This window comes from Flagellimonas alvinocaridis, assembly GCF_004916895.1.
GTDB lineage: Bacteria > Bacteroidota > Bacteroidia > Flavobacteriales > Flavobacteriaceae > Flagellimonas > Flagellimonas alvinocaridis.
In genome coordinates this window covers 57,672-98,055 of sequence record NZ_SNTZ01000010.1, presented here as the reverse complement: position 1 = coordinate 98,055, position 40,384 = coordinate 57,672, and the positions used below count along the sequence as shown (strand labels likewise).

Here is a 40,384-nt window from a genome sequence, read left to right as displayed (position 1 = left end):
GTGCTACAACACCTGGTATTCCAATTGGTTCTATGCAACTTTTAGGAGAAAAGAGGACTGATACGTCTAGTAAGGCTTAACTTAGAGACCGTTTTAGTTCTCCTCTTTCTCTTATTTAATATATAAATTCAAAGTAAAGGAGACCGTTAGCCACAATATGACCAAAAAATGAAATACTGTCTCAAAATATTAAAATTCGTATTCATTCCATTGCTTCTTTACGGTTGTTCAAAGGAAATTGAAAATGACTTGACTATAACAAATGTAAATGTTATCAATGTTGAGAATGGAGAGGTTCTGAAGTCAATGGACATATCAATAAACAAAAATAAAATAAGTGGCATCACCAATCACAAAAATAATATTCAATACAAAGGAAAATTAGTTGACGGAACAGATAAATATGTAATTCCTGGTCTATTTGATATGCACACGCATATTTTCAACAACAGCGACCCACAACCACCTAACATTTGGTACTTTCCACTTATGTTGGCAAACGGAGTAACTGGAGTAAGGGATATGTGGGTTAAAACAAAAGAGCAGTCTGAACAAGTTGTGGAGTGGAGAGAAAAATTGAAAACGAATGACTTTGAAGGGCCCCGGATTATGCATATCGGAAGAATCGTTGATGGAGAAGAGCCAATTAACGGCAACTTTGATGTTATTTCGACATTTGATGATGCCAAAGCCTATGTTTTAAAATTGAAAAATGAAGGAATAGATTTTGTAAAAGTGTACAGCAAGATAAACAAAGAGGCTTATGACGGATTTATAGAGGAAACTCAAAAGCAAGGAATGTATGTAGCTGGACATCCGCCATTATCCATTCCATTGGAATATTTGTCAAATACTGGAATGAAAAGTATTGAGCACGTGACTATGCATCATTTGTATTTTTCAGGAATAGAAGATTCGCTTCGACCTAAATTTACAAGAAACCTGCTTGACAATGATGCACTTGCCGAAGCAGTGCGAACATTTGATGAGAAAAAGTTTGAGAACATCGTTAAAGTATTGGTAGAAAACAAAACATTTATCTCACCTACGATCTGGACAAGCAAGATAGATATTGCCAACTTGGGAATGGATTTCTTTGAAGACCAAGAAGGTGTGCCTTTTATTCCACCTGATGAATATGCCGAATGGCAGCATTTTCGAGACACAAAACCTAATTTATCTGACGAAACAAATAAAAGAAATGATTCGATATTCGTCCACGAAAAATTTTTAATCAAGAAAATGTATGATGCAGGAGTTCAGCTACTTGCCGCAACAGATGTTGGTTACTATTATATGATTCCGGGTTTTAGCTTAATTGATGAAGTTATTGAGCTCAAGGATGCAGGAATATCAGAATTAGGAGCACTTCAGACTGCCACCATTAATCCAGCAAAATATTTTAATGCGACAGACTCTCTGGGAACTATTGAAAAAGACAAACTAGCCGACATTGTAATTTTAGAAGCAAATCCGTTAGAAGACATAAAAAATCTCAAAAAGATAAATGCCACAATTATTAACGGAAAGTTATTCGACAAGGAAGCTTTGGGAAAAATGAAAATGAAGGTGCTAACTGCCAATTATAAATCGACATTAAAAAATCTACCACCTGTAGTAAATCCAGAAGATATAAAAATTAACCTTGAGAAGTACACAGGCGAATACGCTACCCTGAATAATGGCTATACATTCAAAGTTGTGATAAGAGACAGTTTGCTAACTATTGACTATGGCTACATTATAGATAAATTGGAGCCATTTAGCAAGCGTCTTTTTCGAGTCCAAAATTCCAATGTATATTACAATTTCGCAGTAAATGAGAAGAATGAAATTATAGGGCTTGAAGTGCTTTTTAATGGACGTGCTTTTGAATATCTGAAGAAATAAATACTGAGCCTAACTTAAGATGGCTATAATTCATTGTTCTCTCATGCTTTGAAAAACCTGATCGCAAAACTTTCAATAAAAAGATTTTTTTGACACCACAAACTCAAGTTGAATTGGAAACATGGATGAAGGAAAACTGTTATAACTTCAACAGTTACACAATTAACGGAAATGCCATTCATGAAGGCTATGGGATTGACAATTTTGGAGGAGTCTTCATATGGTACTATACCGAACGGGGAGAAAAAAATAAACTTAAGTATTTTCAGAGCGAAAAAGATGTTGTTGAACATGCATATCATCAGTTAGTCTCGGACAAATGGGCCAAAACCCATTGCATAGGTTTTACTACTGATAAGAAAGAAACCAATCAATTGGTTGGAGAACTTGAAAATTTAGGAATTCGATTTATGCAAGATGAAATTCCATATTTTGGACCAGACCGGCCTGTTTATAGAACTTTTGTATTTGGCTGTGACATTAATGAAGTAAAACATTTAAAGGCAAAATTTTTTAAAGAAAAGTAGCGTCTATGTCTAATCCAAAAGCAATCTCCCCACCCCAACCCAAATATGCCTATCTTTAGGGCACAAACACCCAACAATTGAACAAGACCGTGGCACATCTCCCAGATCACAAACAGGCCGAGCTGCACCAGCTCACCGCTTTGCTGTCCGGGTTCAAGGAAGTGGAAATGGTGCTGCTCTTTGGCAGCTACGCCCGCGGCAACTGGGTGGAGGACACCTATGTGGAACAGGGCATCACCTACGAGTACCGCAGCGATTACGACCTGCTCGTGGTCCTCACCCATGAAGACCTGCAACAAAAGTTCCGTATAGAGGACCAAATCAAGGCGGAGCTCACCGCCACCGGCCAAGTGGCCACCCCGGTGAACTTTATCTTTCACGGGATCAAACACCTGAACAAGGCCCTAAGGGTGGGGAACTACTTTTTTAGGGACATCAAGGAAGAGGGCATTGTGCTGTACGATTCGCGCAAGCATCAACTGGCATTGCCCAAAAAGCTCACCCCAAAACAGTACCAAGACAAGGCCCAAGACTATTTTGACCAGTGGTTTGATAGCGCGAACGAGTTCTTCGATAATTATGAGTATAAAATAGAGAAGGAAAGTTTAAATAATGCCGCTTTCCAACTGCATCAAGCCGTGGAGCGCTACTACACCACCATTTTGTTGGTGTTCACGGATTACCGGCCCAAGGACCACAATCTGGAGACTTTGGGGATCAAGGTGGCCATGTGCGACAAGCGTTTCGACCTTTTTCCCAAACAGACCGAGGAGCACAAGCGTCTTTTTGAGCTGCTGAAACACGCCTACATCGATGCCCGTTACAACATGAAGGAGTACCACATCACCAAAGGTGATCTGGAATACCTGTCCCACAAAGTACTGCAACTAAAGCAGCTTACCGAGGAAATCTGTCAGGAAAAAATAGCGCAGATCGGGGAAGATGCGGCAAATGCAGGGCCATAGAGCCCAGTTGCACCAATAACAATACCATCAACATCAATCAAAATCGCCATACAATGAAACAATCCACCTTCTACCCTATTTTCACCCTGTTACTAGTTTTTCTCGTATCCTGTGGGGCAGAAAAAAAGTCGAACCTTACGCTGCTCAGCGACCAAATTCCAACGGATACCGCCCTGATCTTTGGGGAAGGTGTGGTCTCCAGCGATGATTTTGAGTTTGCCATCACTTTTAGCCCAGAAATGGATGAACTGTTCTTCACACGCAGAAAACCGGAAGACGATAATGAGATTTTCACCATGAAACTGGAAAATGGGCAATGGTCCAAACCGGAGCCGGCCTTTTTTTCCACCGATGCGGGCTGGGATTTTGAACCCCACATTGACCCCACTGGAAACCTGCTCTATTTTGGGAGCACAAGACCCCTCAACGATACCATCAAGGCCTCCGGGATGCACCAATGGTACAGTACAAAAACCGCAAAAGGATGGAGCGACCCCGAGCCTTTGGGCAGTCCGTTCGTGGATCGGGTGGTCATGTACCTGACCGCTTCGGAAAACGGCAACCGGTACTTTACTTCTGGCGAGAAGGACGACAAACCCGGGGATTGGGTCATTTATAGTTCCGATAAAGAAGCAAGCGGCTATGGTGATGCCAAGACCATGGCAACGGACATCAATTTCTCAGGAAAGTGGATCGCCCATTCCTACATTGCACCGGATGAGAGCTACATGATCTATGATGGTGAAAGCGAAGACGGGTTTGGGGACTGCGACCTGTACATCAGTTTTAACCAGAACGGCACATGGACAGAACCGTATAACATGGGCCCCGAAGTAAATACGGAACATTGTGAAATGACCGCAAGTGTCTCCCCAGATGGAAAGCACCTTTTTTTTCACCGCGGTGTCTCTGGAGATGATGAAGAAGTTGAAATCGGTAATATTTACTGGATAGACTTTGTCCGGCTAAAAGAGAAGATTCTAAGCAAGGTGGGCAACTGACCAAGACTGTCTTCCTAGATCTACACAAAATCCCTACATTTAAGCAAATGAATGGATTGTATCTCCCAAGGTTAAAGATTAGGTAAGATGAAAGTCACCCCAGAACATAACGAACGCATCGCAAAACTGACCTTTGCCGGGGTATATCCACATTACGTGGCCAAGGTGGAGAAGAAAAGTCGTACCCAAGAAGAACTACATGAGGTAATTACATGGCTCACGGGCTTTGATGATGATGACATTCAAAAACATATCGATGCCAAGAGCACTTTTGCGGCCTTCTTCCAAGATGCGGACTTGAACCCCAATGCCAACCTCATTACCGGGGTGATCTGTGGGTATCGGATTGAGGAAATCGACAATCCCCTGACCCAACAGGTCCGCTATTTGGACAAACTGGTGGATGAATTGGCCAAGGGCCGGAAAATGGAAAAAATACTAAGACAGAACTAAACAAATCATGAATCTAACCCTATTGGATGAACCTTTTCAGGTGACCAAAGAACAGGTGGAATTTTACCAAAAGAATGCCTTCATCAAGATCAAGGAGTTTTTATCACCTGAGATCGTGGCGCATTTCAATACGGTCATTTCCAAAAAGGTTGCGGAACTGAACAAGGTGGATGTGCCCATCAATCAGCGGGATACCTACGGGAAGGCCTTTTTGCAACTCTGCAATCTCTGGGTGCAGGACGAGGAAATCAAAAAACTGATCCTGAGCAAGCGGTTGGCCAAGGCGGCCTCAGACCTCATGCAAGTGGATGGGGTTCGTATATACCACGATCAAGCCCTGTTCAAGGAGGCCGGCGGGGGAATCACCCCTTGGCATGCAGACCAATATTATTGGCCGTTGTCTTCGGACAAGTCCATCACCATCTGGATTCCTTTGCAAGAAACACCTTTGGAAATGGGCCCGCTGGAATTCAGTGCGGGCAGCCAAGAGATTCTGTTGGGGCGCGAACTGTCCATCAGCGATGAGAGCGAACAAGTGATCCAAAAAAACTTGAAGATCAATAATTTTCCGCACACCATAGAAGCTTTTGATATTGGCGAGGTCAGTTTTCATTCCGGTTGGATTTTCCACCGGGCCGGGGCCAATACTTCTGGCAAGACCCGAAAGGTTATGACCGTGATCTATATGGACAAGGACATGATTTTGAAGAAACCTGAGAACGACGGCCAAAAGAACGATTGGGAGACCTGGTGTCCGGGAGTGGCCATTGGTGAGACCATAGATTCGCATTTGAACCCTGTCGTATTTTAATAACCACTAAAAAACCTCATGAAAAACAAAATTACCCTCCCCTTATTTTTATTATGGGCCATATCCACCGTTTTCGGACAGGGCTTTACCTCTTCGCAGATAGATTCCTTGGTGAACCGATCTATGGAAATGATGCCCCAAGTGGGTGTTGCCGTGGCCGTAATAGAAAATGGGAAGGTCATCCACTCCAAAGGATACGGAAAACTCTCGGTTGATTCCAAAGAGAAGGTGGATGAGCATAGTTTGTTTCAAATTGCCTCGAACACCAAGGCGTTCACCGCTGCCGCATTGGCCATTTTGGTGGATCAGGGAAAACTTAAATGGGATGATCGGGTGGTTCAACACATACCGGAGTTTACCATGTACAATGCATACGTTCGGGAGAATTTCACCATTGTGGACCTGTTGACTCATCGCAGCGGGCTGGGGCTCGGTGCCGGGGATTTAATGTTTTTCCCTCCGGGAGCTGATTACAAAATTCAGGATGTACTCAACAGTTTTCAATATTTTAAACCCACTTCGGATTTTCGCACCAAATATGATTATGACAACCTGCTCTATATTGTAGCGGGCGAGGTCATTGCCAGGGTAAGCGGCCAGAGTTATGATGAATTTATCGAACAGCAAATTTTAGGTCCGTTGGGCATGGACAGGACCGCGGTTCGTTATAAGCGATTGAAATCGACCCAAAACGTGGCATCGGCCCACTCCACCGAGAACGGAAACGTAAGAAAGGTAGAGCGGTACGTAAAGGGTGAAGGCCCTTTGGTGGCCTCGGGCGGAATCTATTCCAGCGTCCATGACATGTCCAAATGGATCATGGCCCAATTGCAGCAAGGAAAATATGGCGATGCTTTGGACAAACAGATTTTCAGTCCCGAGCGACAAGCGGAAATGTGGCGCCCCTACACCTTTATCAGCTTTCAAACCAGACCGGAACCGGATAACAGGTATCATTTTGGTGCCTATGGTCTTGGATGGCGGATTTCCAATAGGTACGACCATACCGTAATTTCCCATACCGGCGGTCTTCCTGGCATGTTATCCTCCGTGGTAATGGTGCCCGAATTGAATTCGGCAGTTGTGGTACTCACCAATGGCGCTCCCGGAGGCAACAGCTACCATACCATAAGTTCGGCCATTCGGGATGAATGGATACGTAAGGACCGATGGGATTATCTGGCGTCTGCCAAGCAACAGCTGGAATCTGGGCAGGCCGAGGCCGATGCTACTTTGGATGCCGTTTGGGAAAGTGCCACAATCTCCGATGTGAAAAAACTGGGTGCAAGCTCCTTTTTAGGAACCTATGAAGATAAATGGTTCGGAAAGGTATCCATCGAAAACCATGGCGGAAAACTTTGGTTTAGGTCACTCCGTTCCCCTCAGCTGAATGGGGAAATGTTCCATTACAAGGACAGCACCTTTGCCGTTAAAATGGCCTATACGGATATGCAGTGTGATGCCTTTGCCATTTTTAAAATGGATGCTTCAGGAACCCCAGTTGGGATTCAAATGAAAGGGATTTCGCCAAATATGGATTTTAGCTTTGATTATCAAGATTTGGATTTGGTCCGAATCAAGGAATAAAAAATAAGAATGAAAGTAATACTGATTGGCGGCACTGGCCATATTGGCACATACTTGGTGCCAAAACTTGTTGAAGCAGGTCATGATGTGGTCTGTGTAAGTCGGCAACAGTCCCAACCCTATGCCGATCATGAGGCATGGCAATCCGTGGAGTTTGTGGGCATTGATCGGGAAAAATCCGAAGAGCACGGGGATTTTGGGGCTCAAATCGTATCCCTGAACGGCGAAGTGGTCATTGATTTGATTTGTTTCACCCCCCAGAGTGCCCAACATCTTGCTGAAAACCTAAAGGGCAAAGTGCGACATTTTCTACACTGTGGGACCATGTGGGTCCATGGGCATACCGTACAGGTTCCCACCACGGAGTCTGCAGAACGGAATCCCTTTGGCACCTACGGGATCAACAAGGCAAAGATTGAAGCCTACTTGCTCAATTTCCATAAAGAATATGGTTTTCCGGTCACTATTCTCCACCCAGGGCATATTACGGGACCGGGATGGTTGCCCGTGAACCCGGCCGGAAATCTAAATCCGGAGGTATTTCTACGATTGGCCCAAGGAGAGGAAATCACCTTGCCCAACCTTGGGATGGAAACGGTTCATCATGTGCATGCGGACGATGTGGCACAGGCTTTTGTCAAGGCCATAGCGAACAGGGAAAGTGCGATCGGTGAAAGTTTCCATGTAGATTCGGAGCAGGCACTTACCTTGAGGGGCTATGCGGAAGAAATGGCCAAGCTATTCGGGCAAGTACCCCAATTGCGGTTTCAACCTTGGGAGGTATGGCAAAAGAGTGTTAGTGAAAGAGATAGGGAACTCACATGGGACCACATTGCGCACAGCCCGTGTGGCAGCATCGAAAAAGCAAGGAAATTGTTGGGATATCAACCCAAATACAGCTCGTTGCAAGCCGTACAGGAAGCTGTTGAACACTATTTCCAAAAAGAGGGCATACATTATCCATAAAAGATGAGTATCTTAAAGTCAAGACGTACACCATAAAGAGAAAAGACCATGAGTTATTATTTCAGTAAAATTTTGAAGGAGAAAGATTTTGAAAAAGCCCTTGAAAAGGTAACCCTTGAGCTGAAGAATGAAGGTTTTGGGGTGCTCACCGAAATAGATATTGCCCAGACCCTGAAAAAGAAATTGGATGTGGACTTTAAGAAATATAGGATTTTGGGAGCCTGTAATCCGCCCTATGCTTATGAGGCATTGAAGCAGGAAGATAAAATTGGGCTCTTTCTGCCTTGCAATGTGGTTGTTTTGGAAAATGAGGACGGGGATATCGAGGTGGCAGCCGTAGATCCCGTGGCATCCATGATTTCGGTCAAGAATGACAGCTTGGGTCCCGTGGCACAAGAAATCCGGCAAAAGCTCAAAAATGTAATCGATAAACTATAGTGGTCTATAGTTCCCTGATCTTGATGTCGCGGAACCACACCTCAAAATACCAATCCTGTAATGTAATCTTCCCTTGGGTGGCTTGACCAAATTCAGGGTAGTTTTTAAAATGGGTCGCCGATATTTTTTGCGGCCATTCGGGTGAGGTGAAATCTTCTACTGCAGTTAGTACACCATTTAAATAGAATTCCACTTTTCCATTAACCTGTTTGATGCGGGTCTGGTTCCACTGGCCAGATTTTGTAATGGCTTCATTTTTCTGGGGGGAAAATCCATACAGGCATCCTGATTTTTTAACGGCCACATCATGATCCATATGGTTGGGGTCCAGAATTTGGTACTCGGGCCCAGTTTGATAGGCCGTGCCAACATCTGGTTTCTCATGAACGTTGATGAATATGCCGCTATTTCCACGGTCCGAGATTTTCCATTCCAAGACCAACTCATAGTTTTCATAGGCTTTATCGGTGACCAAATCCTCATTGTGTTCGGATTCTAGTTCCACATTTCTATGGAGTTCACCGTTTTTAACCTCCCAGACGGATGGTGCACCAGCATTGTACACATGCCAACCGTTCAAGGTTTCCCCATCGAACAACAGCTCCCACCCCTGCTCTTTTTCAATATCGAGCAGCTGATTGTGGGTGGCGTTTTCCTCTGCCAGTTTTTTGGTATTCCAAACATGGGTATCTTCTTTTTTGGTTTCTTTTTTACAGGAAATGGCCATCAAAACAAGTAAAGAAAGGCCAACAAATTTTGCGCTCATGATTTTGATTTGGCCTAAAAATACTTAAATAAACTTAGCAATGCATGTTCATAACATCGTTAACAACTATCAGCTTTACAAAAAATGCTAGGTGGACGATTGTGTAACTTTATTGAAACTAATAGCCATGGATTCACGATCTAAGAGTCTTTTGGACCTCCGCCCCGAAATTCTACAGTCTTATTTCAACAACCAAATGAGTGCGGAAGAACGTTTTCAGAACCAGACTTTACGCCCTGTCATTAAACTCCAAAACCTTTTGTTGGTAGAAGCTTTCAAGAATTACATTGCCAAACACAAAGGGGTTTTCCATGACCTTCCTTTGGAGAAAAAGATGGAATATATTGAGCGGGCCATCCAAAAGGACATCAAGTTTCGAAATTCGCTCAAGGGCATGGTCATTGGGCAATTTACGGTTGAAGAGTACCAAGCATACATTAAAAACTCCTCTGCCCTGAACAAGCGGATGATGAATATGGTCATTGAACGGCTGAAGGACCAAGTACAACTTTTGGAAAGTGAAGTGCTACTACAGCATTGACTCTCCATTGAGATTGGTGGTGAGGATATCGCTCATCAAATCAAAATAAGGTCGAATAGCCCGGTACGATTTGTCCACGTCCTCAATAAAATTCGGGGATAGCACCTCTTGGTCTGTAAAATTCCGCACAAAGACATACTGTTTGTTTTTGATGAGGCCAATATCCGGGTGGTCCTTGTCGAAACCTTTTGGCGCTGTTTTTACGGCATCGCCTTGAAGTTCTCCCCAGATTTTTTTGAAATCCGGGTCACTGATGATCTTCCTAAAATCGGACGCATCCATTTCCAATTCTTTTCGTATGCGAAAAAGGTCTTCTTTATTGGGTGCCCAAAAGCCGGTGGCCAGCAGAGAATTTCCCGGCTGTAAATGAATGTAATATCCTCCTCTTAGATGTGCGCCCAGTCGTGAAAACGACCCTGCAAAGTGGGTTTTATATGGGGTTTTGTCCTTGGAAAAACGTACATCCCTATAAATCCGGAACATTTTCATTTTCTCGATATCGTCGTGTTGACTCAGTCGTTCCTTAACGCTTTCAAAAAAGGATTTAACCTCTGATTCATGTTTTTTAAAAACGGATTTATTCTTTTCAAACCACTCTTTATTGTTGTTTTTGGCAAGTACTTTTAATATGTCAAAAGCTTCTTTGGAGATAATGGAATTATTCACGACTTCTTTTTAGGATGTGTTATTTTTAAGCTAAAGTTATACATTTCTATAAGTGGATGGTTAGGTTTTGGCTAATTTTAGGACAACTTTTAAAGCATGGACAAGGAGAAAATCATCGCAGAACTGAATAGGCACAAGAAACAACCCTATTTAGACTATAGACTAAAAGAAGAAACAGAGGAATTTACCAATACACTTTTCTATACCCTCTTTGATGTAAATACACCCGTTGCCGAGAATCTTGATGTTTTGGAGGAAAAGTTTCAACATTTGGCAGATATGGCCTGTTGGGAGTTGCAAAAGCCCTGCACCAAAGTGTGGGACAATTATGTATCCCGATTACCAGAGGTTTTGGAAAAACTCAACTTGGATGCCGAGGCCATTTTGGATTGTGACCCAGCCTCATTGTCCATTCAGGAAATCTATATGGCCTATCCCGGCTTTTACGCCATTGCCATATACCGTTTGGCCCATGAACTGTATATTCAAGGTTTTCCTTTGGTGCCGAGACTTATGACCGAATATGCCCACAGACAAACGGGAGTGGACATCAATCCGGGTGCACAGATAGGAAAATCATTCTTTATTGATCATGCCACTGGTGTGGTCATAGGGGAAACTGCCGTGATTCATGACCATGTGAAAATTTATCAAGGGGTAACCCTGGGAGCCCTTTATGTGGCCAAAAGTCTGCAAAAGACCAAAAGGCATCCTACCATTATGTCCAATGTCACCATTTATGCCAATGCCACCATTTTAGGTGGGAACACTGTGATTGGGGAGAATTCGGTAATTGGGGGTAATGCATGGCTAACGTCTTCTGTTCCACCGAATTCAACAGTATTTCATACGCCCGAAATCAAAATAAAAACCGCTCCAAGCAATGTCTAAAACTATTCTGGACCTTATAGGGAACACACCTATGGTAGAATCCAAGGTGTTGAATCCCAATCCTAATGTGAAATTACTTTTTAAACTGGAAGGAAACAACCCGGGTGGAAGTGTTAAGGACCGACCTGCCTATAATATGATCAGGAGTGGATTGGAACGTGGGGATTTTTCATCGTCTTCAAAGCTAATTGAGGCCACTAGTGGAAATACAGGTATTGCTTTGGCCATGATTGCGGGAATTTATGGGCTTGATATTGAGTTGGTAATGCCCGAAAACTCCACCAAGGAGCGCGTACAGACCATGCGCGCTTATGGAGCCAAGGTAACTTTGACACCAACAGATGTGGGGATTGAAGGTGCCCGAGACTATGCAGAGGCCAAGGTCAGGGATGAAGGGTATGTTATGCTCAACCAGTTTGCCAATAACGACAACTGGATGGCCCATTACCAAACCACTGGACCGGAAATTTGGAAGGACACCCATGGCGAAATCACCCATTTTGTATCCAGTATGGGTACCACAGGAACTATTATGGGAACCTCTACCTATTTGAAGGAACAGGATTCCAAGGTTCAGATTGTGGGTGTGCAGCCTACCGATGATTCCAAGATTCCAGGCATTCGCAAATGGCCCGAAGCTTATCTTCCCAAGATATTCAATCCCAAAAAAGTGGATACTGTATTGGAGGTCAGTGAAACAGAAGCTACTGAAATGGCCAAGCGCTTGGCCAAGGAAGAAGGGATTTTTGCAGGGATGAGCAGTGGTGGAGCCGCTGCGGCAGCGATTCGATTGGCCGAAACCCTTGAAAGAGGCACTATTGTATCCATTGTTTGTGATAGAGGGGATCGTTACCTTTCTTCGGATTTATTTGATTGAGATTATTTTAGTTCCATCTCAACTGCGTTTCGGTATTCCTTAAAATCTATAAGATTATTATGGTTTCCATTGGGAATGGTGTATATCTTTTTGTCTTCATTCTGAATGGAATCAAACAATTTTTTGCCAGATTTATAGGGAACCACCCTATCGTCGGTACCATGGAAGATACGAATGGGGCAATCTACCTCCTTCAAAAATTGATATGACGGAATCTTATAGCGCAATAGATAGGAAACTGGTAAAAATGGAAATCGTTCTTGGGCTATTTCTGAAAGACTATAAAAAGGAGTTTCCAAAATAAGTTTTTGGGGTCGGTTTTTGGAAGTCAACTGACTTGCAATGCCAGTACCCAATGATCTTCCATAAACAATAATATTGTTTTCTTCATATTTTTCCTTGGCATAGGTATAGAACAGTTGGGCATCTTGATAGAGTGCCTGTTCACTAAGTTTGCCAGTGCTTTTGCCATAATTGCGATAATCCATCACCAAAACATCATAATCCAAGTCAACAAAGGGTAATACGATTTCACCCCAGCGTGACAAATCGCCAGCATTCCCATGAAAATATAAAATCAATCCTTTAGGGTTTTCCGAATAAAAATGAAGGGCGTTCAAACGTGCTCCATCTTTGGCATCAAGAAAGATTTCATTAAAATTGGCATTGAATTCATAGAGATGGTTCTCGGATAGCTTGGTGGGCAAAAAAATGAGTTTTTCCTGAAATGAATAGAGCATAATCGAGAGCAGTATCAAGATGGACGCTACTATAATACCGAAACGCTTAAGCTTTGGCATTGGCGCGTTTTGAAGAGTGTTTCACATTGATGCTGGAACCTTCCAGATTCACTTTGGTGGGGCGGCTGGTGATGATTTCTTCCAACATGCTGTGGTATGATTCAAAGTTGTTCAAGTCTTTGTGTCCTCCTCCTATTATGGTATATAATTTTGATAATTCCGATTTTATTTTGGATAGCTTGACACTGGTTTTATAGGGAATGAGTCTATCGTCGGTCCCATGTATGATATGTATGGGGCAGTTAACGTACTTTAACCACTTGTACGTGGGCATTGGAAATTTGATCAATAGGGAGAGTGGCATAAACGGAATGAATTTTTTAGCCACCTTGCTTAAACTGTAGTAGGGAGCATCCAGAATGAGCATTCGCGGAGAGTTCATGGAGGCCAGTTTGGCCGCAAAACCCGAACCCATGGAGCGTCCATAGAGAATAATGTATTTTTCAGGCACCTTTTCCTTGATTTTATTGTACACCACCTGCATATCACGCTTGATGGCTTTTTGGGTACGTCGTCCCGTACTCTTCCCGAAACCACGATAGTCCACCATAATCACATCATACCCATGACGGGTAAAGTCCACGGCAAACTTGCCCCATCCTTTAATACTTCTGGAGTTTCCTTTTAGATAGAAAACTACACCTTTGGGATCTCTTGATTTAAACCGAAGTCCATTAATGGTTGCTCCGTCCCTTGTCTCAACATTATACTCCTCAATTTCTTGATTATCGTAATAAAACTGAAAATCTTTGGGCAGTTTTTCTGGTTTGAAAAGAAAATAGTCCTGTAAATAATACAATAGTATGCTTGACAAAAGGTACACTCCAAGTAGAGTAAACACTATGTAGAGCCAATTTTGCATACTAAATCATTTGCTCCAAAATACAAAAAATACCGACAAGTCAACTACACGGCATTAAGGGTCGAGTAGTAGTATTCATGATAGTAAATAGAGGGGATTGATTAATCAAAACTGGGAGTTCACATCAATATCCTATGCCTTGCCAACATTATTTACGGTTCGTCGATTAATTTAAAATAAAGCCAAAGGCCTCCCGTTTTTTTAAAGTTTTTGAGTGATCCCAAATCTCTGGACGTAAATGAAGCATTACGACAAAATCCTACCTTGCAAAATAGGCATCATCATTAGTTTGATGGTACTGATAGCATTGGATATTCTAAACTTTTATGGTGTTTACACCAATCAATTTTATTTTTCAAAACCAGACAACTATATATTTCCAATATTGAGTTTGGTCCACTTGGTCTACTTATATTTTTTATGGTACGGAATAGGGAAAACGGCACCGCACAGTTCCAAATTGCGGAATACGGAGTTCGCCCTTTACGTTATCATAATCGTATATATTTTTAAAATCTATGATAGTGTCCAGACTCTTATTTTATTTCCAGAGTTTGTAGAGCGGATAGTCCCCGAGACGTTTAAACCAGTGGCCGTTCTCACATTGACACTGTACTGTCTGCTCACTATACTTACCATTACACTATTTAGGTATAGAAAACAATATGTAGGCCCCTATAATGTTGAAAGCTACAATGAGCAATTCGATATTTGGAAATAGTTTCTGTTTTACAACCCCCTAATGTAACTTCCGTAAAGATCTTTGAATTGATACCCTTGGGTAAAACGGTGCTTGCTCAATTTTTTATGGGCCACCAAGCCCCAGAGTAACAATTCTTTCATAAAATAGGAGTCTTCTTTTGAAATATCGGGTTGATATTCTTTTAAAAGAGCCCTCAATGGAGCTACTGAATCTAATTTAGATTTATATTCCTCATCGGAATCCTCATCTAGAAGGTCAAAGCCTTCACCTTCAAAGAACCAATGTATAAGTTCATCATATTCCGTTTCGGCATCTTTTCGCTGTAGCTTGTCAATCTTTGGGAAATAATTGGGAAATATGGATTTTATGGCTTCTTCAACCAAGGTTTCGGCTACAAAACCGGCCCCTTCCTGTTCCCCTTCATAAACCAGTTCTATTTTTCCTGTGATGGAAGGAATCACGCCCATAAAATCACTTAGACGAACGGTAGTCTTTTCATCTCCAGATTTAATGGCCCTACGTTCCGCGGTACTCAATAAATTTTCAAAAGCGGTAATGCTCATACGGGCACTTACCCCACTTTTGGCATCTACATATTCACTGTTTCTGGCCTCAAAGCTGATTTGCTCCAACACTTCCATGGCTATATCTGGCACATGGATTCCTTCGGATTGCCGCTGATCAAGACGGGCTTCTTGCTGGGTGATTTTTTTGGCAATGGAAATCGTTTCAGGATAGTGAGTCAAAATCTGGGACCCTATCCTATCTTTCAGTGGGGTTACAATACTACCCCTATTGGTATAATCCTCTGGATTGGCGGTAAAAACAAATTGTAGGTCCAAAGGAAGGCGTAGTTTGAATCCTCTGATCTGGATATCCCCTTCCTGAAGTATATTGAATAGTGCCACTTGAATCCTAGCTTGAAGATCTGGAAGTTCATTGATGACAAAAATACAGCGGTTGGCCCTTGGGATCATGCCAAAATGGATTACCCGGTCATCCGCATAGGAAAGCTTGAGGTTGGCCGCTTTTATGGGGTCTACATCACCAATGAGGTCTGCAACGGTAACATCTGGCGTGGCTAACTTCTCATAGAAACGTTCATCCCGATGAATCCATTCAATCGGGATTTTATCCCCTTTTTCCTTGATCAGTTCCGTGGCATACCTGGAAATGGGCTGCAAGGGATCGTCATGCACTTCAGAACCGGCCACAACGGGCATCCACTCATCCAAAAGTTGTACCATCAATCGGGCCAATCGGGTTTTGGCCTGACCTCGCAATCCCAATAGATTGATGTTGTGCCGGGACAGTATGGCCCGTTCCAACTCAGGAATTACGGAGTTTTCATAGCCCCATACCCCTTGAAAGGTTTCCTCACCGCTGGCAATTTTCCTCAATAGGTTGGTACGTAACTCATCTTTGATACTCTTACTTTGGTACCCTGAGGCTTTCAACTCCCCGAGGGTCTTTATTTGGGTATGATTTAATTTCATAGAAATCGTTATCCTTTGATTCGTCTTTTTCGGTTTTGTTCGTAATCCTCAAAAATCATTTCACCCAGACCTTTTAGACCTGTATAAAAAGCCTTACCCTTGTTGGCTTGGGTAAACTCCCTCACAAACTGCATCAAATACGGGTCCTGGGCAATCATGAAGGTGGTGATGGGAATGTGGAGTTTTCGGGCCTGCTGTGCCATGGCATAGCATTTTTCCACGATATACTCATCCAAGCCTACACTGTTTTTATAGTAGTCGCCGTTGGGCAGTCGTAAACACGACGGCTTTCCGTCCGTGATCATGAAAATCTGTTTATTGGTGTTCCGCTTTCTACGGAGCATGTCCATGGCCAATTGCAGACCGGCCACGGTATTCGTGTGGTAAGGCCCTACCTTTAGGTAGGGAAGGTCTTTAATGGGAATGGGCCACGCATCGTTTCCAAAGACCAATATGTCCAAGGTGTCCTTGGGATATCGGGTAGTGATCAATTCCGCCAAGGCCATGGCCACTTTTTTGGCAGGGGTAATTCGGTCTTCACCGTAGAGGATCATGCTATGGCTGATATCGATCATCAAGACCGTGCTCATCTGTGCCTTATGCTGGGTGTCTTCCACTACAAGGTCATCCTCATTCAATGAGAAGCTGTCCAGTCCATGGTTTACTTGGGCATTTTTAAGACTTTCGGTCATGGAAATATGTTCAAGGGCATCCCCAAATCGATATTCCCGAAATTCTCCCGTGTGTTCATCCCCCCTTCCCGACTTTCCGGTTCTATGGTTTCCGGCGCCGCTACGCTTGAGCTTCCCAAAGATTTGGTCCAAGGCCCGCTGGCGCAACATACGCTCTAATTTGGCAGTAATGGACAGATTGCCACCTCTGGCCCCTTCTTCATCACCTTCTTCCGCTTGTCCCCCTTCAGGGTTATCCGTATCAAATTCCTCCCGGATATAGCCTTTTGCCTTGAGGTCCTCTATAAAATCGTCAATGGTGTAATTGTCATCGGTAAGTTCGTACTCCTTGTCCAACTCCCTGAGCCAGTCCAAAGCCTCTTCCACATCACCTGAAGTATGTGTAATGAGTTCCTGAAAAATCTCAAAGAGTTTTTCGAACGGGGTTTGGTCCGGCGCTTCGTAGGTGGTAAAACGAAACCCTTTTCTTGTATTCATAGCCATTACATAAAATTAACTCATTTTGATCTAATGGCTCAGCGTTTAAAGAAAACTTAACGCTATGGCTTACTTATGCCTTTTTTGGAGGGTATGTACAATATCCTCCAAGGTATATCCCTTGGCCTGAAGCAGAATCAAATAGTGGAAGAGCAAATCGGCACTTTCATTCAAAAATAGTTCTTCATCATTATCCTTGGCCTCGATCACAGTTTCCACAGCTTCCTCACCCACCTTTTGGGCAATTTTGTTGATGCCTTTTCGGAATAGGGAGGCCACATAGCTATCCTGATTTTCCTGGTCGTTCTTTCTGGAGGTGATGATTTGCTCCAAAGTAGATAGAAAACCATAGGTTTGGGTATTTTCCTCGGCCCAGCAGGTATCGGTTCCTTTGTGACAAGTAGGCCCTACAGGATTGACGGACACCAATAGAGTGTCGTTGTCGCAATCACTTTTTATATCGACCAATTCCAAAAAATTACCACTTTCCTCCCCCTTGGTCCATAAACGTTGCTTGCTACGGCTAAAAAAAGTCACCTTTTGGGTCTTTTGGGTGGTATCAAAGGCTTCTTGGTCCATATAGCCCAACATGAGGACATTCTTGGTGTTTGCGTCTTGGATGATGGCGGGTATCAGTCCATCCGGGCTTTTGGTGAAATCTATTTTCATATCCTAAATTCTAACGGGAATTCCTTCTTCCTTAAGTTCGTTCTTTAAATCCTTTATTTCAATCTCCTTAAAATGAAAAACACTAGCAGCCAAAGCGGCATCCGCTTTTCCATCTTTAAACGTATCCGCAAAGTGGGGAATGGTCCCGGCTCCACCCGAGGCAATGATGGGAATGTTCACCAAATCTGATAATTGAGCCAGCGCTTCATTGGCAAAACCATTTTTGGTGCCGTCGTGGTCCATGGAGGTAAACAGGATTTCCCCGGCCCCACGTTGTTCCACTTCCTTGGCCCATTCAAAGAGGTCCATTTCTGTGGGTACCTTACCGCCAACCAAGTGCACTATCCACTGCCCTCCAATTTGTTTGGCATCTATGGCCACCACAATACATTGAGAACCAAATTTGGCCACCAGTTCATTGATCAGCTCAGGTCGTTTCACCGCCGAAGAATTAATGGATACCTTGTCCGCACCATTTTTTAGAAGGATATCCACATCCTCAACCGATGAGATGCCCCCACCTACGGTAAAGGGAATGTTGATGGTTTCGGCAACGTGGTACACCAACTCCGCCAAGGTCTTTCGTTTCTCCTCGGTGGCTGAAATGTCCAAGAACACCAACTCATCGGCTCCTTCTTGGGCGTAGATGGCCGCCAGTTCCACAGGGTCCCCTGCATCACGCAAGTCCACAAAGTTTACCCCTTTTACGGTTCTTCCGTCCTTGATGTCCAAACAGGGTATGATACGTTTTGTAAGCATATGGGTCTAAGCGTTATTCATTTTTAATATTCAAGTCTACATTCTTATAGAACCCCAAATCGGTATCCTTCAACAATTTGGTCCATAGGGCAATCTGTCCGGTATGATAGGATAAATGCTCCGCAACGTGAATGATATTGCCCACCCCAGAAAATTGGAATCCTTGCACCGCTCTCTTTCGCAACAATTCTTCCAAGGGCGCTTCATAAAAGGCCCTCTTGGCCTCATCAATGGTATCACTGAGCTTTTGTATAAGCTCGGCCTTGGTGAACCCGGACGAAATGGAAAATTCCTCATCACGTGCACGGGTATCCTCCAAATTCTGGATGGAGGCAATCCCGTATTGGGTAATGTTGCCGCAAAGGTGAAGGATAAGGTTACCTATGCTGTTGGCCGATGCATTGGGCTTCTTCCAGATATCGGACTCCGGAAGTTGGTCCAGACAGATTTTGATCATGCGTAGGCTTTCGTCCATGCGATAGCCTATATTCCAGATGAGTTCTTCCTGAAGTTGTTTTTCCTTATCCATTTTGAAGAATATAAGCTTCCAGTTGCTTTAAACTGATTCGGTTTTCATAGATGGCCTTTCCAATAATGGTGCCCTCGCAGCCCATTTTGGCTAGTTTGGGCAGTTCGTCAAAAGTTGAAATACCACCACTGGCAATAAGGTTGATGCCGATTACCTCTTTGTCTTCCACACCGCTTCCTGAGACCACAGTCTCATGTTTCATGGTCTTGGAGATGATTTTTTTATAGAGTTCGAAAGAAGGCCCTCCCAACATGCCGTCCTTGCCAATGTCAGTACAGATCACATATTTGATTCCCTTCTTTTGGTAGAACTGGATAAAGGGAACCAATTCTTGATCGGATTCCTCTTGCCAGCCTGAAACCGCCACTTTTTCATCTTGGGCATCGGCGCCAAGAATAATCTTGTTGGGGCCATAGTTCTCCAGCCAACCCAAAAAAACGTCCGAATCCTTAACGGCAATGCTTCCCCCGGTTATTTGATGGGCGCCACTTTCAAAAGCGATGTGAAGGTCCTCATCGGTTTTTAGGCCACCCCCAAAGTCAATCTTTAAGCTGGTTTTGGAAGCAATGCTTTCCAATACATTGTGGTTGACTATATGCTTGGATTTCGCTCCATCCAAATCCACCAAATGGAGGTTCTGAATCCCATGGGCCTCGAATTCCTTGGCCACTTCCACGGGATCTTCATTGTAAATTTTCTTAGTATTGTAATCCCCTTTGGAAAGACGGACACATTTTCCGTCAATAATATCTATAGCTGGAATCAGTCTCATTCGTAATCGTATTTAGCGTTGTCCTTGGCCATCCACATGGCGGAATCCCCTATCTTTTTAAATCCCAAAGGTTCATATAGCCCGTGGGCGTCCATAGTTTTCAATCCAACGGTATGAACCGCTTTTATATCTGGGTGTTCCAAAATCGTGGCCACCAATTTTTTCCCCAACCCCTTTCCTTTGTGTGGTTCAAAAATGATGACGTCCATAAGGTAGGCAAAAACCACCTTATCGGTCAGTACACGGGCAAAACCCACTTGTTTACCTTCATTGGAATATACGCCAAAACACAGACAGGCATCAATGGTCTTTTGGGTCATTTCCGGGGTTCTGTATCCTCCCCAATAGGTAGACTTTACCTCTTGGTGGATTCTGGTGACATCCAATTTATCCTTGTCCGATGAGATATAGTATTCCATGATCAAATTACCGTTAAAAAATTCCCTAAAATGGTACTGCCCACCTCGCTACTTTTTTCAGGGTGGAATTGCACCCCATAAAAATTGTCTTTCTGCAAGGCAGCACTATAGGGCAATGCGTAATCGGATTGTGCAATGGTGTCTTTACTTCTTGGCGCATAAAAACTGTGCACCAGGTAGATATAAGATTTCTCAGGGACTCCCTTGAACAAATCCGATTGGAGTTCCGTAATCTGGTTCCATCCAATTTGGGGTACTTTTACGGTATTGGGAAACTTAACCACGTCCAGGTCAAAAATACCCAAGCCCGTTGTATTTCCTTCTTCAGAGGAGCTGCACATGAGCTGCATACCAAGACAAATGCCCAAAACAGGTTGCTTCAACGTGGGAATGAGCCTGTCCAAACCAGTGTCCCGAAGTTTGGCCATCGCCGAACTGGCCTCTCCCACACCGGGAAAAATAACCTTGTCCGCTTGCTTGATTTCTTCGGCATCATGGCTCAAGACCGCATCAAAACCCAAGCGTTGTATGGCAAACTTTATGCTCTGGATATTTCCTGCGCCGTAATCGATTATCACTATTTTCATCTAGAGCATTCCTTTGGTTGAGGGTAATACCATTTTCTCGGCATCCCGCTTCACGGCCATTTTAATGGACTTGGCAAAAGCTTTGAAAATAGCCTCTATTTTGTGGTGTTCATTGTCACCTTCGGCTTTAACGTTCAAATTAGCCTTGGCTCCATCCGTGAAAGATTTAAAGAAGTGCAGGAACATTTCAGTGGGCATGTCCCCTACTTTTTCCCTTTTGAACTCAGCATCCCATACCAGCCAATTTCTTCCACCGAAATCAATGGCCACCTGCGCCAAGCAATCGTCCATGGGCAAGCAAAAACCGTAGCGTTCTATGCCCAATTTATTGCCCAAGGCTTTTGAAAAAACTTCCCCCAAAGCAATGGCCGTATCTTCAATGGTATGGTGTTCGTCCACTTCCAAATCACCATTCACCTTGATGTCCAAATCCATTTGTCCATGACGGGCCAATTGGTCCAACATATGATCAAAGAAGGCCAATCCTGTTTGGATGTTACTTTTTCCGGTCCCATCCAGGTTCAACTTGATTTGGATGTCCGTTTCATTGGTCTTTCTTGAAATTTCACCAATACGGTTCTCGAGTTTTAAAAACTCATAGATTTTTTCCCAGTCATTGCTTTCCAAGGCGATGTACTCATCCAATTCCTCCCGCTTTACCGTAATCTCTCCTGTTCCCAAATGGGTATCATCATTGATGAAGATTCCCTTTGCACCCAAGTTTTTGGCCAATTCCACATCCGTCAATCGATCTCCGATCACAAAGGAATTTTCCAAATCATATGCATCGGAAAAATAGGAAGTCAACATCCCTGTTCCCGGTTTTCTGGTGTTGGCATTGTCCTTGGGAAAGGTTCTATCAATAAATACTTGGTCGAAAATCACTCCTTCATTCTCAAAAGATTTCATGATAAAATTGTGTACCGGCCAAAAGGTATCTTCTGGAAAAATATCCGTACCCAAACCATCTTGATTGGTGATCATGACCAACTCATAATCCAATTCTTTGGCGATTTTCCCCAGAAACGTGAACGCCTTGGGATAAAAAATCATCTTCTCAAATGCATCAATCTGCTCGTCGGCCGTTTCCTTTATAATGGTTCCATCACGATCAATAAATAATACTTTCTTGCCCATTATGGTAGTTGTTTTAAAATGGCTATCAGTGTTTTGTTCTCTTCTGGGGTCCCGACGGTGAACCGAAGGGTATTTTCGCATAAGGGTTGGGTACTTCTATTACGTACCACCACTTTTTGCTCCAATAGTTGTTGATATCGTTTATTGGCATCATCCACCTTGGCCAATACAAAATTAGCGTCTGTTGGATAGATTTCCTGTACAAAAGCCAATGCATTTAATGCCTCGATCAATGACGTTCGTTCCCTCAATATCTGCTCAACTTCAGTGGCAACCGCATCTTGATTCAATAAACGTTGCAAAGCCTGTTGCTGTGTAAGTTGATTAACATTATATGGAGGTTTGATTTTATTTAAAATGGCAATGATTTCTTCCGAGGCATAACAAATCCCCAGTCGAATACCCGCCAAACCATAGGCTTTGGAAAGGGTTTGGGTCACTATCAGATTGGGGTAATTAGCTAGTTTACCTATCCAGCTTTCTTCCTCTGAAAAATCAATGTAGGCTTCATCAATCACCACTAGCCCTTGAAAAGATTCCAATAACTGTTGCACCTTATCCACTGTAAAGGTGTTTCCCGTGGGATTGTTTGGCGAACAAATAAATAACAACTTGGTGTTTCTATCCACCGCTTGCAGGATTTCAGGGACATTGGGTTCAAAATCTGGTGTCAGCAATACTTCCCGGTTCTCCACCGCGTTGATGCCTGCCAGAACTTTGTACATGCCATACGTGGGTGGCAAGGTGATGATGTTGTCCCGATTGGGTTCACAAAATGCCCTATAGATAAGATCCAATACTTCATCACTGCCATTTCCCAGAAGCATGTTGCTCTCAGAAACTCCTTTCTGCTCTGCCAAGAGCGATTTTAGGCTTCGTTGGTAGGGGTCGGGATATCGATTGACACCATTCTCAAACGGATTCTCATTGGCATCCAAGAAAATCATTTCAGAACCGTCCGAAACATATTCATCCCGTGCGGAGGAATAGGGTTTCAATTGGTCCACGGATTCCCTGACCATATTTTTTATGTTGAATACAGCTTTCATTTGGAGCGTTTTAATCTTAGGGTCACTGCGTTTTTGTGTGCTTGAAGGCCTTCCGCTTCGGCCATGAGTTCTATGGCACTTCCAATTCTTTCTATGCCTTCTCTAGATATTTTTTGAAAGGTCATGCTTTTCATGAAACTGTCCAGGTTCACCCCACTGTACTGCTTGGCATACCCATTGGTGGGCAAGGTGTGATTGGTCCCCGAAGCATAGTCTCCCGCACTTTCCGGGGTATAGTTCCCGATAAACACCGAGCCGGCATTTTGGATGCCATCAAGGTAAAATCCTTCGTTTTCCACACAGACGATAAAGTGTTCGGGGCCATATTCATTGATCAAATCCAAGGCTTCTTGGTCATTTTTTACCTGAATCAGTTTGCTGTTGGCAATAGCTTTCTCAGCAATGGAGGCCCTTGGCAACACCTTGAGTTGCCCTTCTATTTCCTTCTCTACGTCATTGATCAAACTCTCTGAGGTTGACACTAAAATTACCTGACTATCGGCGCCATGCTCGGCCTGACTCAACAAATCAGACGCTACAAAAGCAGGATTGGCCGTATTATCTGCCACAACTAAAAGTTCACTTGGTCCGGCAGGCATATCAATCGCCACGCCATATTTGGTGGCCAGTTGCTTGGCCACAGTCACAAATTGGTTTCCTGGGCCAAAGATTTTATAGACTTTAGGGATGGATTCCGTTCCAAAGGTCATTCCTGCAATGGCCTGTATGCCCCCTACCTTATAGATTTGGGTTACCCCGCAAAGTTGTGCGGTATACAGAATGGCAGGGTTGATTTCCCCTTTTTTGTCTGGGGGTGTACAAAGTACAATTTCTGAACAACCCGCCAGTTTGGCTGGAATGGCCAACATCAAAATAGTGGAAAAAAGTGGCGCGGACCCTCCTGGAATGTACAATCCAACTTTTTGGATGGGACGCTTTTCCTGCCAGCAGGATACCCCGGGCATGGTTTCCACTTCTACCCTTTCCGTACGTTGTGCCGCATGGAATTTTTCAATGTTGCTTTGTGCCAGGCTAATGGCTTGTTGTAAACCCTCGGAAACTGATTCGGATGCCTTTTGTATTTCATCTTGAGTTACTTTGAGGTTCTTCAAGCTAACCCCATCAAAGCGTTCCGTATATTTTTTGACAACGGCATCCCCTCCGGATTTCACCTCTTCAAAGATGGTATTGACCGTACCCTCAATATCGGATACCGTTTGGGTTGGTCTTTTTAAGATTCCTTCCCAATTTTCTCTTTCTGGAAAATCTATTCGCTTCACTACAGTACCATTTTTTCTATGGGACATACCAAAATTCCTTCGGCCCCGGCTTGTTTGAGGGCATCAATGACCTCCCAAAAGGTATCCCTCGTAATCACTGAATGTACGGAACTCCACCCCTCCTCGGCAAGCGGGAGTACTGTTGGACTACGCATTCCAGGCAAAAGGGAAATGATTTCATCCAACTTGTCATTGGGCGCATTTAGCAATACATATTTGTTTTGGCGTGCCTGTAACACCGATTTTATCCTGAATTGGATTTTCTTCAGAATCTCCAAACGCTCTTTGGATATGGTAGGCGATACCGCCAAGACTGCCTCACTGGTCAGGATCACATCGACCTCTTTTAAATTGTTCTTGAAGAGGGTGCTTCCGCTGGAAACAATATCACAGATACCATCGGCCAATCCAATGTTGGGGGCAATTTCCACGGAACCGTTGATAATGTGCAAATCTGCCGTAACACCTTTGGATTTCAGATATTCATTTACCGTATTGGGATAGGAAGTGGCTATCTTTTTGCCTTCCAAGTCTTTTACCGAGTTGTACTTCACTCCCTTCGGAACTGCCAAGGAGACCCGGCATTTGGAAAAATTCAGTTTTTCAACCACGGAAATGTCCTGCCCTTTTTCCACCAGTACATTTTCCCCAATGATGGCAATATCCACTACCCCATCCCTAAGGTATTGGGGAATATCTCCATTACGAAGGTAAAACACCTCCAAGGGGAAATTTCGGGCCGTGGCTTTTAGCTGATCCTTTCCATTGTCTATGGAAATGCCACAATCCTTCAAAATTGCGAGGGAATCCTCATTTAATCGGCCACTTTTCTGAACCGCGATCCTAATCTTTGTCATTATTCTTTTTTTGGTGTTCGACAGCCCAAACGGGCACAAAAACAAAACCCGTTTGATTTCTCAAACGGGTTAGAATATATTTTTAGTTACAGCAATACATCTCTACCTCGCTTGAGAGCAAGTGTAAAAATGATGATGTACGTTTTTGTTTCTCATTATGGAATCAAAAGTAGGACATATTTTTTTATCAAAAAAGACTTATTTAGTTATTTCCCAAAATTAGGGGCAAACCATCGTCTCCAGACCCTACCACTACCACTTTTGCATTGGGGGATTCGGCAAGTTTCAATGTGGCTTCAATACCCTTGTCCTGTAATATCTTATCTGTCAGGGAAGCACTCAGAATCTTGTTGGCATCCGCTTTTCCTTGTGCTTCGATTCGAACTTTCTCCGCTTCTTTTTGGGCAGTGACCAATCTAAATTCATACTCCAAGGACTCTTGTTCCTGCTTGAGCTTACGTTCAATGGCATCCTTGATGGTGGGTGGTAGGGTTACATCCCGTACCAAAACCTCATTCAGTTGAATGTATTGATCATCCACAATTTTTTGGGTTTCCTCAAAGATTTCCTGTTGGATGGCATCACGTTTACTGGAATACAATTGTTCCGGGGTATATCGTCCCACCACACTACGGGCTGCAGAACGAATGGCAGGTAATAGGACACGCTCTATATATTGTTCACTTTTTTCTTGGTGCAATTTCCCAAGCTCGTCATATTTTGGTTGAAACCACACAGAGGCTTCAAGTTTTATATCCAGACCATTTGAAGAAAGCACATTCATTTTCTCCAACTTTTCTTGCTGTCGAACCTCATACACAAACACTTTGTTCCATGGAGCAACCAAGTGGAATCCTTCGCCCAAGGGCGGCTCATCGGTGACCACACCCCCTCCAAAATATTTATAGAGAACCCCGGCCTCCCCGGAACCGATGGTCACTGTAGACCTAGAAATGAATATGATAAGAAAAATAATGCCCGCTAAGGCTGGTAAAGCAATCTTTGGTAATCTATCCATGGTTTTATAACATTTAAATTAATCCATTGTATTTTCTGATGAACCATTCCAAAGTAAGGGTTAGGGCCATCAATCCAAGTAGTATACGGAAATCTATTAAAGATACAATATTCTGTTTGCTCTTTTGCACCGGAAGATATTGTTGTGCAGTAGACAAATCATCCGAAAGTGTTTGCAAATCCTTGGGAAAATAAAGCTTGCCCATAGTGTTGTTGGCCAAACGGCCCAGCTTGCCATAATTGGCTCCCATATGTTGCTTTTCAGGATTAAAATCCAAAATCTTAAACTGTCCGGATTGTTTTAAATTTTCGTCTGTTACGCTCACAGTGAATTGGTATTCCCCCGCTTCCAAATCACTTAAATCAACTTCAAAAAAATTGCCCTTTTGCAGCATGGGGGACCTACGTACAAAATTGTTTTCCTTGCCTTGAATGTCAATATTAAGGTTGGCATTGGAATCAAATTGGTAGCTCTCGTCAAAATAGGAGGCCCGTATCAACGCTAGGCTTGGACTGTCAAAAACCAGGTTGTAGTCCAATTCCAGTCGGTTGCGTTGCCCACTATTGGATAAATACACCATCAGTTTTCCCATAAAGGCGTCAAAACTTTCAAAGTTTTCGTGGTTTCGGTAAGTTTGGGCTCGCCATTTCCAAATGTTTTCCCCAAAAAGGACTGCTTCTCGCTGACTTCCATCGGTTAAAACTGTAAACAAAGGTTGGTCCAAATTAACTCCCCTGATTTGTTGAAACAGTAAAACCTCCCCGTTTTTATTGAGTTGGATATCTCCCAACGCTCCATTCAAAGGAGGAAATCCGCTAGTATCAAAATTCTCTAGACCAAATGTTCGGAAGGAATTATTTCGAACCGGCAAAATATCCTCGGATTGAGTGCTGTTCGCTTTTTGAAACGCTTTTTGCGCCCTATTTAAAAAGTTCCAATCCGTATGCTTCCCTGTAATTGTGAAGGTACTCACTTTTGATTTGGAAACATGGTCGTAGACATTGGCAAAAGCCCTTGTAGGCTGGTAGAGAATCAAAAGATCGGCTTCATCTAGCGTGTTGGAAGAAACATTGGGTCCATGTAACGTTACCGAACGTTGTTCGTTTGCTTCAATGGATTTTTTTAGAGTGCCAATATCTGGATGAAGCAAATCTGAAATAATCATCACCTTTGTCCGCTCATCTATGACCTCTATGGCCGTTTCCTTCTGGTTATTGATAGTGTTCTTTTCATTACTTAGATTTTCCACTTCAATCCGTATGGTTTTCACCCCAACACTTTGAGCCTCCAACAAAGCATGCACGGTTTGACTGTTCTTTGTTTCGTTTAGTGTTACTTGTTGTCTGTGAACGGTTTTTCCATCCAAAGAAATGGTCATTGTTTTGGAAACCGTTGTTTTTCCATTGTACAGGATAGTCGTTTCAACAGGAAACTTATTGTTGAGAAACGCATAGGTATTGGTATTGGTGAGTCCGATGGAAATGTCTTCATAGGCCGTGGTGTCCCCAATCACAATGGGGCTTATAAAAACATTATCTCCAAGATTGAGATGTTCATAATCCCTGCCCAACGTTTGGTTGCCATCCGTTATAAGCACTACGGCGTTGTTCCCATTCACAAAAATTTCATCTACGGCAGAAATAGCAGCGGCAATGTCGGTACTCTTTTTATTTAACCTGAGGGAATCCATAGGGCGGATAGCCCTGCCAAAGGCGTATTGATGAACCTCAAATCGCTCTTTAAGGTTTTGGTTACCTGAAAGAGTTTGCACCATCCCAGAAAGATTGTCTTGGGATTCGGCCTGTAGCATGGATGATGAATCATCAACCAATATGATCAAGTTCGCCTTTTCCAAAAAATAATCCTTATTGACAAACTTGGGGTTGATCAACAATAAAAGGCCACAGAACAAGGTTAGAAACCGTAATGCGGCCAGTATTATCTTTAGCGAACCCTTTCTAGGGTTTTTGAAGAAATATTGATAGACTAACAAGGAAAGCGCGGCAATCGCTGCAAGAACAATAAGGAGTACCGTGCGCAATTCCATGCAGTTCTTTTAGGTTAGCATGCCACCGTCCACACTTAAAACTTGTCCGGTAACATAATCTGAAAGGTCCGATGCCAAAAACAGACAGGCATTGGCAACATCTTCTGGTTTTCCACCACGTTTCAAAGGAATGGAATCCCTCCATCCCTGTACGGTCTTTTCATCCAGTTTGTCAGTCATTTCGGTTTCAATAAAACCGGGAGCAATGGCATTGCAGCGAATGTTTCTGGAACCTAATTCAAGTGCGATAGATTTTGTGAACCCAATCATTCCGGCTTTTGAGGCGGCATAATTGGCCTGTCCGGCATTTCCTTTTATACCCACAACACTACTCATGTTGATAATGGAACCTTTCCGTTGTTTCAACATGGTACGTTGTACCGCCTTGGTCATATTAAATACAGACTTTAGGTTGATTTCGACTACCGAGTCAAAATCTTCCTCACCCATACGCATCAACAGATTGTCCTTGGTGATTCCTGCATTGTTGATCAATACATCTATTCTCCCATCAAAATCTTCCAAGACCTGTGCCACCAAAGCTTCAGAGTCTTCATAGCTGGCCGCATTACTTTTATAAGCTTTGGCTTTTACGCCCATGTCCTCCAACTCTTTTTGTAATTCCAATGCAGGGGCTTCACTGGAACTATAGGTGAATGCCACATTGGCGCCGTGTTGTCCAAATATTTGGGCTATCCCTTTTCCAATTCCTCTACTTGCCCCTGTGATAATTACATTTTTGCCTTCCAAAAGTTTCATAAGATGATCGTGTTTGAATGGTTATCTACCAAATATAGTTGTTGTTTTATGTTTTGCCGAAAAAAAATCCCGCTTTGCACGGGATTTAGAATAGTTTTAACGGTTGGTCTAGCCAACCACTTCTTTAACTTTAATACCGATTTCTGCGGGGGAATCCACTACATGGATACCGCATTCCCTCATGATTCGCTTCTTGGCCTGTGCAGTATCGTCACTACCTCCTACAATGGCTCCGGCATGTCCCATGGTGCGTCCAGCTGGTGCAGTTTCCCCAGCAATAAATCCTACTACGGGTTTTTTACTACCACTTTGTTTGTACCATTTGGCGGCATCGCCTTCCAATTGACCACCAATCTCTCCAATCATGACCACACATTCTGTTTCGGGGTCGTTGATTAAAAGCTCTAGGGCTTGTTTGGTGGTGGTTCCGATTATAGGGTCCCCGCCTATTCCAATGGCGGTAGTAATGCCCAATCCTTGACGTACCACTTGGTCGGCAGCCTCATAGGTTAATGTTCCTGATTTGGAAACAATGCCCACATGTCCTTTTTTAAAGACAAATCCTGGCATGATGCCCACCTTGGCTTCACCAGGAGTAATTACACCAGGGCAGTTTGGACCTACCAATGTACAGTCCTTATCTTTTATATAATCGTTGGCCTTTACCATATCGGCAACGGGAATCCCTTCCGTAATGGTAATGATGACCTTGATTCCTGCATCGGCAGCTTCCATAATAGCATCTGCAGCAAAGGCTGGTGGAACAAAAATAATAGTAGTGTCCGCACCTGCTTTTTGAACAGCTTCTTGAACCGTATTGAAAACAGGTTTCCCCAAATGTTCCTGTCCTCCTTTTCCGGGAGTGACACCACCTACAACATTGGTTCCGTATTCTATCATTTGTCCGGCATGGAATGTTCCTTCGCTACCGGTAAAACCTTGTACAATTATTTTTGAATCTTTGTTTACTAAGACGCTCATATGTTAAACTTAATTAGGTGTAAAAATAGGCTTTGCAATGCGTTTTGTCTATTGTTTTTTTAATTCTTTTTCAATTTTTCAAGGATTTCGGGGATTTTCTTAACCAAGGCCATTTGTTTTAGTTTATCACGGGCTTCTTCAGCTGGACTGCCAAAATAGGTCTTGCCGCCTTCCAAGGATTTGGCCACACCGGTCTGGGCCAGAATCACGGCTTTTTTTCCAATAGTGATCGCGCTTGTAACCCCTACTTGCCCCCACATCGTAACTTCATCTTCTACAACAACACATCCAGCAATCCCCACATGAGAAGCAATTAAGCATTTCTTACCAATAACGGTATCATGTCCTATTTGGATTTGGTTGTCTAATTTCGAGTGAGTTTTAATTATTGTATCGCCTGTAACTCCGCGATCAATGGTACAAGATGCCCCGATATCCACATAATCCTCAATGACGACTCTACCACCAGACAGTAATTTGTCAAAACCTTCTGGGCGGTTTTTGTAGTAAAATGCATCTGAACCCAATACTGTTCCTGCGTGGATGGTCACATTGTTGCCAATGATGCAATGGTCATATATGGTGACATTGGGATGAATCATGCAATTTTCACCAATCGTGACATGATTTCCAATAAAAACGTTGGGTTGTATAATGGTTCCCTTGCCAATTTCAGCAGTCTCGGAAATGGCCATACTCGAGCTCTGAAAAGGCCTAAAATGGCGGGTCAGTTTGTTAAAATCCCGATATGGATCATCAGAAACCAAAAGCGCTTTTCCTTCCGGGCACTCCACCGTTTTGTTGATGAGCACCACTGAGGCTTTTGATTCAAGTGCCTTATCATAATATTTTGGGTGGTCCACAAATACAATGTCCCCTTCTTCCACCACATGGATTTCATTCATTCCCAAAATGGGAAATGATTCCTCCCCAACAAATTTCGAGTCTATGATTTCGGAAACCTCTTTTAAGGTATGAACCCTTGGAAATTTCATGTTCTGCTACTCTTTGGCACGTTCCAAATAGGCACCTTTTTCCGTATCCACCTTTATTTTGTCTCCTTCATTGATAAAAAGAGGCACATTAATACGGGCACCTGTTTCAACAGTGGCTGGTTTGGTGGCGTTTGTGGCGGTGTTTCCCTTTACTCCCGGTTCGGTATGGGTCACCTCCAATATAACACTTGCAGGCATTTCCACTGAAAGAGGCATATTATCCTCTGCATTGAAAATGATGGTAACCACTTCGCCTTCCTTCAATAGGTCTGGAGCATCCAGAGCATCTCTTTGCAACGCAATCTGGTTGTAATCGTCCGTATTCATGAAGTGAAAGGTCTCCCCTTCTGGATACAAATACTGATAGGAACGGGTTTCTACCCGAACATCCTCTATTTTATGACCTGCCGAAAATGTATTGTCGAGAACCTTACCCGTTGTGACACTTTTCAATTTTGTGCGGACAAAGGCCGGGCCTTTTCCAGGTTTTACGTGAAGAAACTCCACAATTTTGTAGATATCATGGTTGAATCGAATGCACAACCCTTTGCGAATATCAGAAGTACTTGCCATATAATTAATTTGAACTAAAATAACCTTTCATGATTCCTCTTTGCGAATCCCTAATGAACTGAAGTATCTCATCGCGTTCCGGGGTAGCTTCCATCTCTGCTTCTATAATGGATGCCGCTTGGGAATTGTTGTAGTTTTTTTGATATAAAATACGGTAGATGTTTTGTATCTCCCTTATTTTTTCTGCCTCAAAACCTCTTCTTCTAAGACCGATGGAGTTGATGCCCACATAGGAAAGTGGTTCCCGTGCTGCCTTAACAAAAGGAGGAACATCTTTACGTACCAAGGAACCTCCTGTTACGAAGGCATGGTTGCCAATGGATACAAATTGATGCACTGCGACCATTCCAGCTAAAACCACATTCTGGCCAATGGTCACATGACCTGCCAAAGTGGAATTATTGCTAAAAATACACCCATCTCCCACAATACAGTCGTGGGCAACGTGACAATAGGCCATAATGAGGCAGTTGTTTCCAATGACCGTTTTCATACGGTCCGAAGTCCCTTTATTTATAGTGGCACACTCCCTAATTGTAGTGTTGTCACCAATGTGGACTGTTGTGTCCTCACCTTGATATTTTAAATCTTGGGGCATGGCTGATATAATGGCGCCTGGAAAAATGTTACAGTTTTTACCAATTCTAGCACCTTCCATAATCGTAACATTGGAACCAATCCAAGTTCCTTCACCAATCGTCACATTGTTGTGAATGGTTGTAAAAGGCTCGATTACCACATTTTTGGCAATCTTGGCCCCAGGGTGTACATATGCAAGAGGTTGGTTCATCTAAGAGTCTGTGTTTTTGGTTTTTACAATTTGGGCCATCAATTCCGCTTCGGAAACCAATCTTCCGTTGGCATAGGCATAGGCTTGCATATGACAGATACCGCGTCGGATTGGGGAAATCAAATCGCATTTAAATATTAAAGTGTCCCCAGGTACCACTTGTTGCTTAAACTTAACATTGTCAATCTTCATGAAGAAGGTTAAGTAGTTTTCTGGATCGGGAACAGTGCTCAGCACCAAAATTCCTCCTGTTTGTGCCATGGCCTCTACTTGGAGTACCCCAGGCATTACTGGAGCACCCGGAAAATGTCCCACAAAGAAAGGTTCATTCATGGTCACATTCTTTACTCCCACTACATGGGTGTCTGAAAGCTCCAAAATCTTATCCACCAATAAAAAAGGCGGCCTATGCGGCAACATCCCCATAATTTTGGTCACATCCATTAAAGGTGTTTGGTTCAAATCATAGGTGGGAACTTTGTTCCTTTTTTCAATTTTGATGATTTTGGACAGTTTTTTGGCAAACTGGGTATTTACAAAGTGTCCTGGCTTATTGGCAATGACCTTACCGCGAATCCGGGTTCCGGCCAAGGCTAAATCGCCAACTACATCCAATAACTTGTGTCTTGCGGCTTCATTGGGATAGTGCAAGGTTAGATTGTCCAGAATACCATTGGGTTTCACGGACAACTTTTTCTTATTGAAGGCTTTTTCGAGTTTTTTCATAGTAGACTCGGAAATCTCCTTGTCTACATAGACTATGGCATTGTTCAAATCACCACCTTTTATAAGACCATGCTCCAAAAGCATTTCGAGCTCATGAAGAAAGCTAAAGGTACGTGCGTTTGCAATTTGGTCCTTAAAATCAGAAATATGTTCCAAGGTAGCGTTTTGGGTTCCCAATACCTTTGTGCCAAAATCCACCATGGTAGTGATTTGGTAGTGGTCGGATGGGATTACGGTAATTTCGCTTCCAGTGGTTTCATCTTTATAGGAGATGACGTCCTTAACTATATATTCTTCACGCTCTTGGTCCTGTTCCACAATGCCTGCATCTTCCAGTGCTTTTACAAAAAACTTGGAAGATCCATCCATGATAGGAGGTTCTGGAGCATCAAGCTCAATCATGACATTATCTATATCTAACCCTACCAAGGCGGCAAGCACATGCTCTGAAGTTTGGATTTTCACCCCATTCTTTTCCAGGTTGGTGCCCCGTTGTGTATTTACCACATAATTGGCATCGGCCTCAATAATGGGTTCCCCCTCAAGGTCTACCCGTTTAAAGGCAAAGCCATGGTTCTCCTTTGCAGGTAGAAAGCTCATGGTTACGTTTTCTCCTGTGTGCAACCCTACACCTTGCAGGGTCACTTTCTTTTCAATGGTGCGTTGCTTATTGCTTGTTTTGCTCACCTTCAACCTTTTTTTCGATGTTGGAGATTTGATTTACCAGTTTTGGTAAATTCTTGAAGTGTACGTATGATTTATTGAAGTCGCCGTAGTTTAATGCAGGGGATCCCTGAAGCACTTCGTCGTCTTTTACATTCCGTCCTATTCCTGATTGTGCCTGAATCTTGACCCTATCCCCTATGGTTATATGGCCCACGATTCCAACTTGTCCGCCAATGAGGCAGTTTTTTCCAATTTTGGTAGACCCTGCAATACCGGTTTGCGCTGCAATGGCGGTATGCTCACCAATTTCAACATTGTGCGCAATCTGTATTTGATTGTCCAGCTTTACGCCTTTCCGTAAAATGGTGGAGCCCAAGGTAGCCCTGTCAATGGTAGTGCCCGCCCCTACATCTACGTTGTCTTCCAAGATAACATTACCGGTTTGGGGCACTTTGCTGTATTCGCCATTGGCATTTGGAGTGAATCCAAAGCCATCTGCACCAATAATTACTCCACTATGAATTACACAATGATTTCCTATGATGGATTCTGAGTATATTTTGGCTCCCGCAAACACCGTGACATGGTTCCCAATGGTAACATTATCGCCAATATATACATTGGGGTAAATTTTTACATTGTCCCCAATTTTTACATTTTCCCCCAAATATGAGAAAGCCCCAAAGTAAAAACCTTCACCATAAATGGCATTACCAGATATAAAAGAAGGGCTTTCTATGCCCACTTTATTGTTCTTCACCTGGTTATAATATTCCAATAATTTGGAAAAGGATTTATAGGCATCCTCTACTTTTATCAAAGTTGTAGACAAGGATTGCTCTGGCACAAAATCCTTATTTACAATGGTAATAGAGGCTTTGGTGGAGTAAATATAAGAGGTGTATTTAGGATTGGCCAAAAAGGTTAGAGAGCCTTTTTCACCCTCTTCAATTTTGGATAATTTATGCACGGCGATTTGAGGATTTCCCTCAACTTCACCCTCTAATATTCCTGCAATTTGGGTAGCCGTAAATTTCATTTGTGCAAAAGTAACAAAATTTGTTAAACAGCTTCCTTGGGGTAGCAGCTATAATATTTGGTCACGGTTTTGGAAAGTGCCTTTAGGCTGAGCTGGTCAGACTCTTTAAGCACATCGGTTATCCTTCCATTCTTTTTAAGAATGTATATGGCCTGTTTGCTTACATTATAGGCCTTGTTCGAAATTTCGCCCTGAAACACAAAGTTAGAGGCTTCTTGTTTCGAAAGATCATACTTCTGCATGACTTCTTCTAATTTCATTAGCATTTTTTGTGGGTTTGCAGGACGATTTTTAATCTTGATGTGCAATAATTTTCTGTTGAGCAGCATCCCACACATTTTGGAAAGCACAAAATCTTCATGAAACTGCCAAGACTTTATAGCTCCAAGAATATCCACATCATCCAATTGTGCAAATTTCAATAGCGCTTCGGCATCAAATTTTTCTTGCTCAGGTTCTCCAAGAAAAAACAAGAGGGAACCACTTGCTGGCAATGCATGGCCACCTGTCAAAAGTTCACGCGCCCTTTGCATGATCCTAACCAACAGTTGTTCTGCCATAAGTCCCGTTTTGTGCAAGTACACTTGCCAGTACATAAATCTTCGGGCCATTAAAAACTTCTCAACGGCATATATGCCCTTTTCTTCCACCACCAAGTTTCCATCGACCACATTGAGCATAGAAATGAGTCGCTCCGAATTAATATTTCCTTCGGTGACCCCTGCATAAAAACTATCCCTCTTAAGATAGTCCAATCGATCCATGTCCAATTGACTGGACACCAATTGGTTCATAAAAGGTTTTGGATAATCGCCCTTAAAAATGGCAATGGCCGTATCCAAATCACCATTAAATTGTCTGTTAAGTTCTTGCATGAACTGAAGGGACAAACTTTCGTGACTTTGATTTTTCACCACAAAACCTTCTAGGGCATGTGAAAAAGGGCCGTGCCCAATATCATGCAATAAAATGGCGCACAAAAGACCATTCTCTTCTTTTTCACTGATATCCACACCTTTTAACTTTAAGATCTGAATGGCCCTGTCCATCAGATGCATGCTCCCCAAGGCATGATGAAATCTAGTGTGATGGGCTCCTGGATACACCAAAAAGGACATCCCCATTTGGGAAATTCTTCTTAGCCTTTGAAAAAAAGGATGGGCGATCAGTTTAAAAATAAGTTCATTTGGAGTTCCAATAAAACCGTAAATTGGATCGTTAAAAACGTTAAGCTTATTGGTTTTTACCAAGGATTTTTGTTTTTAGAACAACAAAGATAACTACTATATGAACAAGATTACAATTCTTTGGGTCGATGATGAGATCGATCTCCTAAAACCGCACATTCTTTTTCTTGAGGGCAAGAATTATAAAGTAGTTACCAGTCAAAGTGGGCAAGATGCCCTTGAAGAGCTCAAAAATTCCTTTTTTGACATTATTTTTTTAGATGAGAACATGCCCGGCATCTCTGGCTTGGAGACCCTCACCGAAATAAAAAAACTTGATGCCTCCATACCTGTAGTAATGATCACCAAGAGTGAGGAGGAGTACATTATGGATGAGGCCATAGGTTCCAAAATAGCAGATTACCTCATAAAACCTGTAAATCCAAACCAAATATTGTTGTCGCTTAAAAAGAGTTTGGATAACTCCCGTTTGGTTTCAGAAAAAACCACTGCCAATTACCAACAAGAATTTCGAAAAATTGCCATGGACCTCTCTATGGTAAATTCCCATGAGGAATGGGTTGAACTATACAAAAAGCTTATTTATTGGGAGCTTCAATTGGAAGAGATTGAAGATTCTGGCATGTTTGAAATCTTAGAATCCCAAAAAACAGAAGCCAATTCACAATTTGGAAAGTTCGTGGACAAAAACTATCGGGATTGGTTCAAAAATGGAGATGGTCCAATAATGTCCCATACCCTCTTTCGGAACAAAATACAACCCGAATTGGAAGGACACAAAACCTTGTTGGTCATCATAGACAACCTACGTTATGATCAGTGGTTGGCCTTTGAGGAAACACTGTCTGTCCACTACAAAAAGAAGCAAGAATCTGCTTATTACAGTATTTTGCCAACCGCCACCCAGTATGCGCGAAATGCCATATTCTCTGGGCTCATGCCCTTGGATATGGAGAAAAAGTATCCCGATTGGTGGAAGAACGATACCGACGAAGGAGGCAAAAATCTATTTGAAGCCCAGTTTTTGGACGCTCAGCTAAAGCGACTCGGTCTTAGCCTAAAATGGGAATACCATAAAATAAACAACCTCAAGCAGGGAAAGCAATTGGCACAGAATTTCAGGTCGCAAAAAGATAATGATTTAACGGTGCTGGTCTACAATTTTGTTGATATGCTGTCCCATTCCAAGACCGAAATGGAAGTGGTTAAGGAGTTGGCATCAAACGACAAGGCATACCGCTCGCTAACACTCAGTTGGTTCAAGAATTCACCCCTACTGGAAATTATTCAACAGGCACAGAACTTGGGCATGAAATTAGTTTTGACCACCGATCATGGCACGATCAATGTCAAACAGCCCTCAAAAGTGATTGGAGACAGGGACACCAGTCTAAATCTTAGATACAAAACTGGTAGGAGCCTTACTTTTGAAGATAAGGATGTATTGGCATCTAAGAATCCGCAGGACATTCACTTGCCCAACATTAATTTAAGCAGCAGTTATATTTTTGCCAAGAACGATTTGTTCTTTGCCTATCCCAACAATTATAACCATTACGTGAGCTATTATAGAAACACCTATCAACATGGTGGGGTATCTTTGGAAGAAATGATCGTACCTTTTGTAGTTTTGGAAGCAAAATAGACTGAATTGAAAATTACCTTCCAATTATCAGAGATCCAAAAGGTGGCACAACAGCTCATTAAGGCCGTTCCCAATAAGACGCTGTGTTTTTACGGACAAATGGGAGCTGGCAAAACTACCTTGATCAAGACCTTGTTGAAAGAATTAGGCGCCAAAGATGCTGGCAGCAGTCCTACTTTTGGTCTTGTAAACGAGTATAGTGACGTCCATGGAAAACTTTTGGCCTATCATTTTGATTTTTATCGATTAAATGATGAGTCCGAAGCTTTGGATATGGGACTGGAAGACTACCTAGGTTCTTCTGCCTGGCTTTTCATGGAATGGCCAGAAAAAATCTCATCCCTCCTGCCAGAAGATGCTGTATCCATTTTCCTGCATTTTGTCGATGAAAATACACGTTCAATCGAGTTAAATGTTTGTTAACGGACAATCCGTTTATCTTCAAGCAATACATTTATCAAAACATCGACGAATCGTTGAAGTGTATTTTTTTTACGTTAAAATGCCACTTTTATCGATGAAGTGTAGGTGAAGTTGAAATATTTTCCTACATTTGTCTTGTAGATGAATTCATTTATTAACCAAAAACTCTTTTACGATGAACACTAAAAAAGTTTTTTTTGGATTACTAGGTGTTGCCTTTTTGGCTATGACTGTTGCAGTAGCTACAGTTGATTTGGACAAAAATCAAACTACTAGTATCGAGAAGTCTAAGATTAGAAAGCTGTAATTTTTTTCCGATCTTTACTTAAGTACAAATGGTCCTATTTTACGGTAGGGCCATTTTTTTTTGCAATAAAATCAGCTTTTTTATGTTATCATGAGTGATGAGTGACAAAAAAAGTATCCGTAAGAAACTGATCATGGAAGGCGCTTTTGCTTTTCTGATCGCAGTAACCCCCATCTTATTCTACTGGTACAAATACATGCCGGAAGGCGCTGAAACATGGTCTGTTTTGGGCATCGAGTTTGGCACCAATGGATTTGATGATGTCGGGGAAGCCTTTTATTATTATTTCAACAAAATTGTTCCATTATTACTATTGGTGGTATGGTTCGTAACATGCAAAAATTGGTGGTACTATGCCATTCTGATCCCAATTTCCATGTACAGCTTTCAGCTGTTTGCCGTACTTACCTTCGATTCCAATATTGTGGATGAGAATGAGGTCATGTACGTAGTGGCCGTTACCATGGTTGTGACTCCCATTGTATATTTTATCAGGGTCAAGTTGGTAGATAAACACGTTCATGGTATTGATTTGGATGCCATGGATGCCGAACTCCAAGTTTTGAAGGAAAAGGAAGAGCTGCGAAAAGAAAGAGAGAAACTGGAACAACGCCAGAAGACCCTTTCAAAAAAAATGTAAATTTGTTTGATTGCCATGGCATGATACTCAGATTTACTTTCTATGAACCAACCATCGTCCCCTTTTAGCAAACAACAATTACTGCCCCAGGAAGAAACTCTGGAGGTTCTTAAACAGAAGGGCGAACTGTATATTGGCATCCCAAAGGAAAACCAATATCAAGAAAAACGGGTTTGCCTCACCCCTGATGCTGTAAATGCTCTAGTTGCCAACGGGCATAGGGTCTTAATTGAGTCCGGTGCAGGAAATGGCGCCAACTTTTTGGACATAGATTATACCAATGCCGGTGCGGAAATTACCCGAGATACCAAAAAAGTCTTCTCTTGTCCCATTATTCTTAAGGTGGAGCCACCTTCACTTTCTGAAATTGATTTTCTGAACCCTCAGACCATTGTAATTTCTGCTTTGCAGATAAAGACACAGCGTAAAGAATATTTTGAGGCCATGGCCAAGAAAAGACTTACCGCCATTGCCTTCGAATATATAAGGGATGAGGATGGAAATTATCCAGCGGTACGCTCATTAAGCGAGATAGCAGGGATTTCTTCCATTTTAATAGCATCGGAACTCATGGCAACCACCAACAAGGGAAACGGGCTTATGCTGGGCAACATCAGCGGGGTCCCTCCTGTTGAAGTGGTTATTATAGGTGCCGGTACGGTTGGGGAGTTTGCCGCCAGGTCTGCCTTGGGGTTGGGTGCCAATATTAAGGTGTTCGATAATTCGATCACCAAGCTGCGAAAGCTTCAAACCAACCTTAATAGAACCGTATATACTTCTACCATTCAACCAAAAAACCTTATTAAGGCATTAAAGCGTTGCGATGTGGCCATTGGGGCTACCCGTGGCAAAAATCGCTCCCCGGTTGTAGTGTCCAGTTCCATGGTGGAAAACATGAAAAAAGGCGCCGTGGTCATAGATGTGAGTATTGATATGGGCGGTTGTTTTGAGACTTCTGAGGTAACAACACATAATAAACCCACAATCGAAAAATTTGGGGTGATCCATTACGGTGTGCCCAATATACCTTCTCGTTATCCGCGAACCTCTTCCATTTCCATAAGTAATATATTTACACCGTATTTGTTGAAAATTGGCGAAGACGGTGGGTTGGAACATTC

The 40,384-nt window shown here is 42.8% G+C and carries 44 protein-coding genes (1 of these 44 running past the window's edge); 18 read left to right on the top strand and 26 right to left on the bottom strand.

Translation table 11 applies throughout. The features are described from left to right. The first annotated feature begins 168 nt into the window (after nucleotides 1-168). The 9 genes from EZV76_RS14130 to EZV76_RS14090 all read left to right on the top strand — a co-directional run bounded on the left by EZV76_RS14130 (nucleotide 169) and on the right by EZV76_RS14090 (nucleotide 8,638). Nucleotides 169-1,890 (top strand): amidohydrolase family protein, encoded by a 1,722-nt coding sequence (locus EZV76_RS14130; RefSeq protein ID WP_136567218.1) that lies wholly within the window; start codon nucleotides 169-171, stop codon nucleotides 1,888-1,890. Nucleotides 1,891-1,979: 89 nt separating this feature from the next. Then, nucleotides 1,980-2,417: a hypothetical protein gene (locus tag EZV76_RS14125; RefSeq protein WP_136567217.1), complete on the top strand. Its 438-nt coding sequence runs from the start codon at nucleotides 1,980-1,982 to the stop codon at nucleotides 2,415-2,417. A gap of 77 nt (nucleotides 2,418-2,494) precedes the next feature. After that, nucleotides 2,495-3,382 (top strand): HEPN domain-containing protein, encoded by an 888-nt coding sequence (locus EZV76_RS14120; RefSeq protein WP_136567216.1) that lies wholly within the window; start codon nucleotides 2,495-2,497, stop codon nucleotides 3,380-3,382. A 53-nt stretch (nucleotides 3,383-3,435) separates the two neighbouring features. Then, complete coding sequence (locus tag EZV76_RS14115) at nucleotides 3,436-4,383, top strand: TolB-like translocation protein (protein ID WP_136567215.1); 948 nt, start codon at nucleotides 3,436-3,438, stop codon at nucleotides 4,381-4,383. Nucleotides 4,384-4,470: 87 nt separating this feature from the next. Beyond that, on the top strand, nucleotides 4,471-4,836 hold the full coding sequence (locus EZV76_RS14110; protein ID WP_136567214.1) for a DUF2200 domain-containing protein: 366 nt from the start codon (nucleotides 4,471-4,473) through the stop codon (nucleotides 4,834-4,836). A gap of 7 nt (nucleotides 4,837-4,843) precedes the next feature. Further along, nucleotides 4,844-5,647, top strand: coding sequence for a phytanoyl-CoA dioxygenase family protein (locus EZV76_RS14105; RefSeq protein ID WP_136567213.1), 804 nt, complete (start codon nucleotides 4,844-4,846; stop codon nucleotides 5,645-5,647). 18 nt (nucleotides 5,648-5,665) lie between these two features. After that, complete coding sequence (locus tag EZV76_RS14100; protein WP_136567212.1) at nucleotides 5,666-7,234, top strand: serine hydrolase; 1,569 nt, start codon at nucleotides 5,666-5,668, stop codon at nucleotides 7,232-7,234. 9 nt (nucleotides 7,235-7,243) lie between these two features. Continuing rightward, nucleotides 7,244-8,200 carry an NAD-dependent epimerase/dehydratase family protein gene (locus EZV76_RS14095; RefSeq protein WP_136567211.1) on the top strand — a complete coding sequence of 319 codons (957 nt, stop codon included), beginning with the start codon at nucleotides 7,244-7,246 and terminating at the stop codon, nucleotides 8,198-8,200. A gap of 48 nt (nucleotides 8,201-8,248) precedes the next feature. After that, nucleotides 8,249-8,638 carry a DUF302 domain-containing protein gene (locus EZV76_RS14090; RefSeq protein ID WP_136567210.1) on the top strand — a complete coding sequence of 130 codons (390 nt, stop codon included), beginning with the start codon at nucleotides 8,249-8,251 and terminating at the stop codon, nucleotides 8,636-8,638. Nucleotides 8,639-8,642: 4 nt separating this feature from the next. On the opposite strand, the gene EZV76_RS14085 is transcribed toward EZV76_RS14090, so the two are convergent. After that, nucleotides 8,643-9,404, bottom strand: coding sequence for a 3-keto-disaccharide hydrolase (locus tag EZV76_RS14085; protein ID WP_136567209.1), 762 nt, complete (start codon nucleotides 9,402-9,404; stop codon nucleotides 8,643-8,645). Nucleotides 9,405-9,531: 127 nt separating this feature from the next. On the opposite strand from EZV76_RS14085, the gene EZV76_RS14080 reads away from it, so the two are divergent. Then, nucleotides 9,532-9,945: a glyoxalase gene (locus EZV76_RS14080; RefSeq protein ID WP_136567208.1), complete on the top strand. Its 414-nt coding sequence runs from the start codon at nucleotides 9,532-9,534 to the stop codon at nucleotides 9,943-9,945. On the opposite strand, the gene EZV76_RS14075 is transcribed toward EZV76_RS14080, so the two are convergent. Next, nucleotides 9,934-10,611 (bottom strand): DUF2461 domain-containing protein, encoded by a 678-nt coding sequence (locus tag EZV76_RS14075; RefSeq protein WP_136567207.1) that lies wholly within the window; start codon nucleotides 10,609-10,611, stop codon nucleotides 9,934-9,936. The genes EZV76_RS14080 and EZV76_RS14075 overlap by 12 nt on opposite strands. A 96-nt stretch (nucleotides 10,612-10,707) precedes the next feature. Here EZV76_RS14075 and epsC point away from each other — a divergent pair, with 96 nt between their 5' ends. Beyond that, the gene (gene epsC / locus EZV76_RS14070) at nucleotides 10,708-11,502 is read left to right on the top strand and encodes a serine O-acetyltransferase EpsC (RefSeq protein ID WP_136567206.1); all 795 of its coding nucleotides are present in this window, start codon (nucleotides 10,708-10,710) and stop codon (nucleotides 11,500-11,502) included. After that, nucleotides 11,495-12,379 (top strand): cysteine synthase CysM, encoded by an 885-nt coding sequence (gene cysM, locus EZV76_RS14065; protein ID WP_136567205.1) that lies wholly within the window; start codon nucleotides 11,495-11,497, stop codon nucleotides 12,377-12,379. Before epsC ends, cysM begins: the two co-directional genes overlap by 8 nt. Nucleotides 12,380-12,381: 2 nt before the next feature. Here the strand turns inward: cysM and EZV76_RS14060 are convergent, their stop codons facing one another. Together EZV76_RS14060 and EZV76_RS14055 are read right to left on the bottom strand one after the other, a co-directional pair. Beyond that, on the bottom strand, nucleotides 12,382-13,179 hold the full coding sequence (locus tag EZV76_RS14060; protein WP_136567204.1) for an alpha/beta hydrolase: 798 nt from the start codon (nucleotides 13,177-13,179) through the stop codon (nucleotides 12,382-12,384). Further along, nucleotides 13,166-14,041, bottom strand: coding sequence for an alpha/beta hydrolase (locus EZV76_RS14055; RefSeq protein ID WP_136567203.1), 876 nt, complete (start codon nucleotides 14,039-14,041; stop codon nucleotides 13,166-13,168). Before EZV76_RS14055 ends, EZV76_RS14060 begins: the two co-directional genes overlap by 14 nt. Nucleotides 14,042-14,279: 238 nt before the next feature. On the opposite strand from EZV76_RS14055, the gene EZV76_RS14050 reads away from it, so the two are divergent. After that, complete coding sequence (locus EZV76_RS14050; protein ID WP_136567202.1) at nucleotides 14,280-14,762, top strand: hypothetical protein; 483 nt, start codon at nucleotides 14,280-14,282, stop codon at nucleotides 14,760-14,762. 8 nt (nucleotides 14,763-14,770) lie between these two features. Here EZV76_RS14050 and EZV76_RS14045 read toward each other — a convergent pair whose 3' ends face one another. The 22 genes from EZV76_RS14045 to EZV76_RS13940 form a co-directional block, all read right to left on the bottom strand. After that, nucleotides 14,771-16,240 carry a MoxR family ATPase gene (locus tag EZV76_RS14045; RefSeq protein ID WP_136567201.1) on the bottom strand — a complete coding sequence of 490 codons (1,470 nt, stop codon included), beginning with the start codon at nucleotides 16,238-16,240 and terminating at the stop codon, nucleotides 14,771-14,773. Between the two features lie 8 nt (nucleotides 16,241-16,248). Then, on the bottom strand, nucleotides 16,249-17,415 hold the full coding sequence (locus tag EZV76_RS14040; protein ID WP_136567200.1) for a vWA domain-containing protein: 1,167 nt from the start codon (nucleotides 17,413-17,415) through the stop codon (nucleotides 16,249-16,251). A 63-nt stretch (nucleotides 17,416-17,478) separates the two neighbouring features. Continuing rightward, the gene (hisIE, locus tag EZV76_RS14035) at nucleotides 17,479-18,078 is read right to left on the bottom strand and encodes a bifunctional phosphoribosyl-AMP cyclohydrolase/phosphoribosyl-ATP diphosphatase HisIE (RefSeq protein ID WP_136567199.1); all 600 of its coding nucleotides are present in this window, start codon (nucleotides 18,076-18,078) and stop codon (nucleotides 17,479-17,481) included. Between the two features lie 3 nt (nucleotides 18,079-18,081). Further along, nucleotides 18,082-18,837, bottom strand: coding sequence for an imidazole glycerol phosphate synthase subunit HisF (gene hisF / locus EZV76_RS14030; protein ID WP_136567198.1), 756 nt, complete (start codon nucleotides 18,835-18,837; stop codon nucleotides 18,082-18,084). A 13-nt stretch (nucleotides 18,838-18,850) separates the two neighbouring features. Then, nucleotides 18,851-19,366 carry a DinB family protein gene (locus tag EZV76_RS14025; RefSeq protein WP_136567197.1) on the bottom strand — a complete coding sequence of 172 codons (516 nt, stop codon included), beginning with the start codon at nucleotides 19,364-19,366 and terminating at the stop codon, nucleotides 18,851-18,853. Next, the gene (locus EZV76_RS14020; protein WP_136567196.1) at nucleotides 19,359-20,138 is read right to left on the bottom strand and encodes a 1-(5-phosphoribosyl)-5-[(5-phosphoribosylamino)methylideneamino]imidazole-4-carboxamide isomerase; all 780 of its coding nucleotides are present in this window, start codon (nucleotides 20,136-20,138) and stop codon (nucleotides 19,359-19,361) included. The genes EZV76_RS14025 and EZV76_RS14020 overlap by 8 nt, the downstream gene beginning before the upstream one ends. After that, entirely contained in the window at nucleotides 20,135-20,557 is a 423-nt protein-coding gene (locus tag EZV76_RS14015; protein ID WP_136567195.1) for a GNAT family N-acetyltransferase, read from the bottom strand. The genes EZV76_RS14020 and EZV76_RS14015 overlap by 4 nt, the downstream gene beginning before the upstream one ends. A 2-nt stretch (nucleotides 20,558-20,559) precedes the next feature. Then, the gene (gene hisH, locus EZV76_RS14010) at nucleotides 20,560-21,144 is read right to left on the bottom strand and encodes an imidazole glycerol phosphate synthase subunit HisH (RefSeq protein WP_136567194.1); all 585 of its coding nucleotides are present in this window, start codon (nucleotides 21,142-21,144) and stop codon (nucleotides 20,560-20,562) included. Beyond that, on the bottom strand, nucleotides 21,145-22,281 hold the full coding sequence (hisB, locus tag EZV76_RS14005) for a bifunctional histidinol-phosphatase/imidazoleglycerol-phosphate dehydratase HisB (RefSeq protein ID WP_136567193.1): 1,137 nt from the start codon (nucleotides 22,279-22,281) through the stop codon (nucleotides 21,145-21,147). Next, nucleotides 22,281-23,330: a histidinol-phosphate transaminase gene (hisC, locus tag EZV76_RS14000; RefSeq protein WP_136567192.1), complete on the bottom strand. Its 1,050-nt coding sequence runs from the start codon at nucleotides 23,328-23,330 to the stop codon at nucleotides 22,281-22,283. Before hisC ends, hisB begins: the two co-directional genes overlap by 1 nt. Then, nucleotides 23,327-24,637, bottom strand: coding sequence for a histidinol dehydrogenase (hisD, locus tag EZV76_RS13995; RefSeq protein ID WP_439108158.1), 1,311 nt, complete (start codon nucleotides 24,635-24,637; stop codon nucleotides 23,327-23,329). The genes hisC and hisD overlap by 4 nt, the downstream gene beginning before the upstream one ends. Beyond that, nucleotides 24,610-25,467 (bottom strand): ATP phosphoribosyltransferase, encoded by an 858-nt coding sequence (gene hisG / locus EZV76_RS13990; RefSeq protein ID WP_136567191.1) that lies wholly within the window; start codon nucleotides 25,465-25,467, stop codon nucleotides 24,610-24,612. The genes hisD and hisG overlap by 28 nt, the downstream gene beginning before the upstream one ends. A gap of 202 nt (nucleotides 25,468-25,669) precedes the next feature. Further along, a complete protein-coding gene (locus EZV76_RS13985; protein WP_136567190.1) occupies nucleotides 25,670-26,485 on the bottom strand; it encodes a prohibitin family protein in 816 nt (271 codons plus the stop codon). A 13-nt stretch (nucleotides 26,486-26,498) separates the two neighbouring features. Next, on the bottom strand, nucleotides 26,499-28,532 hold the full coding sequence (locus EZV76_RS13980; protein WP_136567189.1) for a vWA domain-containing protein: 2,034 nt from the start codon (nucleotides 28,530-28,532) through the stop codon (nucleotides 26,499-26,501). Between the two features lie 9 nt (nucleotides 28,533-28,541). Next, nucleotides 28,542-29,291, bottom strand: coding sequence for a 3-oxoacyl-[acyl-carrier-protein] reductase (gene fabG / locus EZV76_RS13975; RefSeq protein ID WP_136567188.1), 750 nt, complete (start codon nucleotides 29,289-29,291; stop codon nucleotides 28,542-28,544). 108 nt (nucleotides 29,292-29,399) lie between these two features. After that, nucleotides 29,400-30,272: a succinate--CoA ligase subunit alpha gene (gene sucD, locus EZV76_RS13970; RefSeq protein ID WP_136567187.1), complete on the bottom strand. Its 873-nt coding sequence runs from the start codon at nucleotides 30,270-30,272 to the stop codon at nucleotides 29,400-29,402. Between the two features lie 59 nt (nucleotides 30,273-30,331). Then, complete coding sequence (locus tag EZV76_RS13965; RefSeq protein WP_136567186.1) at nucleotides 30,332-31,267, bottom strand: UDP-3-O-(3-hydroxymyristoyl)glucosamine N-acyltransferase; 936 nt, start codon at nucleotides 31,265-31,267, stop codon at nucleotides 30,332-30,334. Nucleotides 31,268-31,273: 6 nt separating this feature from the next. Next, the gene (gene efp / locus EZV76_RS13960) at nucleotides 31,274-31,840 is read right to left on the bottom strand and encodes an elongation factor P (RefSeq protein WP_136567185.1); all 567 of its coding nucleotides are present in this window, start codon (nucleotides 31,838-31,840) and stop codon (nucleotides 31,274-31,276) included. 4 nt (nucleotides 31,841-31,844) lie between these two features. Then, nucleotides 31,845-32,630 (bottom strand): acyl-ACP--UDP-N-acetylglucosamine O-acyltransferase, encoded by a 786-nt coding sequence (gene lpxA, locus EZV76_RS13955; RefSeq protein WP_116218825.1) that lies wholly within the window; start codon nucleotides 32,628-32,630, stop codon nucleotides 31,845-31,847. After that, entirely contained in the window at nucleotides 32,631-34,043 is a 1,413-nt protein-coding gene (locus EZV76_RS13950) for a bifunctional UDP-3-O-[3-hydroxymyristoyl] N-acetylglucosamine deacetylase/3-hydroxyacyl-ACP dehydratase (protein WP_136567184.1), read from the bottom strand. Beyond that, a complete protein-coding gene (gene lpxD / locus EZV76_RS13945; RefSeq protein WP_136567183.1) occupies nucleotides 34,024-35,061 on the bottom strand; it encodes a UDP-3-O-(3-hydroxymyristoyl)glucosamine N-acyltransferase in 1,038 nt (345 codons plus the stop codon). The genes EZV76_RS13950 and lpxD overlap by 20 nt, the downstream gene beginning before the upstream one ends. A gap of 23 nt (nucleotides 35,062-35,084) precedes the next feature. Next, nucleotides 35,085-36,311, bottom strand: coding sequence for an HD domain-containing protein (locus EZV76_RS13940; RefSeq protein ID WP_136567182.1), 1,227 nt, complete (start codon nucleotides 36,309-36,311; stop codon nucleotides 35,085-35,087). Between the two features lie 37 nt (nucleotides 36,312-36,348). On the opposite strand from EZV76_RS13940, the gene porX reads away from it, so the two are divergent. The 5 genes from porX to EZV76_RS13920 all read left to right on the top strand — a co-directional run. Then, entirely contained in the window at nucleotides 36,349-37,893 is a 1,545-nt protein-coding gene (porX, locus tag EZV76_RS13935; RefSeq protein ID WP_136567181.1) for a T9SS response regulator signal transducer PorX, read from the top strand. 6 nt (nucleotides 37,894-37,899) lie between these two features. Beyond that, nucleotides 37,900-38,316 carry a tRNA (adenosine(37)-N6)-threonylcarbamoyltransferase complex ATPase subunit type 1 TsaE gene (tsaE, locus tag EZV76_RS13930; RefSeq protein WP_136567180.1) on the top strand — a complete coding sequence of 139 codons (417 nt, stop codon included), beginning with the start codon at nucleotides 37,900-37,902 and terminating at the stop codon, nucleotides 38,314-38,316. Between the two features lie 175 nt (nucleotides 38,317-38,491). Next, on the top strand, nucleotides 38,492-38,623 hold the full coding sequence (locus tag EZV76_RS17400; protein ID WP_262709765.1) for a hypothetical protein: 132 nt from the start codon (nucleotides 38,492-38,494) through the stop codon (nucleotides 38,621-38,623). Between the two features lie 97 nt (nucleotides 38,624-38,720). Beyond that, nucleotides 38,721-39,263, top strand: a complete 543-nt coding sequence (locus tag EZV76_RS13925; protein WP_136567179.1) for a hypothetical protein — start codon at nucleotides 38,721-38,723, stop codon at nucleotides 39,261-39,263. A 42-nt stretch (nucleotides 39,264-39,305) separates the two neighbouring features. Beyond that, on the top strand, nucleotides 39,306-40,384 hold the 5' portion of the coding sequence (locus EZV76_RS13920; protein ID WP_136567178.1) for an alanine dehydrogenase. Its footprint extends 121 nt past the window's final position; the window shows 1,079 of its 1,200 coding nt (coding positions 1-1,079); its start codon is at nucleotides 39,306-39,308; its stop codon lies beyond the right edge, outside the window.

Excerpts from the sequence above, each read along its gene's own strand:
- EZV76_RS14130 (WP_136567218.1), top strand. The coding sequence starts at position 169 with ATGAAATACTGTCTCAAAATATTAAAATTCGTATTCATTCCATTGCTT.
- EZV76_RS14115 (WP_136567215.1), top strand. The coding sequence starts at position 3,436 with ATGAAACAATCCACCTTCTACCCTATTTTCACCCTGTTACTAGTTTTT.
- EZV76_RS14110 (WP_136567214.1), top strand. The coding sequence starts at position 4,471 with ATGAAAGTCACCCCAGAACATAACGAACGCATCGCAAAACTGACCTTT.
- EZV76_RS14105 (WP_136567213.1), top strand. The coding sequence starts at position 4,844 with ATGAATCTAACCCTATTGGATGAACCTTTTCAGGTGACCAAAGAACAG.
- EZV76_RS14100 (WP_136567212.1), top strand. The coding sequence starts at position 5,666 with ATGAAAAACAAAATTACCCTCCCCTTATTTTTATTATGGGCCATATCC.
- EZV76_RS14095 (WP_136567211.1), top strand. The coding sequence starts at position 7,244 with ATGAAAGTAATACTGATTGGCGGCACTGGCCATATTGGCACATACTTG.
- EZV76_RS14090 (WP_136567210.1), top strand. The coding sequence starts at position 8,249 with ATGAGTTATTATTTCAGTAAAATTTTGAAGGAGAAAGATTTTGAAAAA.
- EZV76_RS14085 (WP_136567209.1), bottom strand. The coding sequence starts at position 9,404 with ATGAGCGCAAAATTTGTTGGCCTTTCTTTACTTGTTTTGATGGCCATT.
- EZV76_RS14080 (WP_136567208.1), top strand. The coding sequence starts at position 9,532 with ATGGATTCACGATCTAAGAGTCTTTTGGACCTCCGCCCCGAAATTCTA.
- epsC (WP_136567206.1), top strand. The coding sequence starts at position 10,708 with ATGGACAAGGAGAAAATCATCGCAGAACTGAATAGGCACAAGAAACAA.
- cysM (WP_136567205.1), top strand. The coding sequence starts at position 11,495 with ATGTCTAAAACTATTCTGGACCTTATAGGGAACACACCTATGGTAGAA.
- EZV76_RS14060 (WP_136567204.1), bottom strand. The coding sequence starts at position 13,179 with ATGCCAAAGCTTAAGCGTTTCGGTATTATAGTAGCGTCCATCTTGATA.
- EZV76_RS14055 (WP_136567203.1), bottom strand. The coding sequence starts at position 14,041 with ATGCAAAATTGGCTCTACATAGTGTTTACTCTACTTGGAGTGTACCTT.
- EZV76_RS14050 (WP_136567202.1), top strand. The coding sequence starts at position 14,280 with ATGAAGCATTACGACAAAATCCTACCTTGCAAAATAGGCATCATCATT.
- EZV76_RS14045 (WP_136567201.1), bottom strand. The coding sequence starts at position 16,240 with ATGAAATTAAATCATACCCAAATAAAGACCCTCGGGGAGTTGAAAGCC.
- EZV76_RS14040 (WP_136567200.1), bottom strand. The coding sequence starts at position 17,415 with ATGGCTATGAATACAAGAAAAGGGTTTCGTTTTACCACCTACGAAGCG.
- hisIE (WP_136567199.1), bottom strand. The coding sequence starts at position 18,078 with ATGAAAATAGATTTCACCAAAAGCCCGGATGGACTGATACCCGCCATC.
- hisF (WP_136567198.1), bottom strand. The coding sequence starts at position 18,837 with ATGCTTACAAAACGTATCATACCCTGTTTGGACATCAAGGACGGAAGA.
- EZV76_RS14025 (WP_136567197.1), bottom strand. The coding sequence starts at position 19,366 with ATGGATAAGGAAAAACAACTTCAGGAAGAACTCATCTGGAATATAGGC.
- EZV76_RS14020 (WP_136567196.1), bottom strand. The coding sequence starts at position 20,138 with ATGAGACTGATTCCAGCTATAGATATTATTGACGGAAAATGTGTCCGT.
- EZV76_RS14015 (WP_136567195.1), bottom strand. The coding sequence starts at position 20,557 with ATGGAATACTATATCTCATCGGACAAGGATAAATTGGATGTCACCAGA.
- hisH (WP_136567194.1), bottom strand. The coding sequence starts at position 21,144 with ATGAAAATAGTGATAATCGATTACGGCGCAGGAAATATCCAGAGCATA.
- hisB (WP_136567193.1), bottom strand. The coding sequence starts at position 22,281 with ATGGGCAAGAAAGTATTATTTATTGATCGTGATGGAACCATTATAAAG.
- hisC (WP_136567192.1), bottom strand. The coding sequence starts at position 23,330 with ATGAAAGCTGTATTCAACATAAAAAATATGGTCAGGGAATCCGTGGAC.
- hisD (WP_439108158.1), bottom strand. The coding sequence starts at position 24,637 with ATGTCCCATAGAAAAAATGGTACTGTAGTGAAGCGAATAGATTTTCCA.
- hisG (WP_136567191.1), bottom strand. The coding sequence starts at position 25,467 with ATGACAAAGATTAGGATCGCGGTTCAGAAAAGTGGCCGATTAAATGAG.
- EZV76_RS13985 (WP_136567190.1), bottom strand. The coding sequence starts at position 26,485 with ATGGATAGATTACCAAAGATTGCTTTACCAGCCTTAGCGGGCATTATT.
- EZV76_RS13980 (WP_136567189.1), bottom strand. The coding sequence starts at position 28,532 with ATGGAATTGCGCACGGTACTCCTTATTGTTCTTGCAGCGATTGCCGCG.
- fabG (WP_136567188.1), bottom strand. The coding sequence starts at position 29,291 with ATGAAACTTTTGGAAGGCAAAAATGTAATTATCACAGGGGCAAGTAGA.
- sucD (WP_136567187.1), bottom strand. The coding sequence starts at position 30,272 with ATGAGCGTCTTAGTAAACAAAGATTCAAAAATAATTGTACAAGGTTTT.
- EZV76_RS13965 (WP_136567186.1), bottom strand. The coding sequence starts at position 31,267 with ATGAAATTTCCAAGGGTTCATACCTTAAAAGAGGTTTCCGAAATCATA.
- efp (WP_136567185.1), bottom strand. The coding sequence starts at position 31,840 with ATGGCAAGTACTTCTGATATTCGCAAAGGGTTGTGCATTCGATTCAAC.
- lpxA (WP_116218825.1), bottom strand. The coding sequence starts at position 32,630 with ATGAACCAACCTCTTGCATATGTACACCCTGGGGCCAAGATTGCCAAA.
- lpxD (WP_136567183.1), bottom strand. The coding sequence starts at position 35,061 with ATGAAATTTACGGCTACCCAAATTGCAGGAATATTAGAGGGTGAAGTT.
- porX (WP_136567181.1), top strand. The coding sequence starts at position 36,349 with ATGAACAAGATTACAATTCTTTGGGTCGATGATGAGATCGATCTCCTA.
- EZV76_RS17400 (WP_262709765.1), top strand. The coding sequence starts at position 38,492 with ATGAACACTAAAAAAGTTTTTTTTGGATTACTAGGTGTTGCCTTTTTG.
- EZV76_RS13925 (WP_136567179.1), top strand. The coding sequence starts at position 38,721 with ATGAGTGACAAAAAAAGTATCCGTAAGAAACTGATCATGGAAGGCGCT.